The following is a 57,671-nucleotide window of genomic DNA, read 5'->3' on the forward strand; positions in this document are numbered from 1 at the left end:
CGCCCTGGGCGAGCTGGAAGCCACCAAGCGTGCCGATATCATAGCCCGCGTCATCGCCGAATCCGGTCGATAAATCCCGTGTGATTGCCGGTGCGGGTCGCTAACACGCCTCCGAACTGGCAATGCAGTATCAGAAAAGCCGGAGCCCAAGCTCCGGCTTTTTCATGGCTGTGTCCCGCAGCTGGCACGCCCTGGCAGGGATTTGACCTGCCTATTGAGCCTTGTGTCATGATGTGACGGCTTGTTAAGGTGCGGGACTTTTATCGGCCTTGGAGACTCAATGTTACCTCTACCTGATTCGCTCATCTGGGGAGCCCTGACGCTGGCCGTCTTGCTCTGTCTGGCCCGGCAACGCCTGCCCGGCCTGATCCTGCTGGGGGTCGCCCTGCTGGCCGCCTGCTACCTCGACCACCTCAGCCTGTTCGCCCTGCTGATCACGCTGGCGGGCCTGTTGCTGGCCTGGCGTACTCCCAGCCTGCCCCAGCCATGGCGTGGCGCCGCCTTGACCCTGATACTGCTGTGGGCCATAGCGCTGATGCTGCACCTCATCCCCGGCTTCAGCAATCTCAAGGTGCTGGACCAGGTGCTGGCTGGCCCCGCCAGCGTGCCCTTCAACATGTACCTCAATCTGGACAAGCCGCTGGTCTTCTTCGGCCTGCTGCTGGCCTGGCCTACGCTACTCGGCCAGGGCGGAGCGATCCGCTGGCGAGCACTGGCCCTGCTGCTGTTGCCGCTGGCCGCGCTGCTAGTCACCGCCTGGCAACTCGGGGCACTCAAGCCCGAAGTGGGCCTGCCCCACTGGTGGTGGCTGTTTGCTCTCAACAACCTGCTGTTCACCTGCGTGGCGGAAGAGGCCCTGTTTCGCGGCTTTATCCAGCAAGGGGTGGCCACCCGTAGCCGGCGCAGGCTCGGCATCCTGGTGGCCAGCCTGCTATTCGGTGCCGCCCACCTGGCCGGAGGCCCGCTGCTGATGCTGTTTGCCGCCCTGGCAGGCGCCTGCTACGGCCTGGCGTTCCAGTTCAGTGGCCGTCTGAGCATCGCCATCGCGATCCACTTCCTGTTCAACTTTGCCCATCTGGCCCTCTTTACCTACCCGCTGGCCAGTCGCTGATCCCTGGCGCCCCACCCGGGGCGCCCTTGTTTCCCTCTTCTTCCCCCCCAGCCAGCGGTCTGTCCGCTCGATATAGACTTTCTGTTTACACTTGTTTGCCAGGATCCCGTGTCAATTCATTGAACCAAGCCAAGCGATAACCGAGCCTGCACGGCCCTCCGCCCGAGCGCCTTCCCCTCAATGCCATCTCCTCTCCCCATATGGGGCCTTTCATTCATTTGTAACAAAAATGTAAATGAAATGACTTCTGTACCCGCCATAACAGTCACTTTCCATCGTGCCTCAACCAAAAGGAGTTCATGATGCACAAGCCCCTCAGTTATGCCGCCCTGCTGCTGGCCAGCCAGTTTCCGTTGCAGGCGCTGGCCGATACCGATGTCTACCTCACCAACAACAGCCCTGAACCGCTCCAGATCGACATCCGCCAAAGCGGAACTGGCCAGCTTCAGGCGGGCAGCCAGTGGATCCAGCACAGGACAGTGCTGGGCCCCTGGGAGAGCGCCATGGTGCTCAGCTTCAATCGCTACGAGGGGGTGAAGGCGGGCAAAAGCTATCTGTTCGAAACCCGAGTCACCACGGCCGGGGGCGACACCTATCGCCTCAACCAGCTGATGGAGGGCACCTGGTGGAACACCACACTGCAGCACGGTGGCGACACCCCGACCGCCAGCTCGGGCTGGCAGAGCGATCGCGCACTGCATCGCACCCAGGGCCCGCAGGAGCTGGCCTTCGCCGCCAAGTTCACCGGCCGTTACGACGACCTGCACTACATGCTGACGCCGCCACAACCGCAGGAGCAGCCAGAACCGTCAGAGATCACACTCAAGGTAGCCAGCTACAACCTCTGGGCACTGCCTGTCATCGCCGCCAGCATAGGTAAGCGGCTGGCCCTGCTGCCCGACCATCTCAAGGGCTATGACGCCCTGCTGCTGCAGGAGGTGTTCGACGGCCGCCGCGAGGGATTTCTGCAGGCGCTGGCGAAAGAGTACCCCTATCAGACCAAGGTGCTCGACAAGCCGGGTGTCAACATTCACGACGGCGGCGTGGTGATCGTCAGCCGCTACCCCATAGTACGCGAGGCCCAGCTGGTCTATCCCCAGTGCACCGGCACCGACTGCTTCGCCGACAAGGGGGTCATGTACGCCGAGGTGATCAAGGGAGGCAAGGCCTGGCATCTGTTCGCCACCCACACCGCCAGCTTCGACACCGACGAGGCGAGACGGCTGCGCCAGATCCAGTTCGGCCAGATTCGCACCCTGGCCGCCAGCCTCAAGATCCCGACCAGCGACACCGTCATCTATGGCGGTGACTTCAACGTCAACAAGCGCAAGTTCGCCGACGACTACGCCAGCATGCTGGCCAACCTTGACGCCCATGAACCCGGCTATGGCGGTTATACAGAAGCCACCTTCGATCCCAGGATCAACCCCTACGCAGGCGGGCTCCTCTCCGGTGGCCCCAATGTCGAGTACCTGGACTATCTGCTGGTGAGCCGGGAGTACGGCACCGCCAGTGATAACCTCAACACCGTCTGGATCCCCCGCAGCAGCGATGGCAGCCTCTGGCCCGCCAGCAACCTCTCCGATCACTTCCCGGTCAAGGGAGAGATCCGTCGATGAAGCGCCGCTACGGGATCCTGGCTCTGGCGGTCCTCTCGCTCTTGCTGCTCAACCTCGGCTGGCAGAATGAGCCAGAGTCCGCCCCGGCCAGCACCGAGGTTTATCAGCGTGGGAGCAGCCCGCAGCAGACACCCGCCACCCAGATAACAGCCCTTGTGACCGGGCTCACCCCGACGGCCAGCGGGGGCCAGTCCACCAAACAGCCCCCCAGCTGGCGAGAGATGCCTGCGGAGCTGAGCCAGCGGCTCGCCAGCGAGATAAGCGACACCGACCAGCCACTGAGCGAGCGGCTGGTCAATCTGATCGCGCTGGAATCCCAGTGGATGAGTGAGGGGGAGAGCCTGACCCGGCTGCAGGGGCGCTATGCCGAGGCGCTGGCGCAGCTGGCCAGCGAGGGTGAACAGCTGACCCTGGCGGAGCGGCTGGCCGCCCTGACCCGACTGCAGGATGAGTGGGCGGCGGATCACCCGGATCTGGCGGAGGATCTGTTCAACCCGGATGCCCGCCTCTTGCAGGCACGCCAGTTGTGGGGAGATGAAGAGCTGGAGACACTGGCTCGCCACTTCCTGCCTGCCGATCGGGCCGAGGCCAGCGTGGCGTTTGCCGGTGCACGCCAGCAGCAGCTGGATCAGCGCGCTCACTACCAGCAACAGTTGGCCGAGCTGGAACAGCAACTGGCGGCCAGTCAGGGGAACATGGATCCCGAGCGCTGGCAGCAACACAGGGAGGAGGTGCTCGGCCAGTTTAGGCTCGACTTCTTCGCCCGGGCACAGGGCAAGCCCTAAGTATGAAGCCGCCCGGGGAGACTGACATTGACAAGAAAACAGGACCCTTTGCTTTTACCTGCCCATCGGGCAAGCCCCCCTTTAGGCCTTGCCTTTGAACTGCTTGACGCTGCGCTTGTTGGCGGTACGGCGATTGGCCTGCTTGTCACGCGGGGGACGCTTGCCCTCCCCGCTGGCGGGCAGGTCAGTCACCGGGAAACCGGCCAGTTCCCCCAGCGGTAGCGCACGCCCGGTGAGGGTGCGGATCGCCGCAAGGGTATCGCTCTCGCCGTGGCACACCAACGAAATGGCCAGCCCCTCGCGCCCGGCGCGGGCGGTGCGGCCAATACGGTGCACATAGACGGGGGCGCTGGCCGGCAAGTCCAGATTGATCACCACCGGCAGCGCCTCCACATGTATGCCCCGCGCCATCAGATCGGTGGCCACCAGCACCCGCACCTTGCCAGCCTTGAAATCGTCAAGCGCCTGATCCCGCACCGCCTGCTCCTTCTCGCCATGGAGGGCGGCAACCGCAATGCCCGCCCTGGCCAGCTTTTTGGCCACGCCGTCGGCATCATCCCGTGCGCTGATGAAGACCAGCACCTGCGGCCAGTCCTGCTCCTTGAGCAAGCCGATCAGCGCCGGCACCTTGCTGCTCTTGTTGACCAGATAGAGCCGCTCCTCGATCTCGTTCACCAGGCTATTGAGGGGGTTGGCCTCGATGCGGGTCGGCTCTGTCAGCAGGCCATTGGCAAGGGCATCCAGCTCGGCAGGCAGGGTGGCGGAGAAGAGCAGGGTCTGACGCGGTGAGGGCATCTCATTCATCAGCCACTGAATGTCGGGCCAGAAGCCCATCTCCAGCAGGCGATCTGCCTCATCCAGCACCAGCTGTTGCAGGCCATCCAGTCCCAACACTTGCTGAGTGAGCAGATCCCGCAGTCGCCCCGGCGTCGCCACCAGCAGTTGCGGCCCCAGCGCCAGTTCGGCCTGTTGTCGCTCCTGTGCGACGCCCCCACACAGCGTCACGATGCGCAGCCCCAGCGCCTCGGCGAGCCCTTGCAAGGCGGCGCTCACCTGGGTGGCCAACTCGCGGGTCGGCACCAGCACGAGTCCCTGCACCAGACTGGAGGCGGGATCCAGCCGTTGCAGCAGCGGCAGCCCGAACGCCAGTGTCTTGCCGCTGCCGGTCTGGGCCAGCGCCAGCAGATCCTGCCCCGCCAATACCACGGGTATTGCAAGCTGCTGGACGCGGGTCGGCGTCTGCAGGGTGGCAGGCAGGGCCGCCAGCAGGGCGGGATTGAGGTCGAGTTCGCTAAAGGTCATGGGGCTACGCTGATATTGGCTAAATAAAGAAGTGGGAGGCGAAGTCTAGTGAGCGGGGGGGGAGAAGTAAAACCCTATCCATAGTGACCAGACCAAGGTGAGGGCAGCGGCTGACTACACTTGACCTGACCCATCGTAACGGGAGACAGGCCATGAACCTCACCAGACATATTCCCAGCCTGCCGCTTCTGGTGGCACTGCTCGGCAGCGCAACCCTCGGCCTCTCACAGAGCATGGCGAGCGACCTCGCAACCAATCAGGCCAAACCGGTGCGCATCCTCAACGCCCACCTCGGCGAGCTGCCTGGGCTGATCAATGCCGACAAGACGGGCCCCTTCGTCGATTTGGTGCGCGCCATCGATGATCTCCACCCCGATGTGACCATCCAGATCACCATCTACCCCATTGCACGCGCCATGGCGGGCGTGATCAATGGCAAGGCCGATTTCAGCCTGCCCGCCATTCGCAATCTGCACGATGCAGACATGCTGCCCTATCGCTTCAGCACCCGCAGCTTTGGCAAGGTAGCTCATGTCATCTACAGCAACACAGCGAATCCGGTCACTACCGACATGGCCTATGGCATCGAAGCGACGCAACGGGATTTGTTAATCGAGGCCGTACCAGGTGAGCTCCCCTTTCAAGTGCAACGTTCCATGAGTATCGAGCAATCCCTTCGCAAGCTCTCCCGTGGCCGTATCGATGCCTTTATCTGGGCACAGGAAGAGGCAGACCTGATGCTGCGCCAGCTGGGGCTGACCAATATCCAGCGAGAGTTTTTTGGCGACTTTGAAGATGTGTTTATTATTCAGAAGGGGGCAGCCGGCAATGAGATGGATGCGTTTTTGGCACAGGCCATAGAAAAGTTGGCTGAATCAGGCAAGCTGGAGGCGATATACAGCAAGATCCACAGCCCCTACGAACACTGGCAGCCATACCCGGAGCCATTACCCGCAGCCAAGCCTGTAAAGACCCCCTGATAACTGAATTCCACCGATAAAAAATCCCGCCGCGGGCATGCCGTGGCGGGATTTTTTGTGCTCGGGAGCTTACAGGGCAGCCAGGGCGGCGGCGTAGTTCGGCTCGTCGGCCACTTCAGCCACCAGCTCGCTGTGCAGCACCTTGTCATCTGCATCCAGCACTACGATGGCACGGGCAGTCAGACCCACCAGCGGACCGGAGGAGAAGGCTACGCCGTAGTCCTGCAGGAAGGCCGCACCACGCAGGGTGGAGAGGGTCACCACCTTGTCCAGACCTTCGGCGCCGCAGAAGCGGGACTGGGCGAACGGCAGATCGGCGGAGATGCAGAGCACGACTGTGTTCTCCAGCGCGCTGGCCTGCTCGTTGAATTTGCGCACGGACGTGGCGCAAGTCGGGGTATCGACGCTCGGGAAGATGTTCAGGATCTTGCGCTGGCCGGTGAAGTTAGCAAGGGTCACGTCAGACAGATCCTTGGCAACCAGGGAGAAGGGCTTGGCCTGCTCACCGGCAACGGGGAAGTGGCCGGCGACGGAGACGGGGTTGCCTTGCAGGGTAACGGAATGGCTCATGTTATGTCCTTGATTATCGAGGGAGGATACGGCCCCCCAGTATAGGCGCGCCGAGACGGGACAAACACCCGCCAACCACAAGGATATAAGCGCGCTTTACCCTGACCCGGACAAATCACCCCAGCTGGCTCAGACAGCAAGAGCAAAGAGGCTTGACCTTGAACTTAACACCAAGGTTTACACTCGGTTCAGTCATCGAAGATCTCGCACCGGCGGGATCCATCCAAGAGGAACTCATCATGAGCAAATCCTGCTGTAGCCATCAAGCCGCCGCCCCCATCAGGGCCGTCAGCAAGTCTGCCACCCGCCAGAACGAGCATCAGCACGACAGCCACTGCTGTGACAGTGCCACGCCGGTCAGCCTTTGTGCCAACAAGGCTCCCCATGATCATCAGGATCAGGGGGTCAGTGAATCACCGGGGGATGAAGAGCCCCCCAGAGCAGGCTGTCACAGCCAGGGCAGCTGCTGCAGCCCGCAGCTGCCTCATGACCATGACCATGACCATGACCATGACCATGACCATGACCATGACCATCATGAGCAAACCACCGACACCGCCGAGCCACTCATTGCGCCAGAGCAGGAGAGTCGCCGCCACCGCTGGCAGGTGCTGGGAATGGATTGCCCCAGCTGTGCCCGCAAGATCGAGACCGCTGTCAGCCGCGTTGCTGGCGTGCAGCAGGTTCGCGTGCTGTTTGCCACCGAGAAACTGGTGGTGGATCTGGCCCCCGGCCTCTCCCCTGATCCCGTCACTGCCGCCGTGCTGGCCGCCGGTTTCCGGCTCAAGGGGGAAAACAGTGGCAAACAGCAAGCCACCAGCAAGCGCGGCCCGCTGCTGACCCTGCTCGGCAACGTTTTCGGCAAATACTGGCAGCCCCTGTCGCTGGCCGGCCTGATGGGGGTGGCGGCCCTGCTGCCAAAAGAGTTCGGTCAGCCGCTGTTTACCCTGGCCACCCTCTGGGGCCTGTGGCCCATCTCCCGCAAGGCTTGGGCGCTGACCAAGAGCGGCTCCCCCTTCGCCATCGAGACCCTGATGACGGTAGCGGCGCTGGGCGCCCTCTTCCTCGGCGAAACCGCCGAGGCAGCCATGGTGCTGCTGCTCTTCATGCTGGGGGAACATCTGGAGGCCTACGCCGCCAGCCGTGCCCGCGCTGGCGTCACGGCCCTGATGGCGCTGGTGCCCGACAAGGCAATGCGTATCCGCACCAGGGTTGACGGCGACATCCGGGAAGAGGTGGCGGCCGACGTGCTGCGTCCCGGCGACATCATAGAAATCGCCCCGGGTGCCCGCTTGGCCGCAGATGCCCGTTTGCTCGACGCCATCGGGACGTTTGATGAAAGCGCACTGACCGGTGAATCCATTCCGGTGGAACGTCATCAGGGCGACAAGGTGCCCGCCGGCAGTGTGGCGGCGGATCGGGTGCTGCGTCTCGAGGTGGTGTCCGAACCCGGCAATAACGCCATCGACCGCATACTGCATCTGATCGAGGAGGCCGAGACCCAGCGCGCGCCCATAGAGCGTTTCATCGACCGCTTCAGCCGCTGGTATACCCCGGCCATGATGCTGGTCGCCCTGCTGGTGGTGATAGTGCCGCCACTGGCCTTCGGCCAGAGTTGGGATGAGTGGATCTATCGCGGGCTGACGCTGCTGCTCATCGGCTGCCCCTGCGCCCTGGTGATCTCCACCCCGGCAGCGGTCACCTCCGCCCTGGCAGCGGCCACCCGGCAGGGCGCCCTGATCAAGGGCGGCGCCGCGCTGGAGCGACTGGCCCATATCGAGACAGTCGCGTTTGACAAAACAGGCACCCTGACGCTGGGCAAGCCGCAACTGACCGAGCTTGTCAGCCTCAATGGCCAACCGGAGGCCGAACTGCTGGCACTGGCCGCCGCCATCGAGCAGGGCTCCCACCACCCGCTGGCCCGGGCCGTGGTAGCCAACGCCAAAGAGCAGGGATTGAGCCTGCCCGCGGCTCAGGATCTGCGCGCCCTGCCGGGCATGGGGGTTGAGGGGCGCATAGACGGCACCCTCTGGCAACTGCTGGCACCGAACCGGGTTGCCTCGCTGGGCAATGCCCTCAACACACAGATAGCCACCCTGGAGCAGCAGGGCAAGACGGTGGTCGTGCTCGGCCAGCCGGGCTCAGCGCCGGCGGCCCTGCTGGCGCTGCGGGATCAGCTCCGGCCCGACGCAGCAGCGGCGTTGGCGGAGCTCAAGGGGCTGGGACTGCGCAGCATCATGCTGACCGGCGACAACCCCCGCGCCGCCGAGGCAATTGCCAACGAACTCGGCATGGGCTGGCGTGCCAACCTGCTGCCGGAGGATAAGGTCGAGGAGATAGCCAAGCTGGCCACCAGCCAGAAGGTCGCCATGATAGGGGATGGCATCAACGACGCCCCCGCCATGAAGCGTGCCAACATTGGCATCGCCATGGGCGGCGGCACAGACGTAGCGCTGGAAACGGCCGATGCCGCCCTGACCCACAACCAGCTCGGTGGCATCGCCGCCATGATCCGCCTGTCGCGGGCGGCACTGACCAACATACACCAGAACATAGCGCTGGCGCTGGGGCTCAAGGCCATCTTCCTGGTCACCAGTCTGCTCGGCCTCACCGGCCTGTGGATTGCCGTACTCGCGGATACTGGCGCCACCGCGCTGGTGACGGCCAACGCCCTGCGCCTGCTGCGCAAGCGCTGATCCAGCCCGCAAGCGAGGTGCCCATATACAAAGCCGTCCCCCGCCAGGGACGGCTTTTCCCTTTCCCCTCCTTCTGACACCTGCAAAGAAAAAGCGCGGCTGCCGGTTGGCAGTCGCGCTTTGCTTACTCTCTCGGCGTTATCCCACCCTTGGCAAGGCGGAATTCAACCCGGGGATGCCGAGCCAGCCCCGGACTCGATGGGTGTACTTATTTGGTCGCAGCGTTACCGAACGGCGGCACAGTGCTCAGCGCAATCTTCTTGCTCACCGGCAGACCCGCGCCCTGGGCACCGGCCTGCGGCTTGACGAACACCGCCGCCGACCAGGCCCCCAGCGTCAGGGTGCCACCATTGGCGGCAGCGTCACGGGCTATGCTCTCGCCGACGTGGTGGGCCGGGCTCAGCTGCAGTGTGCTCAGGTCGATGGGCTGATCCTTGCCGTCACGGAAGTCGCCGATGCTCTGGGGCTGGTTGGTGGCGTTGATCATCACCACCAGACCCTCGATGGCAGGATCCAGATCCGCACCTGAGGTCACACCGTCATCCACCGTCATCACGATGAGGCCCGGCACCTGACCCGGCCCGGTATTGCGAAAATCGATCCGCTTGATCACCTCGGCGCCACTGCCCAGACGCAGCAGACGGGAGGATTGACGCAGCTCGGCCAGCTCCTGGTAGAAGCCCACCATGGTCGCCATGTCGGCCCCGCTCGGCTTGACGTGCTTGCCGAGCACCTGCTCGATCAGCGGATAGTTGTCGCCATCCTTATCCTTGCGCGGCAAGCCCTTGTCGAAGTTGTTGTCAGTCAGGGTGTAGTCGACCCTGTTGTACCAGTCACCGGAGTCGAAGCTATCCCGCTCCATGGACTTGGAACGCAACAGCTCGACACCGGCGTGGGTAAACGGAATACCCTGTCCCAACATGGCGGTAGCGAGCGACACCCCCTGCATCCGCACCAGATCGGCTCCTTCCGGCGCCTTGTAGATCAGGTTGTCGAACAGGGTCTGGTTGTCGTGCTTATCGACATAGTTCTGGATCTCGTTCGGATCCTGGGCATAACCCGCGCGCTGACCGTCGTAGTCGATGTCGGAGCCCTTCTTCGGTATGCCATCCTTGTCGGTCAGCACGAAATCCTTGAGGTTACCGGCCATGCCGAGGCGAACCAGGTCAGATTGGTGCAATGCGGTGGCCAGATCGACGCCATCCATCTCGTTGGCATCCACCAGGGCGCCGTTGCCAAAACCCTGGGTCTTGCGAATGGTGTCGCCGCCATCAAACGGACTGCCGCCGCGTACCGCATCTCGCAGCCGATCGGAGAAGGAGCCGATGCCGGTGCCGCCCAGATGCTTCTGGGTCGCCTGCACGAAACGCTTGTCATCGGCAACCTCGCCGAAGTTCCAGCCCTCACCGTAGAAGTACATCTCGGGATTGACCTGCTTCACCACGGCCAGCGCCTGCACCATCTGATCTTTCGGGTGGTGGCCCATCAGATCGAAGCGGAAGGCATCGATCTTGTAGTCACGGGCCCAGGTCACCAACGAGTCATCCATCAGCTTGGCGAACATGGCGTGTTCCGGCGCCGTGTTGGAGCAGCAGGTGGAGGTCTCGACCGAGCCGGTCTCCGGATTGAGGCGCTGATAGTACCAGGGCACTATCTTGTCGAGCACCGACTTGGGACCCAGGCCAGCGTCGTGGGTGTGGTTGTAGACCACGTCCATCACCACGTTCATGCCGATGTTCTGTTTGATGGCCTTGACCATCTCGCGGAACTCCAGAATGCGCTGGCTACCTTCGGCGTTGGTGGCGTAGGAGCCTTCCGGCGTGGTGTAGTGGTAAGGGTCATAACCCCAGTTGAAGGAGTCGACGCCGCGCAGATAGCCATAAAGCTCCTGCACCTGCGGGTTCTCCTTGCTGTCGGCCCCCTGCAGATCGGTCAGCACAGCCGCTATGGTCTGGCCGCCGCCGCAGTAGCCGCCAAACTTGGAACCCAACACCTCCGGGTTGACCTGACACAGCTTGCTGAAGTCATCGCCAAGGTTGGCCACCTTGGCCGGATCCTCGTTGACGGTGGCAAGGTCGAACACAGGCAGCAAATGCAAGTGGCTGACGCCGCTCTTGGCCAGCGCCTGCAGGTGCTTGACCGGCACACTGTCGGTGTCGGTCAGGCCGAGGAACTTGCCGCGGTGCGCAGGCAAGGTGGAGTCGTCATTGCCGGTCAGATCGCGGACATGGGCCTCATAGATGGTGATGTCGGCAGGGTTCTGCTGACTGTGGGGCGCTTTGAGGCTGTCCCACCCTTCCGGCTTGAGGGCCGGATCGTCGAGATCCACCACCTGACTGAACTCGGAGTTCATCGCCAGGCTCAGGGAGTAGGGATCTGTCACCTGATAGGACTCCAGCTTGCGGCTGACCGGGTGATAGACCTGGATGTCGTAGCGGTAGAACTTGCCGACAAGCTCGCTGCCCCCCTGCACGCTCCAGCTGCCGCTGGCCTGGTCCCGAGTCATGGTGCGCACGCCCAGCGCCCTATGCTGAGCATCGAACAGCGCCAGCTTGACCGACTTGGCGGTCGGCGCCCACAGCCGGAAGGTGACCTTGCCCCCCTCGACGATGGCGCCATAGGCCAGTTTGGCGGCGGCGTCGGCATAGAGGGCATCGAGGGCACCGGCGCTCTGCACCAGGGTCGCCCCCTGCAAGATGCCGTCAGCATCTGTGCCGATGGCCACCAGCTCGCCCTTGAGCAGAGGCTTGAGATCTGCAGCCAAAGGCAGGGCGAAGGCGGCGGCATCCTTGAGGTGCGGATACTTGGCCTGCTGCTCGGCGGTCAGGCTGGTCGGGGTCAGGGTAATGTAGGGGAAGTCGAATACCCCTTCCCCATTGGCCTTGATGGTGCCCGACGCTGTGTAATAGAGGCGCACATGAGGCTTGTCCTTGCCCCCTTGCCAGATCAGGGTGTTGCCATCAATCAGATGGGCGCTGGCCCCCGCCACGCCAAAGGCGGCGTTAAAGGCGTCGGCACGACTGCCGAAGACTTCGCTCTTGCCCGCGACGATGGCCACGGTGCGATCCGGATGATCGCTGAAGATCACCTTCATGTTGGCACCGGTCAGGTTGGCCAGGTCACCGTTGCGGGCAATAAAGTTGATACAGCCTTCCAGCTTGGCCAGCGGTACCACCCAGCTGGGACCGAAGCCGTCGGCCGCCGCCGGGGTATTGACCTTGTCATCCCAGCCCGCGTTGATACCGCTCCCGGCGGTGGCGTTGCAGGCATCGTTGTTCCACAGGTGGAGACTGTAATTGGCAAAGGGACCATCCACCCCGCGCGCGGCGCTGGTCTGGGTATCCACCAGGGCAATGACCGCCTGATCGGGCCCGGCCACCAATTGCTCGGCAGGAGGTTGTACATTGGGCAGACGGGCAACGGGGCCGTCAGAGGCAGAGGGGGAGGAGCTGTTGTCATTGCAGCCGGACAAAAGCGCGAGCAGTGAGGCTATTACCAGCGCCACTTTGGTCTTTTTCATATCCATTTTTTTATAATTCCCGCTGTAGTTAATCTCGATAGTCGAGTACCCGGTCATTGCCGAGCGGTGCCATATTAATCAGCGGGAATCGTTTGAAATGTGAGCGACAGGGCAAAAAACCAACCCTTTTCAACAAGATAACGTTTTCATAACGAAAGTTGGATCGGGCTCACAGACCCGGCCTCACTTTAGGCCCATACCAGCAGACAGACGGGTCCATACCGGAAAAATCAATTTCCGATCAAATGGATATGGATAAAGAGGGAGTCACAGCATATGAAGCGAATTGAGGAACAAGCCAAACGACTGGATCAGGAGTATCAGGCGATCGCGCTGTTGTTTGATCAATTTTGCCAGCAGGCAGGCCTGCTCGCCGAACAGTACCACTTCTTCAACTGGCCCGACTATGAAGACACACCGCCCCTCTGCCGGGCCTTCACCCTGCTGGGGGAGCCGCGCGAGCTGCACCTGCGCTGCCAGCCGGGGGAGCGTGGCACCTTGAGCGGCCTTATCCAGGTACGCAGCGAAGATGGCGTCGTCCACGCCAGCCTGGGTTTTCGGGCCGATGGCCACCTGCTGCTGGAGTCGGGGTCCTTGCTGGACAACCCGCCCCAGCTGCTACTCAAGCTGCTGCTGGGGGCCATCTGGCAGCACAAGCCGGACGATGACCACGGCCAGCACCACTGATATGAAGAAGGGGCCTGGGGCCCTTCTTCATATCTCATGCTGGTAAGCTGGGATGATCAGGGCTGGGCAATCTCTATGGTGACGTGCACCAGCTCCTCATGAATGGCGAGCCGCTCACGGATCTGGCCAGCCGGGATGGGCGTCGCCATCAATAGAGAGAGCACGCAGGCATACTGCTCCTGCCCTACCCGCCAAACGTGCAGATCGCGGATCTCGGTGCCCGGCAGCTCGGCGATTACCTCGCGGATCTCCGCCACCAGCGGGGTATCCATCTCGGCATCCAGCAGCACCCGGCCCGAGTCGCGCAGCAGACCCCAGGCCCACACGGCCACCAGCACGGCGCCCGCTATGCCCATCAGGGGATCCAGCCAGTCGGCCCCCCACAGCATCCCCCCCACCAGCGCCAGGATGGCCAGCTTGCATGCCGGTTGTGAAACGCGTCGGCAACGCGGGCCGCTTGACAGCAAAGCTGAGCCGACCGGGCATCCTTGGCCCGTTTCAGACTTGAGCCCTCGCCCGCTTTACGCCATCATGACCGCCGATCGTTGATCGCCTTATTCTGGATTCCACTTCGCAAGGACCCCCCATGTTTGAACACGTCGATGCCTACGCTGGCGACCCCATACTGACCCTGGTCGAGACCTTCCACAAAGACCCCCGAGCACAGAAGGTAAACCTGGGGATCGGTCTCTATTACGACGAGCAGGGCCGCATTCCGCTACTGGCCTCGGTGCAGCAGGCCGAAGCGCAGCGCGCCGCCGCCCCGGCACCGCGCCCCTACCAACCGATGGAGGGTGCCGCCAACTACCGCACCGCAGTGCAGCACCTGCTGTTTGGCGCCGAGCATGAGGCGGTCAAGGCCGGCCGCATCGCCACCATCCAGACCATAGGCGGCTCGGGCGCGCTCAAGATCGGCGCAGACCTGCTCAAGCGCTACTTCCCGACCTCGGAGGTGTGGGTCAGCAATCCGACCTGGGATAACCACAAGGCCATGTTCGAGGGGGCTGGCATCAAGGTCCACGACTACCCCTACTACGATGGCGCTACCGGCGGCGTGCAGTTCGATGGGATGATCGACTGCCTGAGCGCCCTGCCAGCGAAAAGCATCGTGCTACTGCACCCTTGCTGCCACAACCCGACCGGGGTGGACCTCTCCTCTGCCCAGTGGGATCGGGTGATCGCGCTGGTGGTCGAGAAGAACCTGATCCCCTTTATGGACATTGCCTATCAGGGCTTCGGTGATGGGCTGGAAGAGGATGCCTACGCCATCCGCGCCATGGTGGCCGCCGGCGTCAGCTTCTTCGTCAGCAACTCGTTTTCCAAGAACCTCTCCTTCTACGGCGAGCGCTGCGGCGGCCTGTCGGTCATCTGCCAAGATGCCGAAGAGGCGAGCCGGGTACTGGGCCAGATGAAGGCGACCGTGCGTCGCAACTACTCAAGCCCCCCCACTCACGGTGGCCAGATCACTGCGGCTGTGATGAGCCAGCCTGAACTGCACGCCCTGTGGGTCGATGAAGTGACCGAGATGCGCACCCGCATCAAGGCGATGCGCCAGAAGCTGTTCGAGGTGCTGAGCACCAAGGTGCCGGGCCGTGATTTTGGCTACTTCATCAGCCAGCGTGGCATGTTCAGCTACACCGGCTTCACGCCGGAGCAGGTTGACCGCCTGCGCGAAGAGTTCGCCGTCTATCTGGTGCGCTCCGGTCGCATGTGTGTGGCTGGCCTCAACAGCCGCAACGTCGACTATGTGGCCGACGCCATGGCAGCCGTGCTCAAAGGCTAATCCGTACAAGCCCCGCTCAAGCGGGGCTTTTCATGTGTCCCTATGTTGTGGAGCTGTCATGGATCTGATTGCACTGTCCAGGCTGGGAGGCCGTCATCTGGTCACCCTGCATCTGCTGCTCGACAGCCAGAGCGTCACCCGCACAGCCGAGCGGCTCTGTACCACCCCCTCCACCGTCAGCAAGACCCTCAACCAGTTGCGGGGTCTGCTCGGCGATCAGCTGCTCTACCGCCAGGGCAACCAGCTGTTGCTGACCCCGTTTGCCGAGCGACTCGGCCCCACCCTGCACCGGCTGCTGAGCGAGCTGAACAGCCTCACCAGCCAGGGCGGTTTCGACCCTGCTACCTGGCAGGGACAACTGAAATTTGCACTGCGGGAAAGCGGCATGGTCTGGCCCATGGGCCCCATTCTAGGCCAGCTGATGCGGGAGGTGCCCGGCCTGGTGCCCGACATCTGGAACAAGGATGAACAGGGGCTGACGGCGCTCGCGGCGGGCAAGCTCGACTTCGTGATCCTGCCCCACGATCAGAGCCAACCCTTGCCCCGCCAACCGGGTCTGGTATGGGAGACGCTGCGGGAAGACAAGCTGGTCTGCCTGTTGCGTGCGGGCCACCCGGCACTGGACAAACCCTGGGATCTGGATGCCTACCTGAGCTGGCGCCATATCGCCATTCGCGATCAGGAACTGGCCAACCCCTTCTTCGAGCAGAGCCTGGCCCAGTTGCAGGTACGCCGCCAGATCAGTGCCACCCTGCCGGATTTTGGCAGCGCGGCAGCCCTGCTGCGCCAGAGCGATCTCATCCTCACCGCCGTCAAAGGTTGGGCCGAGCAAGCCATGAGCCGGGATCTGGTGATCCGCCCCGTCCCGTTCGACTATGGCGCCGTCACTCACAGCCTGGTGTGGTATGGCCCGGCCGGTGAAGAGCCCGCGCGGTGCTGGTTCCGCCAACGGATCCTGCAGCTGGCCCGGGAACTGGGTTAGCGCACCCAGGCTGCACATATTGCAGATCCTGCGGGCGCCATGACAGACCCGAAGAGGGGAGAGCCTCGCCAGGGGATCCCCATGGCAAGGCGCTCAGAGAGGAGCAAGCCTCAGGGCTTCTTGGTATAGATGGGGCTGGGAAAGGGCGTGACCTTGTTGCCCAGCTCTGTGATGCGGGCCGCCCCCTGCTTGCGCACCTGATCGATGCGCAGCACATGGTGCATAGGGACCAGGGTGCGGCTGACGTCGGCAAATTCACTCTTCAATTTCTCGTGGCTGGGATCGACGATAAGCGCCGTGTGGGTGTCCCACACGAAGTTCGCTATCTCGATGAAGCCGAACAGCTGACCCTGACTCACTTCCCTGACATAAACTTCGTAACGCTCATTGTGACAAATGAACTGCACTCGGTATAGGACGTTGGATTTACTCATGTTCGTCTGTTGATAGTGGGCGAATGCCCCATTCTAGCCGCCCCTTCGCGGAGCTCAAATAGACAGCAATCACAGTTACGTCATCTTGAGACTCACGGCGCCAAAAGCCCGGGATCAGGCCACAAACTTGCGGCCTACTCGCCGGATACCAACCAAGAAAACACCAAAATACCTTTGCGATCAGTTTATTAGCATCGAGTGACCACTCAGCAGATCGCCGGCAGGGACACAGGCCCCAGCCCCCTGGCGATCAGCGCTGTGGCAAGCCGGGTCAACGCCTCTCTGTCCGCCTCCTGCCAGCTCGTCGCCTCCCCGCGCACACCGTGGTGGCGAAAGCCGTTGATGCGGATGGGCACTGGCCCAAGGCTCTGCAGAAAGCTGGCCAGGCCAGCCTCCAGCTTGCCATCGGCATCGATGAAATCGCTGCGTCCCGGTACATGGAGCAGCCGCAGCTCGGCCAGCTTGCCGTGGCTTGCCAACAGTTGCAGCGAGGCCAATACCCGCTCGCGACCATAACCGGTCAGAGCGTGATGCACCGAGTCGCGCCACCCCTTGAGATCGATCATGGCGCCGTCGAGCAACGGCAGCAGTCGCTGCCAGCCGGTTTCGGCCAGCGAACCGTTACTGTCGAGCAGGCAACTGAGATGAGCCAGATCCGGCGCCCCCTTGATGGCGGCAAACAGTGCAACCACGAAGGGGAGCTGGGTGGTCGCCTCACCGCCGGAGACGGTAATGCCGGTCAGCAAGGGGCCGTAGCGGCGCAGCAGGGCCAGCACCTCGGCCACCGTCATGGTGGCCGTCTTGGGGTTGGCGCTGCGCGGGCAGGCATCCAGACAAGCGTCGCAGTCGGTGCAGAGCGCCGCCTGCCAATGTACCTTGCCCTCGTTGAAGGTGAGGGCGCCGCTCGGACAGACCGCGAGGCAGTCGCCGCAAGCGTCGCACAGCCCTATGGTGTGCGGGTTATGGCAGCCGGGGCAGCGGAAGTTGCACCCCTGCAGAAACAGCACCAGCCGGTTGCCCGGCCCGTCGACGCAGGAGAACGGCAGCACCCGGCTCACCAGGGCGCTGCGTGTTGGCAAGGCGTCAGCCATCAGGTTCGAGCTCAATACTCGCAAATGGTCGATTCGTGGGCGACCACTCGCGGTGCCCGCTGACGGATGGCGGTCACTTCACTCGCCTCGGCACCGAGGCAGGTGGTCTGCAACCTCGAGCCTTCCTCTGCGAAACGGGCCACGTCGCTCTTGCGGATCATGTAGCCGGTCACCCGCACCAGATCGCTGTCGGCCACGTTGGCGGTGAACTCACGCATGCCGATGGCGAGCGCCCCCTTGCAGAGCTGCAACAGCGCCTGCGGGTTCTGGCGGATGGTGGGATCCAGTGTCAGGATCTCGCTGATCCCCGAGTGGTAATAACTGTGGTGCGGCGCCAGCGCCAGCACATGGCTGGCCGGATCCGGCTCATGGCCGTAAGGGATGCGCACCCCGGGGGTGACGGCCACATCGATGCTGAGGCCACCCTGCGAGTGCAGCAGCGCGCGGCCACCCCAGGCGTGAGTTTGCGGCGTCGCAGTGACATATTCCGAAAGCTGGGCCGAGATGCGATAGCCAAGCTGGTTCGCCTCCTCGTCACGGCCGTAGCGCTCCGGCAGGTTCTCTTTATCCATCAGGATATTGACCGCTTCCGCCATGCCATAGATGCCGAACATGGGGACGAAGCGATCCTCATCCAGCAGCCCCTCCTTGACCAGGAAGCTGTCGAAGAAGCCGGACTCCTGATGCAGGAAGGCGGCGCGCACGGCGATCAACTGGGAAGCCAGACGGCAATAGTGAGGCAGCAGGCAGCCGAGGAAATCATCGATCCCCTGGCACTGCTCGGCGACCCGCTTGAGAGAGATGCGCACCAGGGTATTGGCGCCACCGGCCTGCGGCAGGGCGTTGTAGCAGCTGACGATGCCAAAGCCGCGGGTATCGAAGGTATCGCGATGGATCGGGTAGTTGGCGATGTGCGGCTTGCTGCACTCGGCGATGTTTTTCACCGCCTGCAGCAGCAGGCTGTCCGGGGTCTGCCCAGGATCGTGGAAGAAGGTGAGGTTGGGCGCCACCTGCTTGAGCTCGTTGTCGATGCGCAGGATCAGGCGGCAGATACGGTTGTCATCCGGCCCGATGTTGACGTGCATAAAGGCGTCCGGCAGCACCCGATCCAGATAGATCCAGAACCCCTTCAGCTTGCGATAGAGGATCTCGTCATCCAGCTCGCCGACAAAGGGCAGCAGCAGATGGTCGAGTCGCCCCAGCCAGACCGGCATGCCGGTGACGGAGGGCACATGGTGATAGAGAATGCGCAGGGCATCGAGCGCCTCGTCAACATCCCGAGGCGGCGCCAGCTCCAGCCAGGCGGATCCCTGACTCAGGAATTTTTCATAGTCCGGCAGCACATAGCGCGGCTTGTAGGGAGCATGCCCTTCGAACATGTCACAGAGAAATCCCTGATCCATCGCCTCGGCAACCGCCGGGGGCAGCTCGGGGTAAGGCAGCGCATTTTCGGCGGCCAGCGCCAGGGCATGGCTCTTCTGGGCGGCAGAGAGGTGGTGATCACGCACTATGCGCTGACAGGTTTCGGTGAAAGACATGGGGGAACTCCTTGGCGGATGGTCCCTAAATCCTCACACTTGAGAGGTGTTTTTTGAAGTGACATTCATAACATGGTGGATATCCATAAAAGACATCCACCATGCGGGATCACGGCTCAGCCGAACCAGGGCAGCAGCGCCGCCAATCCCCCCTGCCAGCGCAGCAGGAAGAAACCCCCCATGCCCACCAGGACCACCAGCAGGGTCGGTAGCCGCAGCAGGGTCAGCGCCGTCACCAGCAGGGTGGCGGCCAGGTAGTCCTGATCCCACACCAGTCCCTTGCCCGACTCATAGCTAAAGACGATAGGCAGCCAGATGGCGGTCAACACCGACTGGGCCGAGAAGCTGAGAAACGCCCCCATCTCGGCACCCGGTTGATAGCGGGTCAGCCGCGAGAAGAAGGCGAAGCGGTTGAAGAAAGTGATCAGGGCCAGCAGGCCTATCATCAGCCAGCTCATGGTCACCTCCTCATCCGATGCAGCACATAACCCACCACCATGCCGGCCAGTGCCGAGATGATGATGTAAACCTCCGCCAGCAGTGGCTTGGTGAGCAGCGCAGTGCCGCCACTCACCAGAGTTGCTGCCACCATGGGCAGGTTCTTCATGGCGGGAATGGTCATGGCAATGAAGGTGGCGGCGATGGCAAAGTCCAGCCCCATCTTGTCCAGCCCGTCTATGTACTGACCAGCAGCGATACCGAGCAGGGTCGCCAGATTCCAGAACAGGTAGAAGATGAAACCGGCGATCAGCGCATAGGCCGGGTTGAAGCTGCCGCTGCGCTCCCTATCCTTGAGCGCCACCGCGAACATCTCGTCGGTCAGGAAGAAGGCCAGGCTAGCCCGCCAGCGCAGAGAAAGCGGCAACACATCGCGGCGGAAGGTGAAGCCGTAGAGCAGATGCTGGGAGGTGATCACCATGGTGGAACCCATGATAGGTAGCAGAGGCGTGCCCGCCCCGAACAGCGTGGTGGCCGAGAGCTGGGCGGCACCGGCATAGACCAGCAGTGACATCAGCTGGGCCTGCAATGGGCTAAGCCCCGCCTGCAGCGCCAGGGCGCCACACAGGATCCCCCAGGGGATCACCGAAATGGAGAGCGGGAGCATATCCAGGGTGGCGCGCCACCAGAGCACATGGGTGCGCTCGGCTACAACTGATTGGGTACTGGTTGCTGACGGCATGGGATCATCCTTGTTACATCTACGGCAAGCCGGAAAACTAGCACAGCAAGGGGACAGATACCAAGGGGGCAGCAGACAGAGAAGGTATGGAGGCAGCCGAACAGTCGCGCGCCCCCCTGATGGTGGCGCGCGACAGGCAATCAGGGCTGGATAACAATGGGGGTTCCGGGTTCGATGGCGTTCCACACTTCGTCCAGATCATGGTTGAGCATGGCGATGCAACCATTGGTCCAGTTGGACGGCTGCAAACGGGTGTTGCCTATGCTGTTGCGCTGACCATGGATCATGATCATGCCACCCGGTAACACACCCATCTCGTTGGCCGCCTTGATGTCGTCCAGGTTCGGGTAGTTGATGTGGATGGCCTTGTAATAGTTGGAGTTGGTCTTCTTGTAGTCGAGGATGTAGCGCCCTTCCGGCGTACGTTGATCCCCTTCCCGCTGCTTGTGACCCTTGGGGGCCGGCCCCAAGGCGATCCAGTAGCGTTTGACCTCCTTGCCGTCCTTCATCAGGGTCAGGCTATAACTCGACTTTTTCACCACCACCATATCGGCGGACAGGGTGGCAAAACTCAGTGCGGGCCACAGCCCCAGCAAACACAGTAATACGACTCTCATTCCATCCCTCGACAAGCCTCTGATAAGGGCTTTCTTGTTACCAAATCATCTGAACTGCACCGCCCCGAGCGGCGGGCGAGCGCCATCATATTGGATCGCCATCAATACTCAATATATCCAGAGAAACATATCCCGCGCCAGCTTTTAAGAATTGTTACAATTAACAGCCAAAACAATGGGATATCCCCCCTATCTCGGGATAGTCCCCCCCTGGCGATTGGGGGAAGATAAGGCGCTTTTCACCTATCAGGAAATCTCCATGATGCGATACCGACTCTCCTTGCTGATCTTGCTGATCTGCGCCCCCCTGCAGGCTGCCGAGCCGCTCTGGTTGCGCGAGCCAGCTCTCTCCCCCGATGGCAAGCAGCTTGCATTCACCTGGCAGGGACGCATCTACCTGAGCGCAGGGGACGGCGGCCTCGCCACGCCGCTCACCGGCAGTGACTACCTGAGCCAGCGCCCGATCTGGTCACCGGACGGCAAGCAGATTGCTTTCGCCGCCAATCTCTATGGCAATGAAGATGTGTTCGTGGTGCCGAGCGAGGGGGGTGAGATGGTGCGGCTGACCCGGGATTCCCGCCCCGATCTGCCCCAGGCATTCAGCGCCGATGGCAAGCAGCTGTTGCTGAGCAGCCAGCGCCTGACCAGTCCGGAGGCGGATCACTTCGTGGCAGAGGGACTGCAAGCCAGCGCCCTCTACTGGACCCCCATAGATGGCGGCGCACTGACCCCGGCGCAGCCCCTGCCAGCCACCCTGGCCCGTCCCCATGGCAGCCAGCTGGCTTATCAGATGCCAGGCATGGATCAGCCATTTCGCAAGCACCAGCGCTCCTTTGCTGTCTCTCGCCTCTGGCTGTTCGATGGCAAACAGCATCGCCAGCTGACCGAAGACAGGGTCGCCGCCAGCGATCCCGTCTGGGATGACAAGGGCGAGGCACTCTATTACCTGAGCGAGCGCAGCGGCGATTTCAACGTCTGGCAACGGGAGCTGACCAGCGGTCAGGATCGCCAGCTCACCCACTATCAGGGCCATCCGGTACGTGGCCTCAGCGCCTCCCGATACGGCGATCTGGTCTGGTCCTGGCAAGGTGAGCTCTACCGGCTCGATGCCGGCAGCGAGGCGCCCCGCAAGCTGGCGATCCGGCCGCGCTGGGCCCAGGCTCCCGACGAACAGAGCGACGCCCCCGTCGTCATCGACGAGGCCCTCGCCCGCCAGGATGGGGAGGAGGTGATCCTGGTGAGTCAGGGGGATCTGTTTGCGGTTGACACCCGCCGTGAGCGGGTACGCCAGCTCACCCGCCACCCCAGCGAGCAGTCATCGCCGCGCTACGTGGACAAGGAACAGGAGCTCATTTATCTCTCCGAGCAGGAGGGGCCGGCCGCCCTCTATCGCCTTAAGAAGGCGCAACCGGACCGGCTGTTCAGCGAGCCCGGCCCCCTCATCGAAGAGAAGCTGCTGGCCATGCCGGGCGTTGCCATCAGCAAGCCGACCCTTTCCCCCGACGGCAAGCAGCTCGCCTTCGTGGTGGACGGTCAGGCCGTGCACCTGCTGGATCTGGCCAGCGGCAAGCAGCGACCGCTGGTCGCCGCCGAGTTCAACCCCTCTCGCCACGCGGTGGAGCTGGCCTTCGCCCCCGACGCTCACCATCTGGCACTGACCATACAGCCCGACTCGGCCCAGCAGGAGATCGCCGTCATCGACACCCGGGACGCCAGAGCCAAGCCGGTCAACGTCAGCCTCAACGGTTATCAGGACGGCAGCCCGGCCTGGAGTCAGGATGGCGGTATCCTCTATTGGCAATCCGCCAAATACGGCAAGCTCGGCGCCGACGGCGAGCCGCTGGATGGCAGCCTGCTCGGCCTCTACAGCAGCCGTGCCGCCAAGAGCGACTTCCTCGCCGAACAGGCGCCCCCCAAGGCGGGTTACGGCTTCGAGAGCGACAAGCTGGCCCACAGGGAGGCACTGCAGCTGCAACCACGCGGCCCCGTCCTCGCCAGCCGCATCGTCGATGATCACCTGATCTATCTGGTGGAGGAGACAGATGCCAATGGCGAGCGCGAGATCAAGGGCTACGCCCAGGCGTTGCGCAAGGGAGAGACCCGGCTGCTGTTCGCCGAACAGCCAGGCCCTGCGCTGGCCAGCCTCAATGATGACGCCAGCCTAGCCACCCTGGTGCGGGAGGGGGAAATTGCCCTCATCGACCCCCGCTCCGGCGAAGCCAGCAGACACCCTTACAACCTGCTGATCACCGCCAGCTGGCGAGATCGGATGACTGCCGTCTTCGACCAGATCACCCGGCTCACCCGGGACGAATTTTATCGGGCCGACATGAACGGGGTGGACTGGGATGGCTATGTAGCGGCCTATCGTCGCCAGCTGCCCGGCATCCGCAATGGTCGGGACTTTGGCAATCTGCTGGCGGAGCTGGCCGGCGAGCTGAACGTCTCCCACACCTGGGGCTATGGCCCGGCGCCCTTCCCGCGGCTGCCCGATGATACCGCCAGCCTCGGCGGCTACTGGCACGAAGACAAGCACGGGGTAACACTGACGGCCCTGCTGGCTGGCGGCCCGCTGGATCAGGAGACGGATCTGGTACCGGGCGCCCGCCTGCTGGCCATCAACGGCGCAGCGCTGCACAACCTGAACGAGCTGGATGCCCTGCTCAATCACCAGGCCGGCCAGCGACTGGCCCTCACCCTGCAGCCAAAGGGAAGCAAGGATACGGTGCAGCTCGATGTCACCGCCATGGACTTGCCGCAGGAGTACCGTCTGCAACTGGATGGCTGGGTCGCCAAGCGCCGCGCACAGGTGGCGCAACTGAGTCAGGGGCGGGTTGGCTATGTCTATCTGCCGGAGATGAGCAGCGCCGTGTATGAGGAGATGGTTGCCGATGCCCTCGGCCGTCAGCGCAATCGCGAGGCACTGATCGTGGACGTGCGCTTCAACAAGGGCGGCTACCTGGCCAACACCCTGGTGGAATTTCTGACGGGCAACGGCAGCGCCAAGGGGATGGCCCGCAGCTGGCCACGGCTCGGCAAGGGGGAGACGGACGCCGCCACCCGCCAATGGACCAAGCCCTCTGTGGTACTGGTCAACGCGGGTAGCTACTCGGAAGGCTCGGCCTTCCCCCAGTACTACCACACCCTCAAGGTGGGCCCCATCGTCGGCGAGCCTGTGCCGGGCACGGGCACCATGGTCTATGCCCACGCATCCAGACTGATCCCGGGACTGGCCTACGGCATCCCGACCCTGGGGCTGAGCAATCCGGACGGCACCCTTTACGAAAATCAGGAGCTGATCCCGGACGTGCAGGTGGCACTCACCCCGACCGACATGGTTGGCGGGCGAGATCCCCAGCTGGAAGCCGCGGTAGAGGCCGCCCTCGCCCAGTTGTCAGCGAAAGCGAAATAGCTCGCGATGCAGACGCCCGCCCGGCAACAACCGGGTCAGGGCGTCTGCCATCCCTTCCGGCCCACAGAACCAGACGGCAGCAGGCTTGTTCTGCGCAAGGCTGGCCAAGTCCAGCCGCCCCGCATCCCGGTCCAGGTGCAGTTGATAGCGAACCCCGGTACGCTGACATAACTCGGCCAATCGCTGGTGATAGACGGCGCCGGCCAGATCCGGTGCACACTGGATCAATGTGATCCCCTCCCCCCGTTCACCACAGGCTACCAACCCCTCCAGCCAGGCGACGAAGGGCGTAATACCGATCCCGGCGCCAAGCCAGAGCGACTGCCCCCGGCGAGCGGGACAGACAAAGGCACCATAAGGCCCTGTCACCGTCACAGCGTCATCGAACCGGGCAGCCTCGACCAACTGACGGGTATGGTCTCCCAGCGCCCGCACCGCAATCACCAGCTGACGCTTGTCCGGCGACACCCGCACCAGCGTGAAAGGATGAGGGCCCTCCTTCGCATCAAACTCGAAGAAGGCAAACTGGCCTGGCCTGTAGTGCGACAGCGGCGTCTCCAGCTGCAAGGTGAATTCACGGGTACTGTCCGCCAGGGTGCGCAGCGCCACTATACGGCCCTGATGACGATCCCGCTGACCGGTCAAACCCAGCAGGGAGTAAACGGCAGCCACCGCCCCTGCACCGCCCAGCAGAGCGATGCCGAGCCCTACGGGTGTCAGCAGGCCAATCTGGGGCAACAGGCAAAGAGCGTGTATCCACCCCGCCAGATAGATGAGCGGCGCCAGACGGTGGATCACCCGAAAACGGCCATAGCTCACCAGTGATAACAGGCTCACCACCACCAGGGCGATCAGCAGATAGAAGCTCCACTCTCCCAGCGTATTGCCAAGGGCATGCAGGGAGAGGCCATTACCTGTCCCCGCTCCGCTGCCCGCCGCCCGGCGGACAGGCCGGGTCAACCAGCCGGCCGTCACAGCCCACTTGGGCGCCTCCACCAGCAACCAGTGACTGATCAGGGCCAGGGTCGCGGCCATGGCGCTGTGACGATGGAATCGCAACATGCGATCCAGCCCGCCACACCAGACTTCCAGCCTCGGCAAACGCAGCGCCAGCAACAGGGTCAGCGCCATGTAGCCCAACCCCAGCAGGCCGGTCAGCAACAACATCTCATGGCGCCATGGCCAGACGCCATTGGCATCCCCTGCATATCCCGCCCACCAGATCACTGTCGCCAGCACTGGCAGCAGCCATAACGCCCGCTTGGTCACCATTTGTTGCTCCTTGTCCCGTCTTATTGTGCATTGCTCGCCCGGCTCACCCAACGGCCACGCCGGTATCCTTGCCCCATTACACGCCTGTGCCATGACAAGACTTTGCCAGCCAGAGGTGACTTGGTGACAGAGTGTGACAAGAGGGCAGACCCAAAAATGGGGCCTTATGGCCCCATGGTTAACCGGCTTTGCGCAAATGCCCGCCAGCGTATCAGGCGAGGGAGCAGCCGATTGTAGTTGGCGCTCAGCAGCAAGATGCCGAGCAACAGCGCAAGATAGGGGAACAATGGGCCTGTCACGTGGGGAAAGCGGGGCAATTCGGGATCAGTGGCGCTCACGCCATGGCTGAATGGCGAGGATATGGCAGGCAGAAACAACATGAGTCACCGCGCCCCTGGCTGCGTGCAGCCAAGGGCGCGGCTCATATCAGGCAGACAGCGTCTTGACCGGTTGACGGGCCAGTGCCAGCTGATATCTGTGCTCGGCCAGCTCCACCTCGCGACGCGCCTCTCCTACCTTGTCTTCGGCACGCTTCACCGCCGCCATCAGCTGATTGTAGCGATCCCAGCTGCCGTTGTACTCGGCCACCTCATCGTTAAAGCGCTGGCTGATCTCGTTGTACTGGCGGATCAGTGCATTGCTCTCGTCACACAACTGGTTGATCCGGGTAATCAGCCCCGCCTGAATGGTGCGGATCCGCTGATACTCGGCAGGACTGTAGCTGCCGTTGTAGCTGTTGTGCTGCTGCACCAGCCGGTTGCGCTCCTGAAGGGCTTGGTTGCTGCGCTGATGGAGGGAGGCCTGCTCGCGCGGGTAACGATCGAAGTTGGCCAGCAGCACCTGCTGCCGGTCCTGCAACGCGGTACTGGCTGCCACTTGCTGGCTGTAGTGGGCCTGAGCCATCGCCAGATCCTGACGACGAGCCTCGAGCGAGCGTTCCAGCTCACCCATATCCGGTATCTCCTCCGTCACCATGGTGGGATAAAAGTTGGCGATCTGAGGCGTGGTGACCCGCAGCGCCCGCACCGCATCAGCGCCATTGGCCTGATCCTGGTGATCCACGCCGCAAGGCTGGCCCTTGCAGACCAGATCCGGGCTGGAGAACTTGTACTCATGGCTGTAGACCCCGAAACTGGAGGGGTAGGCCATCACGGTGGCGAAGGAGCCCTGCACCCCGTGCCCTAGCGCATAATGGTAGGTGCCACCCGTGCCATCCTGCAGACGGGAGTGGTTGAGCCCCATGTTGTGGCCAAGCTCGTGCGCCAGCACTACGTCGCCGCAGCCGGTGGCGGTGATATGGCTGAACATGCTGTCGGCTTCCTTGGATACATCCCCGTCAGCATACGCCTTGCGACCATCGGCATAGGTGGCCGAGCCCCCCAGCCAGGCCAGCCCGCAACTGCCGTGGTCACCCGTGTTGGGCCGCATCAGCACCACCATGTCGGCGCCATAGCGGGTCCGCAGGGCAGGCACATCCTTGAAGGCTGGCACACGCTGCTTGGTCACATCCCTGAGTGCCTGGCCGTCCGTGCCACTATCCGGATAGTTCACCTGCTGGCTATGCACGGCACGCACCGTCAGATCCAGACCGCTGGCAGCATAGATCTGGTTGGTGACGTTGATCATGTGCTGGATCCGGGTCTGGGCATCCCCCTGATAACGGGCCGCCAGCCCCGGGCTGTGCAGTACCATCAGGTCGATGGTTTCCGCCAGTACGGGCGTGGCACCGAGCAAACCCGCAATCATGATCCCCAATGTCGTTTTCTGCATGTGATTTTCCCTCTGCTGTTGTTATTGATGAGTCGGGATCAGGGCGTCACTGCCGCCATGACCCCGATCCAGTGGCGGGTTCTTGTAAACCCAGCCCTTGCCCCCCAGCGTCTCGACGGAGTAACTGCCTTGCGGCGTGCCGATGAAGCCGAAGGTGGCTTGCTTGCCGACGGTGAAATTGACCGGATAGCTGTCACCGTCGACTCGTATTTCGCCCTGCCAGTTGCGCTCCCCGCCGCGCTGCAGCTCCACCTTGGTCACCCTGGCTTCCAGCGTGCTGCTGTCCGGCAGCAGCAGGGTCACGCGATCGCCAACCTGGGCCTGCCCAAGCTCGCTGCCCTGCAAAGCGATAGGCAGGAGCTGTTCCACCCCCTCGCCAGGCTCCACCAGCGGAAAGTCGGCATCCACCTCGGCCACCTGCCAGGGAGCATCAAGCTGCTGGCTCCCATCCGCACGCAGCCGGCCAGGTTTGGCGGCCGCCTCTGCCGGCGCGGACTTGATCTCGGGTGTCGACATCACGGCAAGCTGAGCCGGCTCTACCAGATCGGGGGAGTCCACCAACCGCTCGCCGCTGTGGCCAGCCTCCAGGTCCGGCGCCGCTGGCTGCGGCCACAGGCACCAGCCGATCACCCCGGCCAGCAGGGTGCACAACCCCAGCCCCACACCCCATTTTGTCGCCTTCATATTGATACTCCAGTCAGAAACAAATCTTATAAAACAAGGTCTTGAGTTCAAAATGAGCGGGCATGCTAGAAACTGGTGACCAGGCTGGCATCCCCCTATATGGGGCGTCTAAAAGAGGAGGCGTGACAGATCCTGTCCCCTCTTAAGGTCGATGAAACCAGTGCTGGCGGGGGCTACAAAGGGGTTCAAATGATGCTTTTTATTCGAAATGGAACGACTTAAAAAACGGCTGACTCGATGCCATTCACCCCATATGGGTTAAGCAAATTTGGCTGTACCGGCGGGCTGGCAACGGCGTACCCTGAGCCATCAATCAGGTCGAGGATGTTGAATGAAGGGTTTACAGACAACGTCACCCGCACTGGGCTGGCTGCTGATGTCACTGCTGGCGGCACCGCTGGCCGCCGCCCCCCTGACGCTGCAGGGTGAGACGCAAAGTTACAGCATAGATCCCGACACCCTGGCCATTTCGGTCAACAAGATCCCGGTCAGCGCGGGCCAACCCGCCCGCCAGGTCGATCAGTTGCAACAGGACGAGCAGCAGGCCAGCTGGCACTGGCCCGCCCAGGACGCCAGGGTGAACGTCAAGCTGGACGGCGATGACTTGCTGCTGACGCTGGTCAGCGACAGTCCCCGTCAACTGGCCTGGTACAGCCTGCCGAAAAACCAGACCCACCTGTCGCTGGCCTTTGGCGAGGGCAGCCGCTTCTCGGTACGCGACAGCGACTGGCTCGGCTATGTCGGCGACGAGCTGGCCGAGCTCAACACCCACCACGACCTCAAGCTGCCGCTCTGGAGCCAGGATGCGGGCAAGCAGACCTACAGCTGGATCCTGCAGACCCCTTATGACAACCAGCTCAGCTTCACTCGCAAGGGGGGACGGCTGCAGTTGAGCGCCCAGCACGAGTTCAGCAGCGTCAACCGGCAGGCCCCCATGGTGGTGCGCTTGAGCGTGGGGGATGACTGGCTGGCCGGCGCCCGCCGCTACCGGGAGTGGTTGCAGGGCGAGGGAGCCTGGCAGTCACTCGCCGACAAGTTTGCCCGCATTCCTGCCGGTCGGCGGCTGATCGGCGCCAGCCATGTCTATTTGTGGGGCGATGCCCTGCTCGACAGGCAGGATGTGAAGGATTGGCCCGGCCTGCAGGCCACACTCCGGCAACAGCCGGCCTGGCTGCAAGGCTTCAGCGGCGAGGAGCGAGCGGCCCTGGCGGCTTCGGCACCCGAGCCCTGGCAGCAGACGCTGATCATGGCCGGCCTCAACCGGCTGATTGCCAGCCTGCTGCCCCTGCCTGCCCAGCAGGGCCCCCTGAGCCAGAGCAAGGTGCTGGCCCTGCGCCAGCAGTGGGTCAAGGGCCAGTTCGGCGAGCAGCTGGTGGCGCAGGAGCGCTGGGGCCAGGGCCTATCACTGCCTGTGGTAGAGGCGCTGCAACAGGCGGGGCTGCGCAAGCTTTGGCTCGGCACACCGCAATGGACGGCCGCCCTGCAACAGGGTGATGCCCTCACCGCCGCTCAGCGCCTGGGCTATCTGGTGGGCAGCTATGACTCCTACGATACCGCCATCCCCCCCGGCAGCAACGACAGCTGGCTCACCGCCCAGCTGCCTGTCGAGATCGGCAAGCGCTGCGCCATCCTCGAGGCCAACGGCAAACCCAAGCCCGGATTCGGCGGAGAAGGGGTCTACCTCAACCCGGGCTGCACCCTGCCCTTCGCCAAGAGCCGCATGAGCGAACTAGCCAAAGCCAGCGGCATCAACAGCCTGTTCCTCGACGTAGACGGCACCGCCATGGCCTCCAACGATGACAACCCGGCCCACCAGCAGGGCAGCCAGGCCATGATCGCCGACCGCAACGCCCGCATGAGCTGGGTGGGGGAGCGGCTCGGGCTGGTGCTGGGCTCGGAGGATGGCAACGCCCTCACCAGCAAGCCGCTGATGTTTGCCCACGGCATCCAGAGCTGGGGCTTCGGTTGGGAGGATGCCGCCATGCGCCAGCAGGCCAAGTCACCCTACTACCTCGGCAAATGGTGGCCGGACGAGGCGCCGCAGCTCTTCTTCCAGCCTGCCCGGCTCAAGCCGCGCTACCTGAAAACCGTGTTCAACCCGGCGGATCGACTGCCCCTCTACCAGGCCGTGTTCCACGACGCTGTGCTCAACAGCCACCACTGGCTGCTGGACAACCTCAAGTTCCCGGGCATCAAGGAGGAGCGCGCCCTGCTCGGCCTGCTCTACAACACGCCACCGCTTGTCAACCTGAGCCGCAGTACACTGGACAGCCGCCTGCCGGAGCTGGTGAGGCTCGACAGCCAGTTTGCCCCGCTGCACGAGGCGCTGTGGGACAAGGCGCTGGTGGGATTCCGCTGGCGGGACGGGGTGGGCCGGGTGCAGGAGACCCGCTTCTCCGATGGCAGCCGGCTGGTGGCCAACTTCAGCCAAAGCACCATGATACTCGATGGCCACAAGCTGCCGGGCAGGCAGCTGCTGGTCGCCCTCAAGGGCAAGCCGGTGACCTTGCTGAAGATGTGACGCCCCCGCTCGTCATCTAAAAAGAGAGCCCTGCCAATTGGCAGGGCTCTTTTGCAGGCGGGGTTTCCTAACTCAGGGTGGCGTGCTCGGCCTCGCCATAGCGCCGGATCCAGGCCTCGAAGTCGGCCAGCATGGCTGCCTCCGAATGGCTGTTGTCGGCGACAAGCAGATCCCCGTGCACCACCCGGATGCGGGCATTGAGCGGCGCACCCTCGCCCGCCGGCGGCCGCTGCTGCGCCGCCGCCATGCAGGCTTGGGCCTGCGCCCAGGCATCGGCCACGCTCTGGTTGCATACCCGGGCCAGGGGGGCTGCGCTGAAGCCCTCGCCGGTAAGGCTCTGCAGCGTCTGGTCATGGGTCATGCCATTGCCCGGCCCCCAGTAGTGGGCGGCCAGATCCGGCCCGATGCGCGGGTTGTCGGTGAGATAGCCGTCACGCTTGAGGAAGTAGGCGCGGGTCTGCTCCACCGCCATCAGCGCCAGCAGATAGCCGTGGTAGGCACAAGCCGACTCTTGATTAAGGAGGTGCGGAATGGCCAGCAGCGGACGCGGGCTCTCAGTGCCGAGGATCTTGCGCTCCCACTGGCGAGCCAGCGCCAGCACGGCGGCCGGGGTGCGATCGCCGTCGGCCATGGCGTAGAGATCTCGCTCGAAGTAGGAGACCAGCGCTATCTGGCGCTCGTTGAAGGCACGAAAGGGCTGGCGCGCCTCTATCATCGCCTTGATGAGCGAATCGGGGATCGCCTCCCCCGCCTCGTTTCTGGCATAGCGCTTGAGCCAGTCAGCATCGTCCAGCAGGCTGTCGCAGAACATGGACTGGGTCTCGGCATAGGCCATGGAGGTGGGCGGGAACTCTTGGGAGAAACAGGGTGCGTTGCCGGTCACATTGGCAAAGTGGGCTGCGTGGCCCCCCTCGTGGAACAGGGTGTTGAGGCCGCTCCAGCCGCTGCCTACCTGAGATGGGTTGGCCAGGCTGGTGAAATTGACCACGGCGGGCACCCACTTGCCCTCCTGCCAGAAGCTGGGCACAGGGCCGTGGCAGAAGCCGTTCTCGTATTTCCCCTCCCGGGTCAGCAGATCCAGGGTGAGGGTCGCGTCCCGATACTGGATGCCGAGCCGGCGGAAGCTCTCGACCCAATCCTTCAGCGCCCGGGAGAAGGGCACATAGGGATCGAGCTGACGGGTCACGTCGCCGCTGACGAAGTAACGCAGGTTGTGGGGCAAGAGCGCCGCCTCCCCCTTGGCCGCCTTGAGTTCCGCCAGGCTCTGTTGCACCCGCTGCTCGGTGCGGGCGATGAAGTCATCCAGCACAGCAAACAGCTGCGCCGGGCTCATCTGCTCGTTCTTGCGCACCTTGTAATCGAAATAGTCGCGATAGCCCATGGCGCGGGCGAAGCGGTTGCGAAGCAGAACTATCTCCAGATAGCCGTTGTCGACCACCCACTGCTCCAGGGTATGGAACATGGCGAGTGCGCTCTGGCGCACCGCTTCATCGGCGCTGGCAGCCAGTGCCGTGCTGGCGGCGGGCAGGCTGCCGGACACCTGGCGGCCCTGCTCGTCCAGCAAGGTCAGCTTCAGCTCCCGGCGACGGGCGAACAGCGCCGCCTCGGCTGCTACCAGCTCGTCCATCAGGGCGGCAGCCGCCGGATCCTCGATGACATTGCACTCGAAGAAGGCAATCCAGCCCCCCAGACCTCGCTTGAGATCTGTCTCTTCGGCCAGGGCCTGCATCTCCCTCAGTACCGGCAGGCGCGCAGGATCGGCACAGAAGGCCTTATAGGCCTGCTCGGCGGCGGTAAAACCGGCCTGATTGTCACTGGTGCCCATGTAGGTGGACCAGAACAGGTCCTCCTTGCGCCTGTGTACCTGCAGGTAGTCGGCGTTGAGCTGGTTCAAGTAATTCCTGGCAATGGAACTCATAAATTCCCTCTTGTTATGGGGCAGCCCCCTGGGGCGCCCACTCCTTTTTTTGGTGAAATGCCAACTCATTCACACTTTTTGCAAATAGGGCAGGCAAATAGTGCGCCGGGATGCGCACAACCACACTACCAAAAGTGAGGGTTTCTGTCTGCTGGCTATACTAATTGTCAACACGCTCAATTAGCGTTCAGTCACCACAAATCATTGAAAGTTAATTAAATGTTAACACCGAAATAATCAGGGCCATCGTCATGACTGGCCATAACCAGACCCGTACGGGAAAGAAGGAATAGCTTATGTTCAAGCTCGGTGATATCGCCGTGAGCCGCAAATTGATGTTGCTGCTCTCACTGGCACTGGTCGGCTTTATCGCACTGCTGCTCATCTCGGCCAGTGCCTTGCATCGCAATCTGATGAGTGAGCGGGAGGCACGACTGCAGGCTGTGCTGGATCTCGCCATGAGCCGGATCCAGGCCCTCGCTACCACACTGCCCGCCGCTCAGGCCCAGGCCGAAGCCAAGGCCATGCTCAGCAGCATGCGCTTCGATGGCGACAACTATCTGTTCGTGATCGATGAGACCCGCCACGTGGTGGTGCACCCCACCAAACCGGAGCTGGTCGGCCAGCAGATGGGAGAGAGCGGCACAACCACCGGGGCGCACTGGCAGCGCATGGTGGATCTTGGCAAGGGGGGCCAGCATGGCCGGCTGGAATATCAATGGATTGCCCCCACGGGTGAGACGGCCCAGAAAATGTCGCTGGTGGCGGGCTACCAGCCCTGGGGCTGGATCCTGGGATCCGGCGTGCCGCTGCAAGACATCGAGGCCACCATCTGGTCCCAGTACCAGCTGATGGGAGGCGCCACCCTGCTGGTGATCCTGCTGATGGGGCTGCTGGGTTTTGCCATCAGTCGCTCCATCGTCAATCCGCTGGCCGAGATCAAGCGGGCCATGCAGCAGGTGGCGGCCGGGGATCTGGTGGTCAGCATACCGATACACGGCAAAGATGAGCTGGGTGTCGTCGCCACCTGCACCAACCAGGGGCTCGACGCCATCCGTCACGCACTGATCGAGGCCAGCCAGGGTGCCCGCAACGTGGCGGATGCCGCCCTGCGCATCGCCGCCGCCGCCGAGCAGACCAATCAGGCGGTCAACAGCCAACGGGATCAGCTGGCTCAGCTCGCCACCGCCATGAACGAGATGAGCGCGACCATCTCGGATGTGGCGGGCCACGCGGAAAATACTGCCCGCGATACCCAGGATGCCACCAACGAGGCCGGGCTCGGCAACCGGGACGTGCATGCCAGCGTGCATGGCATTCAGGCACTGGCCACCGAGGTGGAGCAGGCCACACTGCAGGTCAATCAGCTCAAGGAGGGGGTGATGCAGATAAGCGAGGTGACCACCGTCATCAGCGCCATCTCGGAACAGACCAACCTGCTGGCGCTCAATGCCGCCATCGAGGCAGCCCGCGCCGGAGAACAGGGACGCGGCTTCGCCGTGGTGGCCGACGAGGTGCGCCACCTGGCGAGCCGTACCCGCCAGTCTACCGAGGAGATCCAGAGCACCATAGCCCAACTGCAACAGCGGGCCGTCACCGCCGCCAGCGCCATGGATGCCAGCCGCAAGCTGGCGGCGAGCAGCGTCAGCCAGTCGGAGAAGGCAGGGCAGGATCTCTCCCTCATCGTCAATCACATCCAGCACGTGAGCGATATGGCAACCCAGATAGCCACCGCCGCCGAACAGCAGAGCATGGTGGCCGAGGACATGAACCGCAACGTCAGCGGCATCAACGACTCGGCACTGGAAATGTCCCAGTCCGCCTCGCAACTGGCCCAGGAGAGCGAGCTGCTGGCCGGCCTCTCCCGCAGCCTGGACGAGCGGCTGGCGGTGTTCAAACTCGGCAACACCATAGACCGGCAACGGGCGCCCCTGCATCCGCAGACCGGTCAAACCGAACGTCCCCGCATTCGCCACTGATCCGTCCGGCCCTGTCGCAATGCCCATCCCTGCCAGCCTCGCTGGCAGGGTTTTTTTATTGATAAAAAATGTCGTTTTTTTGCATCTTATCGAGATGATTCACGACATTCAGCAAGGTGAGTAGCTTAAATATACATTTAAGAACATCAAGTTAAGCATTTGCACCACGCCAACGCGGTTAAGCTCAAACATTTATATTTAATTATTTAATCAAAACTAGTCATGATGGGATTGTCGTCAAACGAGACGGCGCGACCCTTTATGTAGTCATTTGGCAAACTGGTTGAAAGGCCAGGACGCAAAGCCTCCGGTCTAAAGACATGTCGTCCAGGATAGCGGGGTTGCCACACGCAGGTGTGTATAGGGGAACTCCCCTGCCAACTTGACTGCCCACATCTATCGAACAGAGGACTGTATGGCAGCAAAAATCCAACTCAATCATATCGCGACGGCGCTGGCACTGCTGGCCAGCGGGGGTGTGCTCGCCCACGGCTATATCAGCCAGCCGGAATCGCGCAACTATCTGTGCAAGACCGGTGGCAACAGCCAGTGTGGCGCAGTGCAGTGGGAGCCCCAGAGCGTGGAAGGCCCTTCCGGCTTCCCGCAATCCGGCCCTCAGGATGGTCAGATTGCCTCGGCGGGCAGTCCGAACTGGAGCGAACTCAACGCCCAGACCAGCGATCGCTGGGCCCGGCGGGAAGTGCAGGCCGGCCCCTTCGCCATCAGCTGGACCTTCACCGCCAACCACGTCACCCGCAACTGGCGTTACTACCTCACTAAACAGGACTGGAACCCGAACCAGTCGCTGACCCGCGCGGCCTTCGATCTCACCCCCTTCTGCGTGGTGGATGGCAACATGGTACAGCCGCCCAAACAGGTCACACACAGGTGCACCCTGCCAGAACGCACCGGCTATCAGCTGATCCTGGGGGTGTGGGAAGTGGGCGATACCAGCAACAGCTTCTACAACCTGATCGACGCCAACTTCAAGGGTGGCACCCAGCCACCACTGAGCTGGAGCCAGGGCGGCACCATCTACCCTTCCACCGATCTGGCGGCCGGTGACAGGGCCAGAACCCTGGTATTCGACGCCAATGGCGTACGCCCCGATCTGCAGACCGAGCTGACCATCACCACCACGGAACAGGGCCAGAAAAACAACTGGGCCCATGCCCTGGCCAGCAAAATCAATACCGAGCAGAGCCAGATCCGCGCCGGTCAGCAGAACGCCGACGGCCAATTCAACCCTGTCTACGGCCAGAACCCCGTCTACCTCAAGGCAGGCAGCACGCTGGAACGCGTCGAGATCCAGCTCGAACAGCTGGAGCCACCGGTGGGCAACGACATCAGCGTGAGCGGTCTGGAGAGCGAATACCTGCTCGACAACGGCAGGCTGACCCTCGACTTCACCGTCACAGCACAAGGGGATCTGGCCGTCACCAACACCCTGTATGACCACGGTGGTGTGGCCAAGGGCCACTCCTCTGCCGACATCAAGGACAGCAGCCAGAGCTTCACCATGCCGCTAGCGGGACTCAGCGCCGGCCACCATCAGCTGGTGATCGAGGCCAGGCCGAAGGCGGGTGGCGAAGCCCTGCAGCAGACGCGGGATCTGATGCTCAAGGATCCGTCCGGTGGTGACTACCAGTTCACCTTCCCGGAAGGGCTCAAGTCCTACACCGACGGCACCAAGGTGCTGCAACCCAAGAACGGCAAGGTCTATCAGTGCAGGCCCTTCCCCGCCAGTGGCTGGTGCAGCCAGTGGTCAGCCAGCACCACCCAATATGAACCAGGCATCGGTACCCACTGGCAAGGCGCCTGGATTGCGCTGAATTGATCCAGCGCCAAGCCATCACGCCATCACGAAAACGGGGAGCCACTGGCTCCCCGTTGTGTATGGTGTGACAAGCCTCAGATCTGGAAGTCGAGGGCCGGCTCGCCGCCCATGGCGCGAGCCTGAATGTCCGCCAGCGCCAGCTCGGGGTTGCAGAGCTGGATGAACTGCCAGGCGAAGTTGTGCTGGAACTGCCCCTGCTTGAGACCGATCCAGGCGGTGTGCGGCGCAAACAGCCGACTGCCGTCGAGCTGCACCAACCCCTTGTCACGCTGGGTGTCGAACGCCATGTCCGCCAGTATGCCGACCCCCATCTCCAGTTCGACATAGGTCTTGATGACGTCGGAATCCTGGGCGGTCAGCAGGATCTGCGGCGCAATCCCCGCCTCGGCAAACGCCTCATCCACCCGCGCCCGTCCGGTCAGCCCGGCCTGATAGGTGATGATGGGCCAGTTCGCCAGCGCCGCCAGTGTCAGCTCCCGCTCGGCGGTGAGGGGGTGCTGCTCGGGCACCACGATATTGTGGTGCCAGCGGTAATAGGGAAACGCCACCACCCCTTCGCTCTTGTCGAGCTGCTCGCTGCTGATGCCTATGTCCACCTCGCCAGCCTGCACCAGCCGCACTATCTCCTCCGGGCTGCCCTGGTGCAGCTCCAGCTGCACCAGCGGAAACTGCTCACGAAAGGCCTTCACCACCCGTGGCAGGGCGTAGCGTGCCTGGGTGTGAGTGGTCGCCACCAGCAACCGGCCCGATTCGCGATTGGCAAAGGTACTGGCCAGTTTGCGGATGTTGTTGGCGTCGTTGAGGATGCGCTCGGCGATCACCAGCAACTCCTTGCCCGGCTCCGTCATGCCGAGCAGCCGCTTGCCATAGCGGATGAACAGCTCTATCCCCAGCTCCTCCTCCAGCTCGCGGATATGGCGGCTGACCCCGGACTGGGAAGTGAACAGGGCATTGGCGACCTCGGTCAGGTTGTAATCCCGCCGCGCCGCCTCCCGAATAATACGTAACTGCTGAAAATTCACGTCATCGCCTCCTGCGCTGACTGGCCGGTCGGGGTCGACCCCGCCGCCGTTTTCTTGTTATCTGCCTGACCTGACTCCTCATCGAGTCCGGCAACGGCCTGACACCCTTGTATCCCAGGCGGGCTCACACCGCCATCCTATCTGTCCATTTCAATCGTCGATGACCGTCAGATCTGGTAGTCCGGATAGAGCTGAGCCTGTTTGGCGACCAGTCGTACCCCCTGACCCGATGTGAAGGCTTTGGCCTCCTCCTTGCTCAGTTCGGCCTCGAAGTGTGCACCGTTTGTATCCCCATTGCCACGCAGTTCCACCCGGATGCGCGGCCCCATGGGTAACAGACGGGTGATGGTGGCGCTGATCCCGCCGGGCGCATCCGCCGGCAGTATCTCCAGCTCGTGGGGGCGCACATAGGCGATAGCCGCACTGCCCTGAGCCAGATGATGAGCGCTGATGGGGCCCCCCAGCCACTGCTCGCCAATACCCAGGCCCTGCTCCGCCACCCGGCCGCGAAACTGATTCACACTGCCGAGGAAGCTGTGGACAAAGGAGCTGGCGGGCTGGTCATAGACCTCGGCCGGGGTGCCAATCTGCTCGACCCGGCCGGCGTTCATCAGCACCACCCGATCCGCCACCTCCAGCGCCTCCTCCTGATCGTGGGTCACGAACAGGCTGGTGACGTGCAACTCGTCGTGTAATTCGCGCAGCCAGCGGCGCAGCTCCTTGCGCACCTGGGCATCGAGGGCGCCGAAAGGTTCGTCCAGCAGCAACACCTTGGGCTGCACCGCCAGGGCGCGGGCCAGAGCGACCCGCTGGCGCTGGCCACCGGAGAGCTGGGTCGGATAGCGCTCGGCCACGTGGCTGAGCTGCACCAGATCCAGCAGCTCCTTGACCCGGACGCGGATCGCCGCCTCAGCCGGACGCTCGCTGCGCGACTTGACCCGCAGGCCGAACGCCACGTTCTCGAACACCGTCATGTGGCGAAACAGGGCATAGTGCTGGAACACGAAGCCGACGTTGCGCTCGCGCACATGGAGATCCGAGGCATCTTCCCCGCGAATGATGACGCTGCCGCTGTCGGCCTGCTCCAGCCCGGCGATGATCCGCAGCAAGGTGGTCTTGCCGCAGCCGGAAGGGCCGAGCAGGGCCACCAGCTCGCCATCATGAAAGTCGAGGTTGATATCGGCCAGGGCCGCGTACTGATTGAAATGCTTGTTGAGTTGTTGAACCTGAATGCTCATGGCTGCCTCTCTAAACCGTTAAATCGGGGTGGATGGCGTCTCTGAGCTGGCCAGCCCGCTCAGCTGGCCATGCTCACCATCACTCCCCAATCCATATCAATGGGGTATCCGGGTCGGGCTGACCGCGCAGCCAGACCCGTGTCGCAATAACATCAATGGGACTTGGTGGGTTGCCCACGCAGCCGGGCCAGCAGTGTCTCTCCCAGCAGGGTGAAGATCCCGAACAGGGCCAACAGGCTGGCCACCGCGAAGGCGGCGCCGGTCTGGTACTCGTTGTAGAGGATCTCGATGTGCAGCGGCAGGGTATTGGTCTGGCCGCGAATATGGCCTGAGACCACGGAGACGGCGCCAAACTCCCCCACCGCCCGGGCAGTACAGAGCAGCAGGCCATACATCAGGCTCCAGCGGATGCCGGGCAGGGTGACCCGCCAGAACATCTGCAAACCGCTCGCCCCCAGCATGATGGCGGCTTCTTCTTCTTCCGGGCCGCGCGCCTCCATCTGGGGCAGCAGCTCGCGGACCACGAAGGGCACGGTAATGAAGGTGGTCGCCAAAATGATGCCAGGGGTGGCGAAGATCACCTTGATGTCGTGCTCGCTCAGCCAGTCACCAAACCAGCCGCGGCTGCCGAACATCAGCACGAACATCAGCCCTGCAATCACAGGCGAGACAGAGAACGGCAGATCTATGATGGTGATGAGCAGCTGCCGGCCAGGAAAGCGGAAGCGCGCTATGGCCCAGGCCGCCGCGAGCCCGAACAACAGGTTGAGGGGAACCGCGCAAAGTGTGACCAGGGCGGTCAGCCCGAGCGCACTCAGGGCATCCGGCTCGCTGATGGCGTGCCAGAAGAAGGCCAGCCCCGGCCTTAGCGCCTGAATGAAGACGGTGGCCAGCGGCAGCAGCAGCAGGGCGGCAAACCAGCCGAGGCCAACCGTGATGAGCAGCCACTTGACCCACTGGGGTTCACGGATCACGGTCGGTGCCTTGCGGCCGGGCGTCGCCTCCACAGGGGCAACCTCAATGGTGATGGCAGATGAACTCATATCCGGCTCCCTCCTATGCGCGCCCAGCTCCAGGCCTGTAACTTGTTGATCAGCAATAACAGGATGAAAGAGATGAGCAGCATGACCACCGCGATGGCGGAAGCACCGGCATAGTCGTACTCCTCCAGATGACTCATGATCATCAGCGGCGCGATTTCGGAAACCATGGGCAGGTTGCCAGCGATGAAGATGACGGAGCCGTACTCCCCCACCCCACGGGCAAATGCCAGCGCAAAACCGGTGATCAACGCAGGTATCAGGGTAGGCCACAGCACGCGCTGGAAGGTCTGCCAGCGGTCAGCACCCAGGCTGGCGGCAGCCTCCTCCTGCTCTGTCTCTGCTTCCCGCAGCACGGGCTGCAGGGTGCGCACCACGAAGGGCAGGCCGATGAAAGTGAGCGCAATCACCACCCCGATGGGGTTGTAGGCGAGCTCTATCCCAAACGGGGCAACCCACTGCCCGATCCAGCCGTTAGGGGCGAAGATGGCGCACAGGGCAATACCGGAGACGGCGGTGGGCATGGCGAACGGCAGATCGATCAGCGCATCCACCAGCCGGCGACCGGGGAAGGTGTAACGCACCAGCACCCAGGCCAGGATCAAGCCGAACAGGCTGTTGAGCAGCGCCGCGATAAAAGCGGCCCCGAAACTCAGGCGAAAGGAGGCGAGCACCCGCGGGGAACCTATCACCTGCCAGAACTCGGCGAGGGTGAGATTGTTCACCGCGAACAGCACCAGCGCGGAGATCGGCAACAGCACCAGCACGCCCAGGTAGAGCAGGCTGAAGCCGAGGGTTGGGCCAAAGCCCGGCAGGACGGAGTAAGAACCAAATCGCATAACGCTTCCGTTTGTTATGAAAAACATTCGATATCGCGATTCTGCGCATTCCTGTTTGGGGCAACAAACACCAATAATGCCTTTGCTAAGCACTTTTTTATCTAACAACGGCGGATCAGGCTTTTAGAGCCATAAAATGAAAAAAAGGTCTTTTATATAAATAAAAGACCTAAAAAATAGAGCGTCGTGCCATGTACCAAGCCATCAAACATCAACTGTTATGGTGTCTGGCGCTATCTCTCTCCTTGTCAGCGTATTGCACTGGATCCGCGAGAACATCAACGGAAACTGAGAGCTGCGCGCGGTCCCCACACGGCCGGCGCCGGTTCGACCACCATCTCGGCCCGCCGATAGAGAGTGCCGAGCAGATTGAGCCCCTGCTTCCACTCTCCATGGCCGGACTGGGCATTGATATGGCCCACTTCGCCGGCATCGAACAGCGGCACCTGCCACTGGCGGCTCCAGTATTCGGCCCGCTCGAAGCTCATCCAGGGATCGTTGCGACTGGCGATCAGCTGGGCCGATACCTTGAGCGAACCCGCCAGCGCCTCATCCACTATGCCAAAGTGGGCCGGGTCGGCCGGCGCCACGATAAACAGCGAGGCCACCTTGTCGGGCTGCTGACGCGCCGCCGTGATGGCCGCCAGCGCACCGAAGGAGTGAGCCACCAGATGGGCCCGGCCGCGCCGACTGCGCAGCTTGCTCGCCAGCTTGGCGCTCCAGACCGTCAGGTCCGGCTTGTCCCACGGCAGGCCCGTCATACGCTGCCAGTGAGGGAAATATTGATGCCAGCGGCTCTGCCAATGATCCGGCCCACTGTTGTGCAGACCGGAAACCAGGAGGATCTTGTTCATCTTGGTGCTCCTATCAGCTGGCACAGGGGCCAGTTCAGTGATGGATATGGCGGCTATCAACGACCCGGCTGGTAAATCTGGTCAAACAGACCACCCTGGGCGAAGTGTTTCTTCTGGGCCTTGTCCCAATCCCCTTCCAGCTCCTTGACGGTAAACAGAGTCAGTTGCGGGAACTGGGCCGCAGTCTCCTTCAGGATCGCCGGATTGCTGGGGCGGTAGTGATATTTGGCGATGATGCGCTGCCCCTCGTCGGAGTAGAGGTACTCGAGGTACGCCTTGGCAACCGCTTCGGTGCCATGTTTCTTGGCCACCTTGTCCACCACGGCCACCGGCGGCTCCGCCAGGATGGAGACCGACGGCACGACCAGCTCGAACTTGTCGCGGTTGCCGGGCTGACCCAGCACCAGCAGGGCTTCGTTTTCCCACGCCAGCAGCACGTCGCCGAGGCCCCGTTCGATGAAGCTGGTGGTGGCACCACGGGCCCCGGAATCCAGCACTTTCACATTTTTGTAGAGATCGCCGACGAACTGTTTGGCTCCCTCCTCACTGCCGCTCTGCTTCAGGGCATAGCCCCAGGCCGCCAGATAGTTCCAGCGCGCCCCGCCGGAGGTCTTGGGGTTCGGCGTCACGATGGCGATGTCCTTGCGCACCAGGTCGCCCCAATCCTTGATCTGCTTGGGATTGTCCTTGCGCACCAGAAAGACGATGGTGGAGGTATAGGGAGATGCGTTGTTGGCCAGCCGGCTCTGCCAGTCGGCGGCGATCAAACCCTGCCTGGCGACGGCGTTGATGTCATAGGCCAGCGCCAGCGACACCAGGTCTGCTTCCAGCCCGTCCACCACAGCGCGGGCCTGCTTGCCTGAACCACCGTGAGACTGACTCACCACGACATCGTCACCCGTCTTGGCTTTCCACTCCCTGGCGAAGGCGCCGTTGTACTCCTGAAACAGCTCGCGCGTCGGATCGTAGGAGACGTTAAGCAGGCGGATCTCGGCGGCGTTGGCCTGGCCGAGGGCCAGCAGAGAAAACAGGGTGAGGGCGGTCATTCGCAGTGTCATGGTGATACTCCATATCGTTGGGTTGAATGCAGCATGCCGTGGGCTTGTTATGCCGAGAACCAAGAAATAACGCTTTGCTTATCTCTTTTGCTCATATCAACCCGCCGACCGGCGCCGCTCGCACACTCTGTGAGCCATGACTCCCTGCCCCCCGGCTGGCTGTGCCATCATGGGATCCAGGCCATGACACAGCGAAAAGGAAGTCGTTATGTGGATCAATGCAGACCCCATCAATGGGGCCATGGTGTCGCTGGCCATCGGCCTCATCATAGGGCTGGAACGCGGCTGGCAGGTGCGCCAGCTGGGAGACAACCAGCGCATCGCCGGGATGCGGACCTACGGCCTCATCGGTCTGCTCGGCGGTGTCTGCGCCCTGCTGCTACCGACGCTGGGCCCCTGGCTGCCGCTGCTCGGCCTGCTGGCGGTGGTGACGGGCTGCGGCCTCTCGGTCTGGCTGGCACAGCGCTGGCAGGGGGAGTTCGGCCTCACCAGTTCGGTCGCCATGCTGCTCACCTACCTGCTTGGCCTGATGTCTGTGCTGCTGAGCCCGAGCGAGGCGGTGGCCTGCGCCGTGCTGGCGGCCCTCTTGATGGGGCTCAAGGGCAAGATCCAGCAGGGGATGCTGTTTCTGAGCGAGACCGAATTCCACGCGACCCTGCGCTTTTTGCTCATCTCCCTGGTGCTGCTACCTGTGCTGCCCAACGAGGAGATGGGCCCCCTCAATGCCTTCAACCCCTTCAAAATCTGGCTGATGGTGGTGGTGATCGCTGGCATCTCGTTTTCGGGACACTTCGCGGTACGTCTGCTCGGCACCCGGTCGGGACTGGTGCTCACCAGCATACTGGCCGGGCTCGCCTCTTCCACCGCCCTCACCCTGCAGTTTGCCCGCCTCAACAGGGAACAGGGCGGGCTGGAGCGGCTGCTAGCCACCGGCATCCTGCTGGCGGGAGCCACCATGTGGCTGCGGCTGCTGGTGCTGGTGTTGCTCATTCACAGCGAGCTGGCGATGCGCCTGGCGGCGCCTTTGCTGCTGCTGGCGGCGACCGTCTACGGCTTCGCCTTCTGGTTCTGGCGCCAGCGCGAGGAGCTGACCGATAGCCCGGTGCAGCCCCAAACCAGCAACCCGCTCGATCTCGCCACCGCCATCAAGTTCGGCCTGCTGCTGGCGCTGATCGGCTTCATGGCCACCCTGCTACAGAGCAAGGTGGGCAACTCCGGGGTCTATCTGCTCGCGCTGGTATCAGGGATCACGGACGTGGACGCCATCACATTGTCGCTCTCCCAACTCTCCCACAAGGAGCTGGCGCTGGAGGTGGCTGCCCGCGGCATCCTGCTCGCCGGGCTGGTCAACTCGCTGGTGAAGGGGCTGCTTGCGCTCGGGATCGGCGGGCGCAGGCTGGGGCTGAGGGTGCTGCTGCCCTACTTCATCTCTGCCCTGCTGATCCTGCCGCTCATCTGGCCGGGTGCCTGATGTTGCTGCAAGTGACAGCCTGACGCCGCCGGAGTGCTCGCGTATAATGGCGCCTCTTGCATCTTTCGGAGGTAGGCATGGCAAGCGATTGGGACAAGGTACTGGCGGGCGGCGCCCTGGATAGCCAGAGCGAGGAGATAGCGAACGACCGGATCCGCGGCCAGGCGCTGCTGGCACAACTCAATGCCTCCCCGGCCGGGGATCAGCCCCTGCGCCAGCAGATCTGCCGCGAACTGTTCGGCCACTGCCCCGACTCCTGCTGGATCAGCACCCCCTTCACCTGCGAGTTTGGCCGCAACATCCATATCGGCGAGAAGACCTTCTTCAACTTCAACATCACCATACTCGACGTGGGCGAGGTGCACATCGGCAGCCATGTGCTGCTGGCCCCCAACGTGCAGATCTACACCGCCACCCACAGTACGGAGTATCTGGAGCGGCGCAACTGGGCCGCTTACAGCAAGCCGGTTCACATTGGCGACGACTGCTGGATCGGTGGTGGCGCCATCATCTGCCCCGGCGTCACCATAGGACCGCGATCCATCATAGGCGCCGGTGCCGTGGTCACCCGAGACATACCGGCAGACTCGGTAGCGGTGGGCAACCCCGCCAAGGTGATCCGCACCCTGACCCCGGATGCCCACCGTAACAAGGAGCTGGCACTGTGATCTGGCTTGCCCTGCTCCCCCTGCTCGGGACGGCCTGGCTTGGCCTTGCTGACGCCAACTGGTGGCCGCTGGCCATCGTCACCACCATGAGCCTGCTGACGGCGCTGGCCTATGCCCACGACAAGCGGCAAGCCATTCGCGGTGGCTGGCGCATTCCCGAATCCCGCCTCCACCTGCTGGAGCTGTGCGGCGGCTGGCCCGGGGCCCTGGTGGCCCGTTACTGGCTGCGCCACAAGACCCAGAAGGGCAGCTACCGACTGGTGTTCTGGTTTATCGTGCTGCTGCACCTCACCCTGTGGGGACTCTGGCTCGGCCGACCACTCTGGCAAGGGATTTAAGGAGCGCCAGGGCACCAGCACTACAAGCGGCCAGACGATCAAAAGAGTGAGGCGGTTTGTGCATCGGCACTGTCCTGAGCTGAAGGCTCATACTTCCTACCAGCGCGGGCATTGCGGCCCATCCCGGCGTATGAGACAACAAAGGGCCTGCAAAGCAGGTTTTCTCGCGTGTTTATCGACAAGGAGTCACCCATGACCATGTGGACAGGCATAGTCCTGATCGTCTTTATCAGCATGCTGTTTGGTTATCTCAGCAAGCGCGCCCGCTATCAGCTGGGGGATATCCGCATCACGGATCGCCTCGGCAAACAAGATGTGCTCATCAAGGAGCTGCAGGAACGGATTGCCAATCTGGAAGCCATCGTCATCGAAGAGGAGAAGCGCCGCCCGTTCAAGAATCTGTGAGCTGGCAGCCACGGCGGCAAACCGGCCAGCCTGGCGCTGCAAGGGTTTGCCGCTTCTCCCGCACTCCTTCCCCCTCCCCCGTCTCGCCCCAAAAACTAAATTCGAAGCAGGATCAGCGACCTGCCCACGACTGCCGCATTCTTAACCAAACTGGCCCAATCCCTGCTCTATCACTGTCACCAGCCGTACCGGAGAGTGACACCATGATCAGCACCCTGCTTCCCATCGCCTCCCTTGCCCTCAAGCTGGGCAGCTATCTGCTGAGCAGCAACGCCCAAGCCCAGCCCGCACCTGAGCCGGTACAGGAAGAACGCCTGCCGCCCACAGTCCAGAGCCTGTTCCAGCGGCTGGGGGTCAAGGATGCCGACAGCGAGCAGAACCGCTCGGCCATCAACCACTTCATGAGCGAGCTGCTGCAAACCCTGGGGCAGGAGAACAATGGCCAGTCCCTGCCCGAGGCCATAAACACGGCCCGCAGTCAGCTGGCTAACGGCACCCAGAGCACCCGTCTCGACGCCCTGCAGAGTGAACTCGCTCCCCTCAAGGGCACCCTTGGCAACAGCGATCTGAACCTGGATCAGCTGCTCGGCGCCTTCAAGCAAACCCTGCCCAATGGCAAGGGGGAAGGGGTTGGCAAACTGCTCAATGCCAGCGCCTGAACAGCGGTGAGCAATAAAAAACGGCAACCGGGGTTGCCGTTGTAACTTGGTGATAGTGAATTAACAGACAATACATTTATCTGGACTGTGTCTAGAAGTTACAGACTGGTGGTATCACAGATGCCTTCATTTATTTGTGCTTAATATCTTTCCTCTGGCTACATATCCAATCTGATAAACATCAGATTCTGTTGTCAGCGTTGATGGGGGGGATTGTAGGAAATCGATGTCTAACCATTGCCACCGAGATACATCCCATCCACTGAGCGTTTGTGGGGTTGTAATGTCTGCTGGTTTGCATGGAGCCACCATGTTTTTACGCTGCAATACAGCTATGGTTGCGTTATGCACCGCCTCCAATGAAGGAGATGACACTACATACCATGTTTCGATGTGTGGCCGACCGAAGTGATTTATCAATGCGGAAAATCCTTCGCTATTCAAAAAACTATGCATAGCCTCTAGAGTTTCCCAGACATAAAAAGGGGCATAACGATTTTCCCGTTTATGTGACTCATCGTTATCCTGCCGGCTATAGAGGTATGCCTTGAATATTAATCCGGGAAAGCCGTCTAGTTTTGCTCCATTCGAAGCTATCCTCTCTTCGATCTAGATTGGCCCCTTGAAGATCCAGACACTTCGCCCCTCTTAACTTAAGAGGTAGTCTTGGAACTATGTTCAGTACTAGTCACAACGAGAAGATGGTCGAAGTGTTAACAGGGGTCGAGCGCCGTCGACGCCGGACTCCACAAGAAAAGATCGCCATCGTGCAGCAGACCTTTGAGCCCGGGATGACCGTCTCTCATGTTGCTCGCTTGCACGACGTCAACGCCAACCAGCTTTTCAAATGGCGCAAACAATTCCAGGAGGGCTCTCTCACAGCGATCACCGCAGGTGAGGATGTTGTCCCTGCTTCCGAGTTGGCTGCGGCTATCAAGCAGATCCGAGAGCTCCAGCGTCTGCTCGGGAAGAAGACCATGGAGAACGAGATCCTCAAAGAAGCCGTGGAGTATGGCCGAGCAAAAAAATGGATTGCGCATGCGCCCTTGTTGCCGGGGGACGACGATTAAGTGCAGTGAGCCAGGCTCTTAATGTATCGCGTGCGCAACTATCCGTTCGTGTTCATCGAAAACCGGGTTGGCAAGATGGTCGTCATCATCGCCAGCGTGATGAAGCCTTACTTGGCCGTATCATGGAGGCGATGGCAGAGCTTCCCTCCTATGGCTATCGCCGGGTCTGGGCGCTGTTACGGCGTCAGTCAGAGGCAACACGACTGCCTGTAGTAAACGCTAAGCGGGTACATCGCGTTATGCGCGATCATGGCCTGCTGCTGGAAAGAAAACCGGCGGCACCATTGGCCCAGCAGGCACATAAGGGGCGTGTTGCCGTCAAAGAGAGCAATCGACGTTGGTGCTCGGATGGCTTCGAGTTTCGCTGCGATAATGGTGAAAAACTACGAGTCACGTTCGCTATGGACTGCTGTGACAGGGAAACCTTGGACTGGGCTGCCAGTACTGGGGGGTACGACAGTGACACGGTGCAAGATGTCATGCTGAGGTCTGTCGAACGACGCTTCGGGGATTCGTTGCCGGCATCACCGGTGGAGTGGCTGACTGATAATGGCTCGGCGTATCGCGCCCATGAGACCCGCGCGTTTGCACGAGAAATCGGGTTGGAGCCCAGAACGACTGCGGTGAGAAGCCCACAGAGCAACGGTATAGCGGAGAGCTTCGTCAAGACGATGAAGCGAGACTATATCGAGATGATGCCGAAACCAGATAGCCGAACAGCGGTAGGCAACTTGGCCATCGCGTTTGAGCATTATAACGAACACCACCCGCACAGCGCCTTGGGATACCGTTCACCCCGGGAATTTCTGCGCAGTCGGGTATCACAACCCTAAGCGGGAAAAAGTGTCTGGACCTATGGGATCAAATCCACGATCAGAGCCATGTCGTAGTTAGCAGGCAGGGTAAATCTGTAATGCATTGCGATCATTATGCAGCATCCCCTTGGGCAGGCAGGTAGCTCACGGCGGTAACCGCTGCTGGCAATCCGGCGTAGAAAGCGAGATGGGTGAACAGCTCCTCAAGCTGCTCCCGTGTCAGGCCGTTTTGCTGGGCAAACGCTATGTGCCACGGCAGCTGTTGCACCCGGCCCAGCGACGCCAGTATGGCCAGGGTGATCAGGCTACGCTCGCGTGCAGACAGAGCCGGTCTTTGCCAGATATCGCCAAATAGCACTTCTTTTGCTAACTGGGATAGTTTCGGCGCTATCAGCGCGAGGTCATCAGGGTTAAGTGCAGGGTGTACCATTGCAGTCTCCTTGGTTGGTGACGCAACTTTCGCTCACTGATACTATTTATAAAATCGAAATATTCAGGAGTGATAGTCCTGATTATGAGGATTATTATGTCACCTCTTCCCCAAAGCCTGGATCTCGATGCCCTGCGCAGCTACGTATTGGGGCTGGAGTGCGGCAGCTTTGCGCTGGCAGCACAGCGGCTGTGCCGCTCTACCTCGGCGGTCAGTGCACAGTTGAAGAAACTCGAACAGCAATGTGGAACAGAACTGGTCCTGAAGAAGGGTCGCCACTTAGTCCCTACGGCCAGTGGAGAAAGACTGCTGGGCTATGCCAAACGGCTGCTGGATCTAAATGACGAAGCTGTACTCGCTCTGAAAGGGGAGCTGCTGCAAGGGGAGATCCGGCTGGGAGTTCAGGAAGACTTTGGTGAATCCCTATTGCCTGCTGTGCTGGGCCCCTTCTGTCGTCAGCATCCCGCGCTGCGCATGACGACGCGCATCGACCGCAATGCACCGCTGATGAAAGGGGTCAGGGAGGGAACCCTCGACATTGTACTAGCTTGGCAGCCCACTGAAGAGAGGATGGACACCGCTCTAATCGACATAGCATCACTCCAATGGATTGCTCACCCGAACTGGGATCCGGCGCCCCTGCTGGCACGCGGAGAGCCCTTGCCCCTGGTGCTCTTCGATGCCCCCTGCCTGATGCGTTCACGGGCCATCAAGGCTCTGGACGACGCAGGTATCCCGTGGCGCATCGCCTTCACCAGCCAGAGCCTGGGCGGGATCTGGGCAGCCTTGCAGGCAGGGCTCGGGATCACAGTGCGCTCGGCCATCGGCATACCGGCCAGCCTCGCTACCCTAGGTAGCGTGTTGCCGTCACCTGGCACCTTGGGTGTCGTGCTGCTCAGCGCCAGCCATGAGGCCGATGAGGCCGAACTCTTATTGCAACGCCTGCTCACAAATGCAGTGCATCAGACCCGTCCTATGTGCAGGGGCTGAATGCCCTTGTTAGGGGCCACTCCGTGCGCGAGGGTATATAAAAAACGGCAACCTCGGGTTGCCGTTTTGCTTTCTACTTTGGATAACAAGCCGATTGACTTAACCCGCCCGTTTGGCCAGCCACTGTTCAGCGGCGGTGAGGGCCGCATCCACCAGCTCGCGGGCGACGCCGCCTTTGGCGACCCGCTTGGCCAAGGTCGCTTCCAGCTCCAGATTGGGATAGACATCCTCGCCGATCACCGGGCTGAAGCGCTGGAACTCAGGCAAAGAGAGATCTTCCAGCGGCTTCTTCACCTCAAGCGCATAGACCACAACCTCGCCAACGATATGGTGCGCCTCGCGGAAGGGTATCCCTTTGGCCACCAGATAATCCGCCAGCTCAGTCGCGTTGGCATAACCGCCCTGTGCCGCCGCCATGGTGCGCTCGCCATTTACCTTCAAGTCGATCAGCACCAGCGCCGCCATGTCGAGGCAGTCGTGCCAAGTGTCGAGGGCATCGAACAGCCCTTCCTTGTCTTCCTGCATGTCCTTGTTGTAGGCCAGCGGCAGTGCCTTGAGGCTCATCAACATGCCCATCTGGGCGCCCACCACCCGGCCTGTCTTGCCACGGATCAGCTCAAGCGCATCGGGGTTCTTCTTCTGCGGCATCAGGGAGGAGCCGGAGGTGACCGCATCGGAGAGTTCGACAAAACCCGCTTCGCCTGTGTTGTAGAAGATGAGATCTTCGGCAAAGCGCGACAGGTGAGTCATGGAGAGCGACGCCACGTGCATCAGCTCCACCACGTGATCCCTGTCCGACACTGAATCCAGGCTGTTGCGGGTGGCGCCACTAAAGCCCATGTCGAGTGCCAACGCTTCGCGGTCGATGGCATAGGCAGTGCCCGCCAGCGCGCCGCAGCCAAGCGGGCTGGTGTCGAGCCGCTTGAGGGCATCTTGCAGACGGGAGTAGTCCCGCTCCAGCATCTCCACATAGGCCAGCGCCCAATGGGCGAAGGTGACCGGCTGGGCGCGCTGCAGGTGGGTGTAACCCGGCAGCACAGCGGCCTGATTGGCACGAGCAGAGGCGACCAGCCCGGATTGCAGGGCACTGATGGAGCCGAGCAGCAGCTCGCCCTGCGCCTTGCACCAGAGTTTGAGGTCGGTGGCGACCTGATCGTTGCGCGAGCGGCCGGTGTGCAGCTTTTTGCCGAGATCGCCGACGGCAGCGATAAGCGCGCTCTCGACCCAGGAGTGGATATCTTCGGCGTCCGAATTGAGGATCTGGTGCGGATCCTGCTGCACCGAGGCGAGCAGTACCTCCATCGCCTGTTGCAGTTTGCCCTGCTCATCGGCGGTCAACACGCCCACTTTCACCAGCGCCTTGGCCCAGGCCATGGAGCCCTGAATATCCTGCTCCGCCAACCGGTAATCGAACCGCAGCGAATCGTTGAACTGCTTGAACCGGCTATCGGCTCCCTGACTGAAGCGTCCACCCCAAAGTGCCATACTGCTCTCCTTGAATGCGTTGTCGGCGGCAGCTTGGCCCCCGAGCGTGAAATAATCTTGTGCTGCACTAATTTGTCATACCCAGATAATCAAAATAGTGTGTTCGCTATTATCATGCAAAATATGACCGACATGACCAATGATACCATGCCTGGCATTAAGAAACTGTGGTTTACAACATATCCACCCAATCTGGTGGAACCTGTCCTGTCAAATGCCACGCAAGCAATTTGAGCGCCACCCGGGATAATAAATACGGCGCAGGCAGCGGGTAACAATGCAATCAGGGTGTATGCGGGCAATCCCATTGAAACCCCCAGTGGCATTAAGGCAATAATGGTTGCCGCTGGGCTATATATTAATATGGATAGCGAGAATAGAATCAGACCAAACAGCATCGGATATTCATTGAGAATACTCGAAAAATTGACGATGAACACATCGTTGTAATGCCCAAACAAGGTACCGGTCATCCACGATAAACCAAAAATACCCACTACGCCGACCAACCCGGATTTAAAGGTTGAGCCTTCATGGAGTGCATCAGGTGAAATCCGGCAAAGAAGCATAATGAGGCAGGCTGTTGTCAGCATCACGATCTGCAAGGTGGTGGCAACTGTCATGGTTTGATTATCAAAAACAGGCCGCAGTCCCTCAAAAGAGCTCAGAATGACGGTAAGCAAGACCCCAATCGCGAAAATGGCAAGGCCTAGCTTGGCTTGCGCCGGGTTGTCGACTTGCTTTGCGGACACCTTTTGCTGGTCGAATTCACCACTTTTCTGGCGACGGATAAACTCCTCATCATCAGCGAGTTCGGCGCCTTTTTTATAGACGAACAGGCAGCCAACCAAACAACCCAGCAGGGTGCCGGGAATCGTAATAGCTAAAATATCCAGGAGCGAGATATTCAATGAGGCAGCTTTTGCCAGCATCCCCACGACTACGGCGCTAATTGGACTTGCGACCAGTGCCATATTGGCGGCAATCACCGACATAGACATGGCTCTTTCGGGACGCACTCTTGCATCTGTTGCTATTTCAGAAATGACCGGATACACCGAGAAGGCAATATAGGAGGTTCCGCACAACAGGGTGAAAATATAACAAATTAACGGCCCGAGAAACGTGATGGAATTGGGTCTGGCCCGTAATATTTTTTCTGCCAATCCAACCAGCAGATCTAACCCCCCTGCTGCTTGTAAAATTGCGGTGCAGGTAATAACGGAGATGATAATGAGGATGACGCTGACAGAGGGAGAGTCTGGTGCCAAATGAAATATGAAGGATAGGATAAATAACCCCAGCCCCCCTGCGGCACCCAAACCAATACCGCCGAATTTTCCACCAATGGCGATACATACCAGCACGACAGCTAACTGTGCCCAAAAAAATTCCATAAATGCCCTAATGTCCTTGTTGGTTCAGGTGAAAAAATCAAGGCCTGCCCACGTCGGGAGAGGCCTGAATCACCGAGTATTGGTATTAGGTGGAGGACTCAGCCCCCCACCTATGCTACGGGTTAATGTCGCCAATCAACCGTGGGTGTGATCACCACCGATGGCCTGATGCTGCTCCTTCATGGCGCGGATCCGGCTGGCCAGGGTATAGAGACGGATAAACCCTTCGGCATGGCTCTGGTCATACACCTCGTCGGCACCGAAGGTGGCGAAATCTTCGGAGTAGAGGCTGTTCGGTGACTTCTTCTGCACCGCGGTAACCTGACCCTTGTACATCTTCAGCACCACTTCACCGTCGAGATCCTCGGCGATGGCGTTGGCGGAGGCGACGATGGCCTTGCACAGCGGGGTGAACCAGCGACCGTCATAAACCAGGTGGGAGAACTCGGCACCCAGCTTCTCGCGCCAGGCGCGGGTCGGTCTGTCCAGTACCAGCTCTTCCACGGCGCGCAGTGCCGCCACCATGACGGTGCCACCCGGGGTCTCGTAGCAACCACGGGACTTCATGCCCACCATGCGGTTTTCGGTGATGTCGATACGGCCCACGCCGTGCTTGCCAGCACGCTCGTTCAGGGTCATCAGGATCTGGTGCGGGCTGAGCGGCTGGTCATCAACGGCAACCACTTCACCCTGCGCCACGGTCAGCTTGACGTACTCCGGCTCGTTCGGTGCCTGCTCGGCCGGCACGGTCCACTGCCAGACGGCTTCGGACGGCTCGTTCCAGGTGCTCTCCAGCTCACCACCCTCGGTGGAGATGTGCCAGGCGTTCGCATCGCGGCTGTAGATCTTCTTCAGGGTCGCCTTGCAGGGGATGCCGCGGGTCTCCAGATAGGCCAGCAGATCTTCCCGGGAGCGCATGTCCCAGATCCGCCACGGGGCAATCACTTTCAGCTGGGGCGCCAGGGCTGCCACGGCACCTTCGAAACGCACCTGATCGTTGCCCTTGCCGGTACAGCCGTGGGAGATGGCGTCAGCCCCTTCTGCCAGGGCCGCTTCCACCATCGCCTTGGCAATGATCGGGCGGGCCATGGAGGTGCCCAGCAGGTAGGTGCCTTCATAGACGGCACCGGTTTTCAGGGTCGGGTAGACGTACTCCTTGACGAACTCTTCCCGCAGATCCTTGACGATACATTTGACCGCACCGGAAGCGATGGCCTTCTGCTCGATCCCTTCCAGATCGTCACGCTCCTGACCCACGTCGGCGACGAAGGCGATGATTTCGGCATCGTAGTGCTCTTTGAGCCAGGGAATGATGGCCGAGGTATCCAGTCCGCCCGAGTAAGCCAGTACGATCTTGTTGATTCCGCTCATTTTACTTCTCTCCATGATGATTCGATAAAGGTGTCGTGATTCAGGTTGAGTGCCGCGTTACTGATTCCGCTATTTGTTGCCAAGCAGGGTCAGCAACACGGCGTTCTGGATATGCATCCGGTTTTCGGCCTCGTCCATGATGAGGGAGGCCGAGCCATCCATCACCTGCGAGGTGATCTCCAGCTCCCGGTGCGCCGGTTGGCAGTGCAGCACATGCTGGATGCCGGTGCGGTCGAGCAGGGCCTGGTTGATCTGGTAAGGCATAAAGAGCTCGGTGACCTGCTCCATCGGGGTGTTGTCGCCCATGGAGACCCAGGTATCCGTGTAGGCCACGTCGAACCCTTCGATATCTGCCACGTCATCACTGATGTGGATGGTCGCCCCCGACTTGGCCGCCAGTGCCTGCGCCTGCAGGAAGATCTGGGTATCCGGGCCATGGCCCTTGGGGCAGATCAGGGTCACGTCTGTGCCCAGGGTCGCCCCCAGCAGCAGCAGAGAGTGGCTGACGTTGTTGCCATCACCGAGGTAGGCAAGCTTCACCTTCGACAGATCGTCGTAGTGCTCGGCAATGGTCATAAAGTCGGCCAGCCCCTGGCAGGGGTGGTAGAGGTTGCACAGGCTGTTAACCACAGGGACAGTGCCGTGCTCCGCTAATCCAACAAGCGTCTGGTGGTCGAACACCCGCGCGACGATGGCATCACACCAGCGTGACAGGTTGGCGGCGAAATCCTTCACCGACTCCCGTTTGCCCAGCGCGCCGTTTTGTTGATCCAGATAGACGCTGTGGCCACCGAGCCGGGCGATGCCGATGTCAAAGGTGACCCGGGTGCGCAGGGAGGGCTTCTCGAACAGGGTAACCACGCTCTTGCCTGCCAGTGCCTGGCTGTACTTTTTCGGATCGGCCTTGACCGCTTTGCCGAGCGCAATCAGCGCCTCGATCTGGGCTTTGTTCAGATCGCTGTCTTTCAGAAGATGTTGCATCGGATGTTCCTTGTTACGACCGGGTTAGAGGGTGACCTGGGTGCCGACGGCACCGCCTGCCAGCAGCTTGAGCAGTTGATCCGGGTAGCGCCAGCTGGCGACACAGACCGGCTTGCCGAGGGTCTCAGCGGCGTGCAACGCAGCTTTCACCTTGACCGCCATGCCATCGCTGATCACCCCTTTCTCCATCAGATCCAGTGCCGTCGCCTTGTTCAGCTGCGGCACCAGCTTGCCCTTGCCATCCAGAATGCCGCTCACGTCCGACAGCATCACCAGATCGGCGCCGAGCGCCTCGGCAATCGCCGTGGCCGCCTGATCCGCGTTGACGTTCATCAGCTGGCCGTCGGCCGTGATGCCGATGGAACTCACCACCGGCAGGAAGCCCTGCCCCAGGATGCCGGTCACTAGCGCCGGGTTGCCCGGTTTGCAGTCACCCACCGCACCGAGATCCGGGTCGAGCTGGGTTACCTGACACAAGCCGCCGTCGGCCAGACAGAGCCCCACGGCCGGAATACCGGTGGCGATGGCCTTGGCCATCATCTGCTTGTTGGCGGTCCCCGCCAGGGCGCCAGCGATGAAGGGGATCTGCTCGAACGGGGTCACCCGCAAACCGTTCTTCTTGGTGGAGCAAAGACCCAAGCCCTTGAGCAGGTCATCCACCAGACAGCCGCCACCGTGCACCAGCACCAGGGGTCTGTGTTGTTCATCCAGAAACGTTTTGAGGGTGGCGAACAGGGCGGTCAGCGCCTCGTCGTTCTCAATCAGGGCGCCACCCAACTTGATAACCAGCGTCTGTTTGTCCATCGTTGCAATCCTTCCTTAAGTCCTTAAATCAGGCCGGTGGCCGGTTCAAATCCGAATTTGATATTTATGCACTGCACAGCCTGGGAGGCGGCACCCTTGAGCAAATTGTCGATGGCAGAGACCACCACCAGCATGTTGCCCTGCTGTTGCCAGGCAATATCGCAGTAAGGGGTGCTTGCCACACCACGGATGGAGGGCATCTGGCCGGTGAGGCGCACCAGCGGCTTGCCTTCGTAGGCCTTGAGGTAAGCCTGCTCAACCTGAGTCGGCGTCACGCCATCCGCCAGCTGCACATAGATGGTGGCCAGGATGCCGCGCACATAGTTGCCAAGATGAGGCTGGAACAGCACCTCGCAGCCCAGGTGGTGGCTGATCTCCGGCTGATGTCTGTGGTTGAAGGTGCCGTAGGGGTTGAGGCTCACTTCGCAGAAACTGGTGTTGATGGCCGCCTTGCGACCGGCGCCGGAGACCCCGGACACGGCGTTGATGATCGGCTGCCACCCCTTGGCTATGAGGCCAGCCTGCTGCAGCGGCTTGAGGGCACACAGGGAGGCGGTCGGGTAACAACCCGGCACCGCAATCAGCTGGGCGGCGACAATGGCATCGCTGTTCCATTCCGCCAGACCGTAGGCGGCCTGATCCAGCCACTGCTCGCTGTCGTGGGTGAAGCCATAGAAGCTGTCGTAGAAGCCTTGATCCTTGACCCGGAAAGCACCGGAGAGATCGAACACCGGCAGACCCTTGGCGAGAAACTGGGGCGCAAGCGTGGCGCTTACCTCGTGGGCGGTGGCCAGCAGCACCAGATCGGCCTGGGTCAGGATCCGGGTCATGCCATCCTCGTCCAGCGGCAGCAGCGGCAGATCCAGCGCACCGACCCACTGGGGATGGAGAGAAGAGAAAGGCTTGTGCGCATCCTGGCTGCCGGCCGACACGTAGAGGCCGAACAGCTTGAGTTGTGGATGGTTCTGGACCAGTGCGGCCAGTTCGGCTCCCGCGTAGCCACTGGCACCGACGATAACGGTGTTAAGCATTATTGAGTATTCCAAGTCAGGGTTCGAAATTCACAGCATGGCGCTGCAGACAGTGCAAGGGGTGAGGAACCGCCCCTTCAATGCAACGAGTGCGGAGGGGCAATTCAGGCGGGGTTGTGTCGTCGGTTATAGATCAGGTGACAGAACATTAACTTTCCCTTACAACTAGAAGCCTTGTTGATGAGCCACGAATTCAGGCAAACTCACAGAATATTCATGCACTCACTTTGCATTTGTATTTTCTAACAGAAACATTCCGGTGACGCAAGGAGGAGCTGATGGCCAATCTGGATTTTTTTGCACTTTATAAGAATATTATTGCGATTCCCTCCATAAGCAGCACGGATCCCCGCTGGGATCAGAGCAACGAGGCGGTGATCAGGCTGCTGGCCGACTGGTTCGGCCAGCTCGGCTTCCACTGCGAGGTGACGGCGCTGCCGGACCTGCCCGGCAAGTTCAACCTGGTGGCGACGATCGGCCAGGGCGAGGGCGGCCTGCTACTGGCTGGCCATACCGATACTGTCCCGTTCGACGAGGGCGCCTGGAGCAAGGATCCCTTCAAGGTGACCGAAGAGGGCAACCGCCTGTATGGCCTCGGCACCATCGACATGAAGGGCTTCTTCGCCTTCATAGTGGAAGCGCTCAAAGAAATCGATCTCACCAAGCTGAGCAAGCCGCTGCGCATCCTGGCCACCGCCGACGAAGAGACCACCATGGCGGGGGCACGCGCCATCGCCGCCGCAGCCGAGATCAAACCCGACTATGCGGTGATCGGCGAACCCACCGGACTGGTGCCCGTGGTGGCCCACAAGGGGCATATGTCGGAGGCGATCCGCATTACCGGCAAGAGCGGTCACAGCTCGGATCCCGCCAACGGCGTCAATGCGCTGGAGATCATGCATCAGGCCATGGGTCGGGTGCTGCGCCTGCAGCTGCATCTGGAAGAGACTTATGCCGACTACCGGTTCGCGGTGCCGCAACCGACCCTGAACCTCGGTTACATCCAGGGTGGCGACAGCCCGAACCGCATCTGCGGCTGCTGTGAACTGCACATAGATATGCGCCCCACCCCGCAGGTGGGGCCAGACGAGCTGATGGGCATGCTGAAGGAGGCGCTCTCCCCCATCGAAATCCACCAGCCGGGCTGCCTGCACCTGCAACACCTGCACGAACCCATCCCCGCCTATGCCTGCGCGGATGACTCAGAGCTGGTGCGCGAGGCCGAGAAGGCGAGCGGTCGGGCGGCCGAGTCGGTCAACTACTGCACCGAGGCACCCTTTATCCAGCAGTTGGGATGCCAGACCATAGTGCTGGGCCCTGGCCATATCACTCAGGCCCATCAACCGGACGAATACCTGGATCTCTCCTTCGTCAAGCCGACCACGGCGGTGCTGCAACACCTGATCCGCCGGTTTTG

At 61.9% G+C, this 57,671-nt stretch carries 48 protein-coding genes, 2 pseudogenes and 1 riboswitch (2 of these 51 cut by a window edge); of the genes and pseudogenes, 21 read left to right on the top strand and 29 right to left on the bottom strand.

Features of this window, described 5'->3' with window-relative positions; genetic code table 11:
- The 4 genes from WJM78_RS20145 to WJM78_RS20160 all read left to right on the top strand — a co-directional run.
- Nucleotides 1–73: the end of a hypothetical protein gene (locus tag WJM78_RS20145; protein WP_042038776.1), read on the top strand. Its footprint begins 227 nt before the window's first position; 73 of the gene's 300 nt are visible here — the last part of the coding sequence; the start codon falls outside the window, past its left edge; the stop codon is at nt 71–73.
- Between the two features lie 207 nt (nt 74–280).
- Entirely contained in the window at nt 281–1,111 is an 831-nt protein-coding gene (locus WJM78_RS20150) for a type II CAAX endopeptidase family protein (protein ID WP_339011371.1), read from the top strand.
- Nucleotides 1,112–1,413: 302 nt separating this feature from the next.
- Nucleotides 1,414–2,730, top strand: coding sequence for a sphingomyelin phosphodiesterase (locus tag WJM78_RS20155; protein ID WP_339015946.1), 1,317 nt, complete (start codon nt 1,414–1,416; stop codon nt 2,728–2,730).
- Entirely contained in the window at nt 2,727–3,515 is a 789-nt protein-coding gene (locus tag WJM78_RS20160) for a hypothetical protein (RefSeq protein ID WP_339011373.1), read from the top strand. The genes WJM78_RS20155 and WJM78_RS20160 overlap by 4 nt, the downstream gene beginning before the upstream one ends.
- A gap of 81 nt (nt 3,516–3,596) precedes the next feature.
- On the opposite strand, the gene WJM78_RS20165 is transcribed toward WJM78_RS20160, so the two are convergent.
- Nucleotides 3,597–4,817 (bottom strand): DEAD/DEAH box helicase, encoded by a 1,221-nt coding sequence (locus WJM78_RS20165; protein WP_339011376.1) that lies wholly within the window; start codon nt 4,815–4,817, stop codon nt 3,597–3,599.
- A gap of 152 nt (nt 4,818–4,969) precedes the next feature.
- On the opposite strand from WJM78_RS20165, the gene WJM78_RS20170 reads away from it, so the two are divergent.
- Nucleotides 4,970–5,797 carry a transporter substrate-binding domain-containing protein gene (locus WJM78_RS20170; protein ID WP_339011379.1) on the top strand — a complete coding sequence of 276 codons (828 nt, stop codon included), beginning with the start codon at nt 4,970–4,972 and terminating at the stop codon, nt 5,795–5,797.
- A 69-nt stretch (nt 5,798–5,866) separates the two neighbouring features.
- Here the strand turns inward: WJM78_RS20170 and tpx are convergent, their stop codons facing one another.
- A complete protein-coding gene (tpx, locus tag WJM78_RS20175) occupies nt 5,867–6,367 on the bottom strand; it encodes a thiol peroxidase (protein WP_042038768.1) in 501 nt (166 codons plus the stop codon).
- Between the two features lie 239 nt (nt 6,368–6,606).
- Between tpx and WJM78_RS20180 the strand changes: the two genes are divergently transcribed.
- Entirely contained in the window at nt 6,607–9,063 is a 2,457-nt protein-coding gene (locus WJM78_RS20180; RefSeq protein ID WP_339011382.1) for a zinc/cadmium/mercury/lead-transporting ATPase, read from the top strand.
- Between the two features lie 223 nt (nt 9,064–9,286).
- Here WJM78_RS20180 and pulA read toward each other — a convergent pair.
- Nucleotides 9,287–12,589, bottom strand: a pseudogene (pulA, locus tag WJM78_RS20185) (pullulanase-type alpha-1,6-glucosidase); the annotation flags it as partial.
- Nucleotides 12,590–12,859: 270 nt separating this feature from the next.
- Between pulA and WJM78_RS20190 the strand changes: the two are divergent.
- On the top strand, nt 12,860–13,270 hold the full coding sequence (locus tag WJM78_RS20190; RefSeq protein WP_108536060.1) for a hypothetical protein: 411 nt from the start codon (nt 12,860–12,862) through the stop codon (nt 13,268–13,270).
- Nucleotides 13,271–13,326: 56 nt separating this feature from the next.
- Here the strand turns inward: WJM78_RS20190 and WJM78_RS20195 are convergent.
- Nucleotides 13,327–13,686: pseudogene (locus tag WJM78_RS20195) on the bottom strand (cation transporter); the annotation flags it as partial.
- A 170-nt stretch (nt 13,687–13,856) separates the two neighbouring features.
- Here WJM78_RS20195 and WJM78_RS20200 point away from each other — a divergent pair.
- Together WJM78_RS20200 and WJM78_RS20205 are read left to right on the top strand one after the other, a co-directional pair.
- Nucleotides 13,857–15,053, top strand: a complete 1,197-nt coding sequence (locus tag WJM78_RS20200; protein WP_042038764.1) for an aromatic amino acid transaminase — start codon at nt 13,857–13,859, stop codon at nt 15,051–15,053.
- 58 nt (nt 15,054–15,111) lie between these two features.
- A complete protein-coding gene (locus tag WJM78_RS20205; RefSeq protein ID WP_212513430.1) occupies nt 15,112–16,035 on the top strand; it encodes a LysR family transcriptional regulator in 924 nt (307 codons plus the stop codon).
- A 110-nt stretch (nt 16,036–16,145) separates the two neighbouring features.
- Here WJM78_RS20205 and WJM78_RS20210 read toward each other — a convergent pair whose 3' ends face one another.
- From WJM78_RS20210 to WJM78_RS20235, 6 genes are all read right to left on the bottom strand, one after another.
- Nucleotides 16,146–16,469, bottom strand: coding sequence for a DUF1820 family protein (locus WJM78_RS20210; protein WP_042038760.1), 324 nt, complete (start codon nt 16,467–16,469; stop codon nt 16,146–16,148).
- A gap of 206 nt (nt 16,470–16,675) precedes the next feature.
- Nucleotides 16,676–17,560 carry a YjjW family glycine radical enzyme activase gene (locus WJM78_RS20215; protein ID WP_287146384.1) on the bottom strand — a complete coding sequence of 295 codons (885 nt, stop codon included), beginning with the start codon at nt 17,558–17,560 and terminating at the stop codon, nt 16,676–16,678.
- Nucleotides 17,561–17,571: 11 nt separating this feature from the next.
- Nucleotides 17,572–19,098, bottom strand: a complete 1,527-nt coding sequence (locus WJM78_RS20220) for a YjjI family glycine radical enzyme (RefSeq protein ID WP_339011392.1) — start codon at nt 19,096–19,098, stop codon at nt 17,572–17,574.
- Between the two features lie 116 nt (nt 19,099–19,214).
- Complete coding sequence (locus WJM78_RS20225) at nt 19,215–19,556, bottom strand: AzlD domain-containing protein (RefSeq protein WP_339011394.1); 342 nt, start codon at nt 19,554–19,556, stop codon at nt 19,215–19,217.
- Between the two features lie 2 nt (nt 19,557–19,558).
- The gene (locus WJM78_RS20230; RefSeq protein WP_042038754.1) at nt 19,559–20,278 is read right to left on the bottom strand and encodes an AzlC family ABC transporter permease; all 720 of its coding nucleotides are present in this window, start codon (nt 20,276–20,278) and stop codon (nt 19,559–19,561) included.
- Between the two features lie 140 nt (nt 20,279–20,418).
- Nucleotides 20,419–20,895 (bottom strand): L,D-transpeptidase family protein, encoded by a 477-nt coding sequence (locus WJM78_RS20235; RefSeq protein WP_042038753.1) that lies wholly within the window; start codon nt 20,893–20,895, stop codon nt 20,419–20,421.
- Nucleotides 20,896–21,157: 262 nt separating this feature from the next.
- Here WJM78_RS20235 and WJM78_RS20240 point away from each other — a divergent pair, with 262 nt between their 5' ends.
- Complete coding sequence (locus tag WJM78_RS20240; RefSeq protein WP_339015948.1) at nt 21,158–24,307, top strand: S41 family peptidase; 3,150 nt, start codon at nt 21,158–21,160, stop codon at nt 24,305–24,307.
- On the opposite strand, the gene WJM78_RS20245 is transcribed toward WJM78_RS20240, so the two are convergent.
- The 3 genes from WJM78_RS20245 to WJM78_RS20255 form a co-directional block, all read right to left on the bottom strand.
- Nucleotides 24,290–25,579, bottom strand: coding sequence for a ferredoxin reductase family protein (locus WJM78_RS20245; RefSeq protein ID WP_339011400.1), 1,290 nt, complete (start codon nt 25,577–25,579; stop codon nt 24,290–24,292). The two genes, WJM78_RS20240 and WJM78_RS20245, sit on opposite strands and share 18 nt — an antisense overlap.
- Before the next feature lie 426 nt (nt 25,580–26,005).
- Nucleotides 26,006–27,349, bottom strand: a complete 1,344-nt coding sequence (locus WJM78_RS20250; RefSeq protein ID WP_339011403.1) for a M12 family metallo-peptidase — start codon at nt 27,347–27,349, stop codon at nt 26,006–26,008.
- A gap of 21 nt (nt 27,350–27,370) precedes the next feature.
- Nucleotides 27,371–28,033 carry a hypothetical protein gene (locus tag WJM78_RS20255; protein WP_339011406.1) on the bottom strand — a complete coding sequence of 221 codons (663 nt, stop codon included), beginning with the start codon at nt 28,031–28,033 and terminating at the stop codon, nt 27,371–27,373.
- A gap of 331 nt (nt 28,034–28,364) precedes the next feature.
- Here WJM78_RS20255 and WJM78_RS20260 point away from each other — a divergent pair, with 331 nt between their 5' ends.
- Nucleotides 28,365–30,554 (top strand): glycoside hydrolase, encoded by a 2,190-nt coding sequence (locus WJM78_RS20260; RefSeq protein ID WP_339011409.1) that lies wholly within the window; start codon nt 28,365–28,367, stop codon nt 30,552–30,554.
- A gap of 67 nt (nt 30,555–30,621) precedes the next feature.
- Here WJM78_RS20260 and WJM78_RS20265 read toward each other — a convergent pair whose 3' ends face one another.
- Nucleotides 30,622–32,472, bottom strand: coding sequence for a M3 family metallopeptidase (locus tag WJM78_RS20265; protein WP_212513440.1), 1,851 nt, complete (start codon nt 32,470–32,472; stop codon nt 30,622–30,624).
- A gap of 296 nt (nt 32,473–32,768) precedes the next feature.
- On the opposite strand from WJM78_RS20265, the gene WJM78_RS20270 reads away from it, so the two are divergent.
- Together WJM78_RS20270 and gbpA are read left to right on the top strand one after the other, a co-directional pair.
- On the top strand, nt 32,769–34,451 hold the full coding sequence (locus WJM78_RS20270) for a methyl-accepting chemotaxis protein (RefSeq protein ID WP_339011420.1): 1,683 nt from the start codon (nt 32,769–32,771) through the stop codon (nt 34,449–34,451).
- Nucleotides 34,452–34,714: 263 nt separating this feature from the next.
- Nucleotides 34,715–34,800: riboswitch (cyclic di-GMP riboswitch) on the top strand.
- 66 nt (nt 34,801–34,866) lie between these two features.
- A complete protein-coding gene (gene gbpA, locus WJM78_RS20275; protein ID WP_339011422.1) occupies nt 34,867–36,288 on the top strand; it encodes an N-acetylglucosamine-binding protein GbpA in 1,422 nt (473 codons plus the stop codon).
- A 74-nt stretch (nt 36,289–36,362) separates the two neighbouring features.
- Here gbpA and cbl read toward each other — a convergent pair whose 3' ends face one another.
- The 7 genes from cbl to WJM78_RS20310 all read right to left on the bottom strand — a co-directional run bounded on the left by cbl (nt 36,363) and on the right by WJM78_RS20310 (nt 42,339).
- Entirely contained in the window at nt 36,363–37,310 is a 948-nt protein-coding gene (gene cbl / locus WJM78_RS20280) for an HTH-type transcriptional regulator Cbl (protein WP_042038740.1), read from the bottom strand.
- On the bottom strand, nt 37,307–37,438 hold the full coding sequence (locus WJM78_RS20285) for a hypothetical protein (RefSeq protein WP_258224749.1): 132 nt from the start codon (nt 37,436–37,438) through the stop codon (nt 37,307–37,309). The genes cbl and WJM78_RS20285 overlap by 4 nt, the downstream gene beginning before the upstream one ends.
- 39 nt (nt 37,439–37,477) lie before the next feature.
- Complete coding sequence (locus tag WJM78_RS20290) at nt 37,478–38,548, bottom strand: sulfate/molybdate ABC transporter ATP-binding protein (protein ID WP_212513443.1); 1,071 nt, start codon at nt 38,546–38,548, stop codon at nt 37,478–37,480.
- A 152-nt stretch (nt 38,549–38,700) separates the two neighbouring features.
- A complete protein-coding gene (gene cysW, locus WJM78_RS20295) occupies nt 38,701–39,591 on the bottom strand; it encodes a sulfate ABC transporter permease subunit CysW (protein WP_065402033.1) in 891 nt (296 codons plus the stop codon).
- Nucleotides 39,588–40,427 (bottom strand): sulfate ABC transporter permease subunit CysT, encoded by an 840-nt coding sequence (gene cysT / locus WJM78_RS20300; RefSeq protein ID WP_339011435.1) that lies wholly within the window; start codon nt 40,425–40,427, stop codon nt 39,588–39,590. The genes cysW and cysT overlap by 4 nt, the downstream gene beginning before the upstream one ends.
- Nucleotides 40,428–40,705: 278 nt before the next feature.
- On the bottom strand, nt 40,706–41,281 hold the full coding sequence (locus tag WJM78_RS20305; protein ID WP_339011437.1) for an alpha/beta hydrolase: 576 nt from the start codon (nt 41,279–41,281) through the stop codon (nt 40,706–40,708).
- Between the two features lie 56 nt (nt 41,282–41,337).
- Complete coding sequence (locus tag WJM78_RS20310; RefSeq protein WP_339011440.1) at nt 41,338–42,339, bottom strand: sulfate ABC transporter substrate-binding protein; 1,002 nt, start codon at nt 42,337–42,339, stop codon at nt 41,338–41,340.
- 208 nt (nt 42,340–42,547) lie between these two features.
- Here WJM78_RS20310 and WJM78_RS20315 point away from each other — a divergent pair, with 208 nt between their 5' ends.
- The 5 genes from WJM78_RS20315 (at nt 42,548) to WJM78_RS20335 (ending at nt 45,880) form a co-directional block, all read left to right on the top strand.
- Complete coding sequence (locus WJM78_RS20315) at nt 42,548–43,810, top strand: MgtC/SapB family protein (RefSeq protein WP_042038732.1); 1,263 nt, start codon at nt 42,548–42,550, stop codon at nt 43,808–43,810.
- 77 nt (nt 43,811–43,887) lie between these two features.
- Nucleotides 43,888–44,478, top strand: a complete 591-nt coding sequence (locus WJM78_RS20320; RefSeq protein ID WP_042038730.1) for a sugar O-acetyltransferase — start codon at nt 43,888–43,890, stop codon at nt 44,476–44,478.
- On the top strand, nt 44,475–44,816 hold the full coding sequence (locus tag WJM78_RS20325) for a DUF1294 domain-containing protein (RefSeq protein WP_339011449.1): 342 nt from the start codon (nt 44,475–44,477) through the stop codon (nt 44,814–44,816). Before WJM78_RS20320 ends, WJM78_RS20325 begins: the two co-directional genes overlap by 4 nt.
- Nucleotides 44,817–45,008: 192 nt before the next feature.
- A complete protein-coding gene (locus tag WJM78_RS20330; protein WP_042038728.1) occupies nt 45,009–45,221 on the top strand; it encodes a hypothetical protein in 213 nt (70 codons plus the stop codon).
- A gap of 203 nt (nt 45,222–45,424) precedes the next feature.
- Nucleotides 45,425–45,880 carry a hypothetical protein gene (locus WJM78_RS20335; RefSeq protein ID WP_339011452.1) on the top strand — a complete coding sequence of 152 codons (456 nt, stop codon included), beginning with the start codon at nt 45,425–45,427 and terminating at the stop codon, nt 45,878–45,880.
- Between the two features lie 126 nt (nt 45,881–46,006).
- Here WJM78_RS20335 and WJM78_RS20340 read toward each other — a convergent pair whose 3' ends face one another.
- On the bottom strand, nt 46,007–46,489 hold the full coding sequence (locus WJM78_RS20340) for a DUF4865 family protein (RefSeq protein WP_339015950.1): 483 nt from the start codon (nt 46,487–46,489) through the stop codon (nt 46,007–46,009).
- Nucleotides 46,490–46,581: 92 nt separating this feature from the next.
- On the opposite strand from WJM78_RS20340, the gene WJM78_RS20345 reads away from it, so the two are divergent.
- Nucleotides 46,582–47,783, top strand: a protein-coding gene (locus WJM78_RS20345; protein WP_339011456.1) for an IS3 family transposase whose coding sequence is annotated in 2 segments (ribosomal slippage) — nt 46,582–46,900 and nt 46,900–47,783 — 1,203 coding nt in all. Because the reading frame shifts where the segments join, the coding sequence is not laid out codon by codon here.
- Nucleotides 47,784–47,877: 94 nt separating this feature from the next.
- On the opposite strand, the gene WJM78_RS20350 is transcribed toward WJM78_RS20345, so the two are convergent.
- Nucleotides 47,878–48,195, bottom strand: a complete 318-nt coding sequence (locus tag WJM78_RS20350) for a carboxymuconolactone decarboxylase family protein (protein WP_042038725.1) — start codon at nt 48,193–48,195, stop codon at nt 47,878–47,880.
- A 96-nt stretch (nt 48,196–48,291) separates the two neighbouring features.
- Between WJM78_RS20350 and WJM78_RS20355 the strand changes: the two genes are divergently transcribed.
- Nucleotides 48,292–49,185 carry a LysR substrate-binding domain-containing protein gene (locus WJM78_RS20355; RefSeq protein ID WP_339011460.1) on the top strand — a complete coding sequence of 298 codons (894 nt, stop codon included), beginning with the start codon at nt 48,292–48,294 and terminating at the stop codon, nt 49,183–49,185.
- Between the two features lie 99 nt (nt 49,186–49,284).
- Here the strand turns inward: WJM78_RS20355 and argH are convergent, their stop codons facing one another.
- The 6 genes from argH to argC all read right to left on the bottom strand — a co-directional run bounded on the left by argH (nt 49,285) and on the right by argC (nt 56,254).
- Nucleotides 49,285–50,670, bottom strand: coding sequence for an argininosuccinate lyase (argH, locus tag WJM78_RS20360; RefSeq protein ID WP_108536340.1), 1,386 nt, complete (start codon nt 50,668–50,670; stop codon nt 49,285–49,287).
- A gap of 89 nt (nt 50,671–50,759) precedes the next feature.
- Entirely contained in the window at nt 50,760–52,067 is a 1,308-nt protein-coding gene (locus WJM78_RS20365; RefSeq protein ID WP_339011465.1) for an anaerobic C4-dicarboxylate transporter family protein, read from the bottom strand.
- Nucleotides 52,068–52,202: 135 nt separating this feature from the next.
- Nucleotides 52,203–53,438, bottom strand: a complete 1,236-nt coding sequence (locus WJM78_RS20370; protein ID WP_212513450.1) for an argininosuccinate synthase — start codon at nt 53,436–53,438, stop codon at nt 52,203–52,205.
- 69 nt (nt 53,439–53,507) lie between these two features.
- Complete coding sequence (locus WJM78_RS20375) at nt 53,508–54,419, bottom strand: ornithine carbamoyltransferase (RefSeq protein ID WP_042038719.1); 912 nt, start codon at nt 54,417–54,419, stop codon at nt 53,508–53,510.
- Nucleotides 54,420–54,443: 24 nt separating this feature from the next.
- Nucleotides 54,444–55,223, bottom strand: a complete 780-nt coding sequence (gene argB / locus WJM78_RS20380) for an acetylglutamate kinase (protein WP_042038718.1) — start codon at nt 55,221–55,223, stop codon at nt 54,444–54,446.
- A gap of 23 nt (nt 55,224–55,246) precedes the next feature.
- On the bottom strand, nt 55,247–56,254 hold the full coding sequence (argC, locus tag WJM78_RS20385) for an N-acetyl-gamma-glutamyl-phosphate reductase (RefSeq protein ID WP_042038717.1): 1,008 nt from the start codon (nt 56,252–56,254) through the stop codon (nt 55,247–55,249).
- A 278-nt stretch (nt 56,255–56,532) separates the two neighbouring features.
- Here argC and argE point away from each other — a divergent pair, with 278 nt between their 5' ends.
- Nucleotides 56,533–57,671, top strand: the 5' portion of a protein-coding gene (argE, locus tag WJM78_RS20390) for an acetylornithine deacetylase (RefSeq protein WP_275929761.1). 7 nt of this gene lie beyond the right edge of the window; the window shows 1,139 of its 1,146 coding nt (coding positions 1–1,139); it begins with the start codon at nt 56,533–56,535; the stop codon falls past the right edge of the window.

The organism is Aeromonas popoffii, assembly GCF_037818705.1.
GTDB classification, from domain to species: Bacteria; Pseudomonadota; Gammaproteobacteria; order Enterobacterales; family Aeromonadaceae; genus Aeromonas; species Aeromonas popoffii.

Coding starts and splice junctions, on each gene's coding strand:
- WJM78_RS20310 (WP_339011440.1), bottom strand. CDS start 42,339: ATGACACTGCGAATGACCGCCCTCACCCTGTTTTCTCTGCTGGCCCTC.
- WJM78_RS20160 (WP_339011373.1), top strand. CDS start 2,727: ATGAAGCGCCGCTACGGGATCCTGGCTCTGGCGGTCCTCTCGCTCTTG.
- WJM78_RS20320 (WP_042038730.1), top strand. CDS start 43,888: ATGGCAAGCGATTGGGACAAGGTACTGGCGGGCGGCGCCCTGGATAGC.
- WJM78_RS20215 (WP_287146384.1), bottom strand. CDS start 17,560: ATGGCTGACGCCTTGCCAACACGCAGCGCCCTGGTGAGCCGGGTGCTG.
- WJM78_RS20165 (WP_339011376.1), bottom strand. CDS start 4,817: ATGACCTTTAGCGAACTCGACCTCAATCCCGCCCTGCTGGCGGCCCTG.
- WJM78_RS20255 (WP_339011406.1), bottom strand. CDS start 28,033: ATGAAGGCGACAAAATGGGGTGTGGGGCTGGGGTTGTGCACCCTGCTG.
- WJM78_RS20250 (WP_339011403.1), bottom strand. CDS start 27,349: ATGCAGAAAACGACATTGGGGATCATGATTGCGGGTTTGCTCGGTGCC.
- WJM78_RS20155 (WP_339015946.1), top strand. CDS start 1,414: ATGCACAAGCCCCTCAGTTATGCCGCCCTGCTGCTGGCCAGCCAGTTT.
- WJM78_RS20230 (WP_042038754.1), bottom strand. CDS start 20,278: ATGCCGTCAGCAACCAGTACCCAATCAGTTGTAGCCGAGCGCACCCAT.
- WJM78_RS20350 (WP_042038725.1), bottom strand. CDS start 48,195: ATGGTACACCCTGCACTTAACCCTGATGACCTCGCGCTGATAGCGCCG.
- WJM78_RS20265 (WP_212513440.1), bottom strand. CDS start 32,472: ATGAGTTCCATTGCCAGGAATTACTTGAACCAGCTCAACGCCGACTAC.
- WJM78_RS20150 (WP_339011371.1), top strand. CDS start 281: ATGTTACCTCTACCTGATTCGCTCATCTGGGGAGCCCTGACGCTGGCC.
- cysT (WP_339011435.1), bottom strand. CDS start 40,427: ATGCGATTTGGTTCTTACTCCGTCCTGCCGGGCTTTGGCCCAACCCTC.
- WJM78_RS20205 (WP_212513430.1), top strand. CDS start 15,112: ATGGATCTGATTGCACTGTCCAGGCTGGGAGGCCGTCATCTGGTCACC.
- WJM78_RS20180 (WP_339011382.1), top strand. CDS start 6,607: ATGAGCAAATCCTGCTGTAGCCATCAAGCCGCCGCCCCCATCAGGGCC.
- WJM78_RS20370 (WP_212513450.1), bottom strand. CDS start 53,438: ATGAGCGGAATCAACAAGATCGTACTGGCTTACTCGGGCGGACTGGAT.
- WJM78_RS20305 (WP_339011437.1), bottom strand. CDS start 41,281: ATGAACAAGATCCTCCTGGTTTCCGGTCTGCACAACAGTGGGCCGGAT.
- WJM78_RS20170 (WP_339011379.1), top strand. CDS start 4,970: ATGAACCTCACCAGACATATTCCCAGCCTGCCGCTTCTGGTGGCACTG.
- WJM78_RS20200 (WP_042038764.1), top strand. CDS start 13,857: ATGTTTGAACACGTCGATGCCTACGCTGGCGACCCCATACTGACCCTG.
- WJM78_RS20260 (WP_339011409.1), top strand. CDS start 28,365: ATGAAGGGTTTACAGACAACGTCACCCGCACTGGGCTGGCTGCTGATG.
- WJM78_RS20315 (WP_042038732.1), top strand. CDS start 42,548: ATGTGGATCAATGCAGACCCCATCAATGGGGCCATGGTGTCGCTGGCC.
- WJM78_RS20225 (WP_339011394.1), bottom strand. CDS start 19,556: ATGAGCTGGCTGATGATAGGCCTGCTGGCCCTGATCACTTTCTTCAAC.
- WJM78_RS20290 (WP_212513443.1), bottom strand. CDS start 38,548: ATGAGCATTCAGGTTCAACAACTCAACAAGCATTTCAATCAGTACGCG.
- WJM78_RS20220 (WP_339011392.1), bottom strand. CDS start 19,098: ATGTCTTTCACCGAAACCTGTCAGCGCATAGTGCGTGATCACCACCTC.
- WJM78_RS20270 (WP_339011420.1), top strand. CDS start 32,769: ATGTTCAAGCTCGGTGATATCGCCGTGAGCCGCAAATTGATGTTGCTG.
- WJM78_RS20190 (WP_108536060.1), top strand. CDS start 12,860: ATGAAGCGAATTGAGGAACAAGCCAAACGACTGGATCAGGAGTATCAG.
- WJM78_RS20365 (WP_339011465.1), bottom strand. CDS start 52,067: ATGGAATTTTTTTGGGCACAGTTAGCTGTCGTGCTGGTATGTATCGCC.
- WJM78_RS20375 (WP_042038719.1), bottom strand. CDS start 54,419: ATGCAACATCTTCTGAAAGACAGCGATCTGAACAAAGCCCAGATCGAG.
- argH (WP_108536340.1), bottom strand. CDS start 50,670: ATGGCACTTTGGGGTGGACGCTTCAGTCAGGGAGCCGATAGCCGGTTC.
- WJM78_RS20335 (WP_339011452.1), top strand. CDS start 45,425: ATGATCAGCACCCTGCTTCCCATCGCCTCCCTTGCCCTCAAGCTGGGC.
- gbpA (WP_339011422.1), top strand. CDS start 34,867: ATGGCAGCAAAAATCCAACTCAATCATATCGCGACGGCGCTGGCACTG.
- WJM78_RS20210 (WP_042038760.1), bottom strand. CDS start 16,469: ATGAGTAAATCCAACGTCCTATACCGAGTGCAGTTCATTTGTCACAAT.
- cysW (WP_065402033.1), bottom strand. CDS start 39,591: ATGAGTTCATCTGCCATCACCATTGAGGTTGCCCCTGTGGAGGCGACG.
- WJM78_RS20235 (WP_042038753.1), bottom strand. CDS start 20,895: ATGAGAGTCGTATTACTGTGTTTGCTGGGGCTGTGGCCCGCACTGAGT.
- WJM78_RS20355 (WP_339011460.1), top strand. CDS start 48,292: ATGTCACCTCTTCCCCAAAGCCTGGATCTCGATGCCCTGCGCAGCTAC.
- tpx (WP_042038768.1), bottom strand. CDS start 6,367: ATGAGCCATTCCGTTACCCTGCAAGGCAACCCCGTCTCCGTCGCCGGC.
- argB (WP_042038718.1), bottom strand. CDS start 55,223: ATGGACAAACAGACGCTGGTTATCAAGTTGGGTGGCGCCCTGATTGAG.
- argC (WP_042038717.1), bottom strand. CDS start 56,254: ATGCTTAACACCGTTATCGTCGGTGCCAGTGGCTACGCGGGAGCCGAA.
- WJM78_RS20240 (WP_339015948.1), top strand. CDS start 21,158: ATGCGATACCGACTCTCCTTGCTGATCTTGCTGATCTGCGCCCCCCTG.
- WJM78_RS20330 (WP_042038728.1), top strand. CDS start 45,009: ATGACCATGTGGACAGGCATAGTCCTGATCGTCTTTATCAGCATGCTG.
- WJM78_RS20245 (WP_339011400.1), bottom strand. CDS start 25,579: ATGGTGACCAAGCGGGCGTTATGGCTGCTGCCAGTGCTGGCGACAGTG.